Below are 57,547 nucleotides of genomic sequence, written 5' to 3' on the forward strand. Positions count from 1 at the left end.
GATGGGTGAGGCGGGGGTCGGGCCGGGGGAGCCCACCGTCGCCGTCGCCGGCTGACCACCGCACCTGCGTTCCGCGCGGCCGCGTCCCCGTTCCGGGGGCACGGCCGTTCGCGTTCCTCGGAACCCGCACGGTCGGTCCACGGGAGGGCGACCCAGGAGAGGTCGATCTCCGGGACCACGCCGAGAACCCTCGCTCGCACCCCTTGAACACCCGCTCCGGGAGGAGCATGGTGGAGGCGCCGACGTCCTGGAGTCCCCCGTTCAGGAGTGCTCACACCCATGATCCGACACGAAGTGCGCCTCACCCCCGTCATCGGCGGCGCGATCCTGACCTTCGGAGTGCTCAGCACACTGCTCGGTCTGTGGGCGGTCGGCCTGGGCCTCTTCTCGCCCCTGGTGTTCCTCGGCCCGGTCTTCATCGTCCTGGGCGTCGTGCAGTGGCGCAGGGTCTACTTCCGGGTCGATCACCGGCCCGGCAGCGGAAGGTCCATCCTCTCCGCCCCGGGTCAACGGGGCAGGCTCGCCGAAGGCGTCACGGCCGCACCGGGCGAACGCTTCGCGGTCGAGAACGGCCGCATCGTCCACGTGGCGGCCGACGGGACCCGCACCCCCACCCCGGCACGGCGGTGGCCGTCCCGTTCCTCGGACTGGCGGGCGCTGACGGCCGCGCTGGAGGCGGTCCCGCCGCAGGAGCCCTCCGAGGCCCCGGAAAGCGGTGCTTGACCGGGTCCCGCCCGTCGTGCGCGGCGGGGACGTCGATCCTCGGGGCCGCCTCCCGATCCTGAGCGGCCGTAGGCCCTGACGGGGCCGCGCCCTCAGTCGCGCCGCAGGGTGAACCAGAAGGTGGGCACGGGGTTGGTGCCGGGGGTGGTGTCGATCAGCTCCCAGCCGGAGAACCTCGTGCTCAGCTCCTCGGCGCTCACCCCCGCCGTCGGGTCGTCGAAGGCGCCGGGGCCGTACCCGAACATCAGCAACAGCGCGCCGGGCGCCGCGCGGCGGGTGAGCCCGGCGGCGTAGGCGTCGCGCCGGTGCGGTGGGATGCCGCACAGGCAGCTCAGATCGAAGAACAGGTCGAACGGACCGGAGGCGTCCACCTCGTCGAGCCGGGTGGCGTCGGCGTGCAGCAGCCGCGGCGTCACACCCGCCTCCGCGGCCTTCACGCGGGCCGTCTCGACCGCGCGCTCGACCAGGTCCACCCCCACCACGTCCCAGCCGTGCCGGGCCAGGTACACGGCGTTGGTCCCGGTGCCGAAGCCCAGTTCGAGGGCCCGCCCCGCCGGCAGCGCGCCGTCGCCCTCCACCAGGGCCACCAGTTCGGGCGGGGTCACGCCCGTGTCCCACGGCGGCGGGCCCTCGCGGTAGAAGTCCTCCAGGTAGTCGCGTTGGGCCCGCTCCTGTTCGATCTCGGTACGCGGTCGCCCGCCGTCCGGTCGCGGGCTCGTCCGTGCCTCGTCCATCGATCCTCCAAGTATTTAGAGTTGCTCACTAGTGTTGATATCTAGTTATAGGCTCGGGGTGTGGACACAGTCAAGAAGCCGGACAAGCGGACCGAGCGTGCGCGCCGTACCCGCGAGAGGATCATCGAGGCCGCGCGGGAGCTGTTCGTCGAGCAGGGGTACGGGGCGACCAACCTCCAGGAGGTCGCGGACCGGGCCGGCGTGGCCGTCCAGACCGTCTACTACGTCTTCCGCAACAAGCGCACGCTGTTCAAGGACGTCATCGACGCCTCCATCGCCGGGGACACCGAGCCGGTCGCCACCATGGACCGGGAGTGGTTCCGCTCCGCGTGCGCCGAGCCCACCGCGGCCGGGCAGTTGCGCGCACACGTCCACGGCACCCGGCGGGTCCTGGAGCGGGTCGCGCCGGTCATGCCGCTCATCGCGGCGGCCTCGGCCACCGACCCCGAGATCGCCGCCCAGTGGCCCGATGGCGAGGAACCGCGCTACACCGTGCAGCACGCCGCGGCACGGGCCCTGGCCGACAAGCCGGGCCTGCGCCCCGACATCACCGTCGCGATGGCCGCGGACCTGCTCTTCGGCCTGCTCAGCCCGCAGCTGTACCTGCTCTTCGTGCGGGATCGCGGCTGGTCGCCGGACGAGTGGCAGGACTGGGCCCTGGCCACGCTGAGCGCCCAGCTGTGCACCGCCCCCGCGGGCGACGGGCCCACCTCCCGGACGCCCTGACCACGGAGGTCGCGACATCCGCCCCGGGGCCGACACGGGCGAAGATCGGCTTCGGGGCCGGTCGTTCCACGCTCGCCGCGTCGGTGCCGTGGCGGACCGCGATCCCGGTGGTGCTCGGACCGGCGATCGCCGCCGTCGGCGGGGTCGGGATCGGTAAGGCGTGTTTTCTGTATACACGCAGGTCACATGAGTGTGGTCACATAGCGTGAACTGATGTGACGTCTCTCACGTTGATGTGCGTTTTCTTGCGCGAGAACGCACGTTCATCGCGTGGATTCCGGATAGACGCAATGAATGTGGGTCATGTTACCCAGGTAACGCGGCTACCGTTGCTGAGGGCGTTTTCGGTGCGTTACAGGTACGAACCGAACAGCCCTCCCCCCACACCGCACCCCACCCGGGGCACCCTGGCGTGCCCGGACCCGGGAGCGGTGTGCTCGCGTCAGAAACGAGGAGTGACACGTGGTCGATCAGAAGACCCCCGCGGGTGCCCCCGGGGCATCCGCGCGCCCGGGCGGTGCGCCCGCGCTTCGGGAGCGCCTGACCAGGCGCAAGCCGGTCGAAAAGCTCGTGGCCGAGACCGAAGGCGCCGGAGGCGCCGGGCTGCACCGGCACATGGGCTTCTGGCAGCTGTCCATGATCGGCATCGGCGCGACACTGGGCACGGGTATCTTCGTCGTCCTCGGTGAGGCCGTGCCCGTCGCCGGTCCCGCCGTCATCATCTCGTTCGTCCTCGCCGGCATCACCGCGCTGTTCTCCGCGCTGGCCTACGCCGAGATGGCCGGCATGATCCCGGCCTCCGGCTCCGCCTACTCCTACAGCTACGCCACCATCGGCGAGTTCATGGCGTGGATCTGCGGCTGGTGTCTGATGCTCACCTACGGCGTCTCCGTCGCGGCCGTGGGCGTCGGCTGGGGTCAGTACATCAACGAGCTCCTGTACCTGACCACCGGCCTGTCCCTGCCGGGCGCGGTCCTGGCCGGGCCGCTGGAGGGCGGGCTCGTCAACCTGCCCGCCGCCATCGTCGTCCTGCTGTCGATGTTCGCCCTGCTCGCCGGGGTGCGCGAGAGCAGCCGCGTCAACGCCGTGATGGTCACCATCAAGATCGCCATCCTGGTGATGTTCGTGGCCATCGCCATCACCGCCGTCCAGGACGGCAACTTCGCCCCCTTCATGCCCATGGGCATGGCGGGCGTCAGCGCCGCCGGCGCCACCCTGTTCTTCTCCTACATCGGGTTCGACTCGGTCTCCACCGCCAGCGAGGAGGCCAAGAACCCGCAGCGCGACCTGCCCCGCGCGATCATGTTCTCCATGATCCTGGTGACCGCCATCTACTGCCTGGTGGCCTTCACCGCGGTCGGCGCCCTCAACTGGACCGACTTCGCCGACGGCGAGACCTCCCTGGCGGGCATCCTCACCAAGGTCACCGGCACCCCGGTCTGGGCGGTCATCTTCGCCGCCGGCGCCGTGCTCGCCCTGGCCAGCGTCGTTCTGGTGGTCCTCTACAGCCAGACCCGCATCCTCTTCGTGATGTCGCGCGACGGCCTCATCCCCAAGGCGTTCTCCAAGGTCGACGCCAACGGCACCCCGCGCCTGAACACGATCATCACCTCCGTGCTCATCGCCGTGCTGGCCGCGTTCATCCCGCTGGGCCCGCTCGCCGACGCCACCGCCATCGGCACCCTGTTCGCGTTCGCCCTGGTGAACGTGGCGGTGCTGGTCCTGCGCCGGAACCGCCCGGACCTGCCCCGCACCTTCCGGGTGCCCGGGGCGCCGGTCACCCCGATCCTGGGCGTGCTGGCCTGCGCCTACATGATGGCCAGCATGGGCGCCGGCGTGTGGGTGGCGTTCGGCGCGTGGCTGGTCGTCGGCCTGGCGATCTACTTCGGATACAGCATGAAGCGCTCCGAGCTGGAGACCGACGGCGTCGTCGAGGTCCGTTCCTGATGTGAGCACACCCACGAAGGGGGTCGGGATGTCCGGCCCCCTTCGTCGTGTTCGAGGTGAGGATCGCGAAAAGCACGCTTTCAGCGTGAACGTGCGCGAAGGCGCAATGAAACACCACGAAATGACAAGAAGACGCAAAGCATCGCATCCGTGGCGCACACTTCGGACGGGGTTCGCCACCTAGAGTGGACCCGGCCCGAAAGCCACCCCCACCAGCGATGACGACGACGGACCGGACGGAGGAGCGATGGCACCGCGGACCCTGCGCGCGGCCCTGGACCAGGGCACCGGGCACAGCGGCGACACCGCCCACGCCCTGCGCCGTCTGGCCGACCGGGCTCGCACCGCCGCCGCAGGGGGAGCGGACCTGCTCATCGGCCCGGAGATGTCGCTGACCGGCTACAACATCGGCGACGACGTCGGCCGTCTCGCCGAGGCCGTCGACGGGCCGCTCGCCCAGGCCGTCTCGGAGATCGCCGCCGACACCGGCGTCGCCATCGTCCACGGATTTCCCGAACGCGACGGCGACGCGGTGTACAACACCGTCCGCCTCGTCGACGGCGCCGGCACCCACCTGGCGGCCTACCGCAAGACCCACCTGTTCGGAGACCTGGACCGCGACGCGTTCACACCGGGCGACGTCCCGGTCGTCCAGGCCGACCTCGCCGGGGTACGCCTCGGACTGCTGGTCTGCTACGACGTGGAGTTCCCCGAGCCGGTGCGCGCCCACGCGCTGGCGGGGACCGAACTCCTCATCGTGCCCACCGCGCTCATGCGCCCCTTCCTCGACGTGCCGAACCGGATCGTCCCGGTGCGGGCGTTGGAGAACCAGATCCACCTGGCGTACGTGAACCGCTGCGACACCGAGGGCGACCTGCGCTACGCGGGGCTGAGCGCCCTCATCGCGCCCGACGGGTCCGAGACGCTGCGGGCCGGAGCCGACGAGGAACTCCTCATCGGCGACGTCGACCCGGGCGCCATCGGCCGGGCCCGCGAGGAACAGTCCTATCTGGACGATCGCAGGCCCGAGCTGTACGGGGCCCCGCGCCGCTGAACCACCCGCCCGACCGCACCCATCACCATCGCTCGACACCCTGGAGGGGATCCATGACGTCTGCCGTGCCCACGGCCGCCGGCGCCGCACCGGCGCAGGACACGCCGCTGAACATGTGCGGACCGGACTTCCCGTTCGCCTACGACGAGTACCTCGCCCACCCGGCGGGGCTCGGGCAGATCCCGGCCGACCGGCTGGGTACCGAGGTCGCCGTCATCGGCGGCGGGCTCTCGGGGATCATCACCGCCTACGAGCTCATGAAGATGGGGCTCAAGCCGGTGGTGTACGAGGCGGACCGGATCGGCGGGCGACTGCGCACCGAGCGCTTCCCGGGCGTCGACGAGGAGGAGATCGTCGCCGAGATGGGGGCGATGCGCTTCCCGCCGTCGTCCACGGCGTTCTGGCACTACATCGACCGGGTCGGGTTGCGGACCGAGCCGTTCCCCAACCCGCTGGCGCCGACCACCCCGAGCACCGTCGTGGACCTCAAGGGGGAGTCGCACTACGCGACCACCCTCGACGAGCTGCCCGCCGTGTACCGAGAGGTCGCGCAGGCGTGGGAGCGGACCCTCGAAGAGGGGGCGCAGCACTCCCGGATGCAGCGGGCCATCCGCGAACGCGACGTGGCGACCCAGAAGGAGATCTGGAACGAGCTCGTCGAGAAGCTCGACAACCAGACCTTCTACGGGTTCCTCTGCGACTCCCCGGCCTTCGCCTCCTTCCGTCACCGCGAGATCTTCGGACAGGTGGGCTTCGGCACCGGGGGATGGGACACCGACTTCCCCAACTCGATCCTGGAGATCCTCAGGGTCACGTACACGGGTGCGGACGACGACCACATGGGGATCGTCGGCGGGGTCCAGCAGCTTCCGCAGCGACTCTGGGAGGACGCCCCGGACAAGATCGTCCACTGGGCGCAGGGCACGACCCTGGCGGAGTTGCACGGGGACGGTCCCCGCCCGGCGGTCACGGCCCTGCGCCGCACCGCGGCGAAGGGGTCCGCGACGGGGAACATCACGGTGACCGACGCGTCGGGGTCCACCCGGACCTACGCGGCGGCGGTGTTCACGGCGCAGAGCTGGATGATGCTGTCCAAGATCGACTGCGACGACGCCCTGCTGCCGATCGACCACTGGACGGCGATCGAGCGGACCCACTACATGGAGTCCTCGAAGCTGTTCGTGCCCGTGGACCGGGCGTTCTGGAAGGACAAGGACCCCGAGACCGGGCGCGACGTCATGAGCATGACGCTCACCGACCGCATGACGCGGGGGACGTACCTGCTCGAAGGACCGGACCCGGACGGGCCCGCGGCGATCTGCCTGTCGTACACCTGGTGCGACGACTCGCTGAAGTGGCTGCCGCTGTCCCCGAACGAGCGCCTTGAGGTCATGCTGACGTCGCTGGCCAAGGTGTACCCGGGTGTGGACATCCGGTCGCACATCACGGGGGACCCGGTGACGGTGTCGTGGGAGGACGAACCGTACTTCATGGGTGCCTTCAAGGCGAACCTTCCGGGGCACTACCGGTACCAGCGGAGGCTGTTCACGCACTTCGCGCAGGACGGGCTGCCGGAGAGGTACCGCGGGCTGTTCCTCGCGGGCGACGACGTGTCCTGGACGGCCGGTTGGGCCGAGGGCGCGGTGCAGACGGCGCTCAACGCCGTGTGGGGGGTGATGCACCACCTGGGTGGTGCCACCGACCCGACGAACCCGGGCCCGGGTGACGAGTTCGAGGAACTCGTGCCCGTGGCCCTGCCCGAAGGCTGAGATCCGGGGGGATCTCCGAAGACGACCTTGAGCTGCGCGGACGCGAACCCCGCGCGCGATGAGGACGTCGAGAGCCGATGGGAACGTGCACCCCGGGGTTATGGGGATGACCCCGGGGTGCTCTCGTGCCCGGAGTACTAGAGTTTTCGCAGGAAGGCGTTCCACTCCGAGGAGGGGAACGTGAGGTGGCCCTTGTCGGGGTTCTCGGAGTCCCGCACGGCGGCACCGGTGGCCACCTCCGCCACCTCCACACACTCCCCTGTGGTCGTACTGTGGCTGCTCTTCCGAAAGATCAGCCCGTGTTCCTCCTGCATGCGCACTCTCCTCGGTCGGCCCGTGCCTGCTGAGTGATTACCCCGGGTGGGTACGGTCGCCCGCTCGACGGATGGCCGGATACGGCCAGACCTGTCCGTGTGATCTGTTCGAAGAGTGCTGTAAGCATGAAAGTCGCTCTCACCACTACGCCTGGTGAGAGCAACCCGGAGTCACCTGTTGAGGCTCACCGCTTCTACAAGAGCGATCCAAGCGGGGGCGCCGAACTCCAGGTGTCCGAGTTCCCGGTGCTGAGTGTCTCGAACGAGGGTTGCCTCGCCCTCGCAGACCTCCACGCAGTTATGCGCCCCGTCGCTGTAGCTCGACTTGTGCCAACCCATCCGCATACGCTCCTTTTACATGCCGGAGGTAGTCCACGGACTCCCTCACGGACCTCGCGTTGGCTTGCAATCTACTGAACAGGGTTACGAACTGGCGAACCATATGGGGTTCATCCGTGGTCTGTCCCAGATAGACCGACTCGGCATGGAGCACCTCAGGGGCTGAAGGCGACGCTATGAGCGAGAACGGGCCGTCAGGGCCTACGTGTGGCAGCGGCCCCCACCTGTAGAGCTGAAGCTGTACACGCCCGGAAAGGGAGAGCTGGATGAGGGCGTCGATCTGCTCCCGCATGACCTGGTCGCTCGCTACCGGCCGTAGCACGGTCATGTCGTCCAGGACTACGTGATACTGAGGACCTCCCGATCGGATTACCTGGGAGGAACGTTCGATCCGGACTGTCGCTTTCTTCTCTATGTCCGCTTTGTTTAGCCACGGGGCGCCTGATTCGAACACGGCTTTGGCATAGGCGAGAGTCTGGAAGTTTCCCGGGATGAGTACGCAACTGTACTGACGGATGAGTTCCGCCTCCGCTTGTAGCAGGTGCACCTGCTCTTGCCAGTCGAGGCGTTCGGGGGAGTAGAGGTCCTCGTAGAGCTTGACGAGACGCCCCGCAGCCCGGAGGAAGCCGTCCAGGTCATCCACCTTCGACTGATCGAGCTTCTTCCAGCCGCACTCGATCTGAGAAATGAAACCTTTGGTGTAGCCCAACAGGTTGGCCACGTTGAGCTGGGTCAAACCACGTTTCTTCCGCCAGTGAGCGATGGCCTGGCCAAACCGGGCGTTTGATATATCCTTTTTGTCTACTTTTTCCATGTGCGCTCTCCCGTGTCCCCGCCATGGCTTGCCAGAATACCGAAGTTTACTGAAGTAAACCGGAGGTATTCAATAGTCTCCAGATTGACGTATTGCCTTTCTCTTGCTCTGAGCTTGGGGAATGCTTGGCGGTGTACTGCTCGCGGATCCATGAAGTAGACCTTGGCGCTCTCGGCTTCGGCTTGCTCGCCGTAGCGGATCCATGGCCTGGCCTGCGAGAAGCGAGTGCACGAGAAACACGAAGCGCCCCAGAGCCGATGACAGCGGCTCCAGGGCGCGGATCTCCACCCGAACCCGAATCGATCGAGGTGAGACGGAATGCAGTGTAGCGCCGAGAAGGCGGCCCCTCCGGGGGTGAATCAGCGCGCATCGACGGCGGTGATCGTCGGGCGGGTGGGGGTGCGTCACCTGCGGGCGGGCGAACTCTCCGCCGTGCGGCGGATGGCGGCGGCCTCGGCCTTCGCTCTGCACCACCACGCCCCCGGCCCGGCCGGGGACCTGCTCTCCCCGGAGTTCTCCCCGAACCGGCCCCCGGCCCGGCCACAGAAGCGGGGCCCGGCGCGTGTGGTGCCCCTGCGCCCGGACCTGGTCGGTTGGACCCTCCCGCTGACCGCAGGCGCCCCCGTGCCCCTGGTTCCCGGGCGCGGCCGTCACCACCGGCCCGAACAGCCCACGGTGCTGTCCCTGGCCGATTACGCCCACAGCCGCCCATCACCCGCACCCGCGCCCGCATCCCCGGCCCCGACCCCTGTCCGGACGCCCGGGGTGAAGCCGCTTCCGTCCCGCCCCCGGATCCGTCGGTGTGCGTCGCGGGTGCGTACCTACGTCTCCCACCCCGCCCGGGACCTGGCGCCGCTCGCGTTGGCGGTGCGCGCCTACCTCGCCACGGGGGTGCGCTGACATGTCCACCGGCGACGTGCGCATCGCGGACCTGTTCGAGGCCATCGGCGACGCCTTGACCCTGCCACCCGGGGCGAGCCCCGATGACGAGGTCTGGCGCCACACCCTGCTCGGCCACCGGGCGCGGGCGGTGTGCGCCGCGCTGGACCACGTCAAGGCCACCGGGGACCCGATCGAGGCCATCGACCTCCTGGACCTGGGGGTGGAGGCCCACCCCATCACCTACACCCCGCTCCCTCTCCCGCGCACCGGGGGCGGGCGGTGATCCCCCCGCCGTGCGGGCACACCGCCCTGGACCGGGGCGGGCTACGGCGGACCTGTGTCCTGGACACCGACCACGACGGCGACCACCAGGACGTCAAGGGATGGACCTGGCACCCACCGGAGACCGTCCTCGACGGATTGCGGTCCCGATGGGGCACCACGCACCGCATCGCGTGGACCGGATCGATGTGGCTGGCCACCCACCGCGACCCCACCGCCGCCTGGCGCACCCACGTCGAACCCACCCCCGAACAGTTGGAGGAACGCCTCCACCAGCACGCCGACCAACCGACCGACCGCGCCCCACGGCACCGGTGACCTCGGAGTCCACCACTGAGCGGCCGCGGGCCCGATGAACACAGGGCCCGCGCCCCGCTCGCCCTTCCTCTCCTCCTCCGTCTCGTATCCGCTTCTCCCGGCTCTTCCGAGCACCCGTCACCCGTTCGAGAAAGGTCACGATGAACACGACTCCCGACCTCACACGACCCTCCCGGCCGTTTCCGCCGCCCGCCGCAGAACAACAGGACTGCGGTATGTGCGACGGCCAGGGCGGTCGGTGGATCACCGGCGACGGGGCCACCCCTGGCAAGAATCACCGCCGGTGGGTCCCCTGCGCCGGCTGCAACGGGACGGGGAAGAAGTGACGATCGGGCATGACGACCCCATGAAACCCGCCTCGGAACCGACCCTCGACGCACTCGCCGTCACTCTCACCGCCGCCTTGGCCGACGACCTCCGAGCCCGAGGCGTCCCGGAACGCATCGCCTCGGCGTTCGCCCGGGTCCCCCGTCACCGCTTCCTTCCGGACACGGTGTGGACCCTGGACGGCGACGCGATCGACCGGGCCGCCGACCCCGACGCCTGGCTCCGCACCGCCTACTCCGACCAGCCCCTCACCACGCAGCTCGACGACGGCACGACGACCGACGGGCGGGGATCGCCGTCCTCCTCCTCATCGGCTCCGAGCGTCATGGCGCGCATGCTCACGGCCGCGCGTCTCGAACCCGGGCACCGCGTTCTGGAGGTGGGGACGGGCACGGGGTACAACGCGGCGATCCTGTCCGACCTCCTCGGTCCGGCGAACGTCACCACCATCGAGATCGACGAGGAGGTCGCGGCCACGGCCCGCGCCAACCTCCACGCCTGCGGGTATCGACCGACCGTCCTCGTCGGCGACGGGGAACTCGCGAGCACGCCCATGGCGGTCTACGACCGGCTCATGGCGACCTGCTCCGTCGCGGACCTGCCCTGGGCCTGGCCGGACCTGATCGGCGGAGAGGGTCGCATCATCACGCCGTGGGCTCCGACACCGGGCGCGCCGGCGGGGGCGCTCGCGGTCCTGGAGGTCGAACGCTCGGAGGTCCGAGGGCGTTTCGAGGGCGGATCGTCGTTCATGTGGGCGCGTGGACAGCGTCGCCCGAACCGGCCCGCCCCGGACGCGCACGCCCGCCCGGAACACGTCACCCGCACCGACACGGATCCGCGTGAGCCGTTCCTGGACGGGGAGACGTCCCTGATCCTGTCGCTGCTCGTGGGGGAGTGGCACTACGGCATGCGCATGGAACGGGGGGCGACCGAACCCCATGTCTGGATCGGTTCCACCTCCGACGGCTCGTGGGCCCGTCTGCACGCCGACGGACGGGTCGAACAGGCGGGGGTCCGCCGACTCCACGAGGAGTTCACGGCGGCGTTGTCCCGTTGGCGGGACCGAGGAGAACCGCCCGTCGACCGTTTCGGCCTCACCTTCGACCGCGATCACGCCACTCGGACCCTGTGGTCGGACAGCCCGGCCGACACGCTCTGGTCCGCCCGATGGAACCGGCCGACCGCCCACATGCGCCTTCGGCGGCGCTACTTCGACCTCGTCGTCTCCGGGCGCAAGACGGTCGAGGTCCGCGTCGCGGACGATGCCCGCGAGCGGCTGCGGGTCGGGGACGCGCTGCGTTTCCGATGCGACGGCGCGGAGGTCGCGACCCGCATCACCGGCCTGACGCGGTACGCGACCTTCGAGGAGCTGCTCGAACACGAACCGGTCGCCGCCATCGACCCGACCACCACCCGCGAGGGTCTGCTTGGCGCGCTCCGAGAGATCTACCCTCCCGACCGCGAGGCGAGGGGAGTGCTCGCCATCGCCATCGAGACAGTGAGCCGTCGAACGTACGAAGAATGAAGTGATCCGTGTTCGCAGTGCGATCACACTTCCAGGACGTAGACCTCCCAGCACGGCGGCTCGACATCGGGAAAGGGACCGTTCCTGCCGACCAGGCGCCATCCGAGGTGCCGGTAGATGCTCTGCGTCTCGACCGCGGAAGGCTGAACCGATAGGACGGCGCGTTCCTCCGTTCGGGTTCTCAGGAGTTCATCGATGAGTCGTTTCCCGATTCCACGACCCCGCCACGTCGGCAACAAGGCGAGGCTGGTGAACGCGAATGTCCTCCCCTCCCACTCCTCGGTGAAATCGGCTGGGAGGGGGGGCTGGGATGGACCTCCACCACCCGTGGTCGACCGGTAGCCGATGTCCGTAGGAGTAACCGATCACCTCATCCTCGTGTTCTGCGACGATCACCCGCGAAGAAGAATCCTCCGCCAGCCGTCCGAGGCTCTCGACATTCCTTGGTGAAGTGTGCGAGTCCCATGAGAAAGGATCCCTCAGAAAGACTTCGTCATGGATGAGGCAAATCGAATCGAACCATTTCCGAGGAAGATGTCCGTTTGCCGATTTTATAACGAGATCGCTCACTCGAACCTCCTGGCCTTCGTTCTTGATTCTTCACCCAGCGTATCTTCCCCCAGGGACTCATAGATTTCGGCTGCGTACAGCCAATGATCTGCTGCTGTCGCTGTCTCACCGAGTTGATGGTGAACGTCGCCGAGCAAGTCCGATGACATCGCCAGGCTTCGTCGGTCTTTGAAGCCATCGAATGTCCTGGACGCTCGTACGAGTAGTTCTGCGGCCTCGCGTCCCCGACTCAGTTCTGCGAGCGATTTCGCCAGTGGAAGCGCTCCCCACGCCTCGCTCCATGCGTCATCGATCTCGATGAATACCTGAACGGCGTCACTTCCCATGGACACCGCCGCATCGAAATCGCCGATGAGCCGCGCATGCTCACCCAGACTGAGCAGGGCCATGCCTTCCCCGCGGCGTACTCCGTTGGCACGAAAAACCTCTCTGGAGGAATGGAAGTGGTCACGGGCCCTGTCCAGGTCTCCCATTTCCAGGTGAATGAGACCCAACCCTCTGAGAGAGAATCCGATGAGCCACGGGTCTTCGGTCTCCTCGGCGTAGGATATGACGCTTTCATAGTTGGCCATGGCGCTTTCTCGTCGGCCGCTGCGCCAGTCGGCGTCGCCCAGAGCGAAAACATTGGATGCCTCTCCGAGTCGGTCGCCGATGACACGGGCCGCCTCGGCTCCGATACGGTGGATATCTTCCCATTCTTTCCACGAGGAGTGGAGTTCAAAAAATCCATCGACGACAACGGGAAGCTTCCAGGCGATGTCGTATTGACCTGTGTCCATCGCCTGGTCCAGTGCGGCCAGGATGTTCATGTGTTCTACTTCGAACCAGGCCATTGCACTTTTCGCATCAGCGAATCGTGGTACCACAACCTGATTTTGGGGGACAAGGGGAACCTCATGCGAGTAAGGAAGGATGGCCTTGCGTCCGGCATCCGAGGCGAGAAGGTACCAGCTCAGGGTTCTGCGAACTGATTTGGATCGATCTTTCTGGCTGACCCCTTCTTCCAGGAGTTCTTTTGCATAAGATCTGAGTAGGTCATGCAGGCGGTATCTGTTGGTGGAAACTTTTTGGAGGAGATGGGTCGAAGAGAGTTCATTGAGAATCCGCTTGGTGGCGCGCTGGTCGGAATTTCCGAGAAGCGCTGTGGCCGACTCCGTGCCGAACGTTCGCCCTGGGTGGAGTCCGAGTAGACGGAAGGCGCACTGTAACTCCGTTGATATCGCTTGGTACGACCAGGAGAACGCGGCGCGCACATCGCTGAGTTCGTCCCCGCTGGAGGCGAGGGAGTCGAGTCGATGCTGTTCCTCCTCCAGTTCGGCGACCAGGTCGGCGAGCGGTAGTCCTGATCGGTCCACGGCGTGTTCGGCGACCACCCGCAGGGCCAGGGGAAGATGACCGCAGAGTTCGGCGACCCGGACCGCCGCCTCTGGCTCCGCCTGGACGCGGACGGTGCCGATCACTCGCGCGAGCAGTTCCACGGCGTCGGTGGGGTCGAGGACGTCCAATGTCACGCGTGCGGCCCCCTCCCGGGCCACCAGGCCCGCCAGCGTGCTTCTGCTCGTGATCAGGGCGAAACACCCGCTGGACGCTGGAAGAAGTGGGCGGACCATGCCGGTGTCGGACACGTTGTCGAGAACGATGAGCATTCGCTTTCCGTTGACCATGGACCGGAAAAGCGAGGAACGTTCCGACAGCACTTCGGGGATTCTCTCACCCGGAACATCGAGGGCTCTTAAGAAGTGGTCCAAGGCTTGGTCGGCGGTTACCTGGGCATCTGGACCATATCCACCGAAATCCACATAGAGATCTCCGTCGGGAAACCTATCCCTGACCTGATGCGCCCAGTTGATGGCGAGTGCCGTCTTGCCGACTCCCGGGCCCCGGAGACCGCAGAGACCACCACTGTCCTGTTCTCATCTTTCAGAAGTCCGTCGAGTTCTCTCAGGCTGTCAACCCTATTGACAAATCCATTGATCGGGATGGGTAGTTGTCGAGGCAGGGGGCCGGTTCGCGTCTCGCTCAAATTGACGGAACCGTGCATCGTTCCGATTTGAACCACGGCATGAGCCTTGCCGTCGAATTCATTGATGTTCTTGTGCATTCAGTTCGGACTGTCACTCGGGTTGGAACAGAACATCGTACCGTTCGGAGAATTCCTTGAACGGGATCGACTTGTTCACCGCGAGGTCCCGCCACAGGTTGGCCTGGACGATCTTTTCGGCGTCGTCCACGATTTCTGCCGCCTCGAACTCACCGTCATCTTTATAGTGCATGGTGATGAGGTGGGAGGAGTCGAACAGCCAGTAGTCATAATTGGGAAGCCCTTCGGGCCATTCCCCCGGATTCACGGGAATGATCCGCACATCCTCGCCTGCCGCGACGGTGTGCGTGTAGGCCCAGGAGCATTCGAACCTCACGTAGTCGGACAGGGGCTCCTCGACGACATGCACCCGATGCAGGATCCTGCCGGATGCGTGGGCCGGTCGGACGGTGCCGTCGATCCATCCTGCGATGCCGGGGAACTCGCCCCGTTGTTGGCCGTTCAGAAAGAGATCGAATTCCTTTTTCTCATAGGAAACGTCATATTTTTGTAGAGATTCCAAGCGATAGGCGGTGAATTGGAACTCCTTGAAAAACCGATTGAACTCTACGTCGTCGAGCGAACGGAATATGCGTCCCACTTAGCTTTTCACACCCTTGTTCCGGAGCTTGTCTGCGGCCCCCAGCAGTACATCCGGCGCGATCTCCAGGGCGATCTCCCCGGGCAGGACGTTGGCGAGGCCCGCGAAGGTGTCCTGGTCGACCGCCGGACCCTGAACCACGATTCGACCGTTTTCGGCCAGGTAGACAGTGGGGCAGCCGTTGCCGCCCGAGCCTTGATCTTTGTAGAGCATCGTGAGTCGCATGGGAATCTCCTCATGAATTTATTTATAGCTTTTCAATTTACCTTGGTCGATCATGTGCGTCAACCTCTCCGAACCGGCCGATGGCGTCCTCCTCTTGTTGAATCGATTGTGGATGATCGCGACCTCTGGTGCGCTTGGGGTGTGTGAATCGAGTGGAGATGCCGAGGAGGCACCGGGTAAAGATCTCCTGCTCGTCGCGGGCATCCGATGATCGGACGAAATGTATCTTCGCGTGTCATTTTCAATATTTATGTTCGGTATGTGTTCTCTGTGAAGAGCGGATGAGATGCCGTGACATTCTTTTGGGCCTCGGTGATCATGTCATCGAAACATCTCTCGGCCGTGTTCGAACGGGTGCGGACGGACTCGCGCGGGCGCATACGGGGACACGGCCGCGGCGCTCAAGGGAGGCGAAGGCACCACGGCGAAGGCGTCAACCGAGGTGCGGCAGACCGGCCCGCGTGAACCCGAAACCGCACGCCCCCCGGTAGAAACCCTCAAGATGGGGCTCATGGTCGACGTGGACCCACTCGATTCCCGCCTCTCGCAGATCCAGGATCAGAGCCGTCACCACGCGGCTCCCCACCCCCTGCCGGGGCGGAGACCTCCACGCCCCGCCAACCGTCACGGACGTTCCGATCCTCCTCGAAGGAGCCTGACGATTCCTCGGTGCCACCGAACTCCTCGCGGGCCGTTCACCACGCTCTCCGCGTGAGCGGTACCACCGGGGCGGCGTTGACCGCACTTCGCGAACGACGCGGACACATCACCCGCGAAGCCCATGACCCACGAGCACCCGCACGGGGAGGGTCACCTCCCCGCCGTCACCGACGAGGTCCGCCAGGGATCGCTCGAACCCCGCGCGGATCCGCCGCCGGGTGTCCTCCCCCTGCCCCCGGACCAGGGCCGACACCCGCACCGTTCCGGACATGAGCCCCTCCCACAACGCGTCGAGGGACGCCACCGTGTGGGTGAGCGACACGGCCGTGACCCCCACCTCGGCGAGTCCGGCCGAGGACAGCAGATCCCTCAACCGACCGGCATCGGAGAAGTGGAAGAAGGCGGGGCCCGCCGGAACCGCCGGGTCGGTCCGCGCGCCGACCGCCTCCGCCGCCGCCGCCAGCATCGAGAACATCGGTACCTCCTCGGGAGCGCCCCAGGTGGACAGCGCCACCCTGCCCCCCGAAGCCGTCACCCGGACCATCTCCGCCACCGCGCGGGCGTGGTCGGCCAGATGTGGGAGGAGGAACCCGGCGACGGTCGCGTCGAACGCCCCATCGGGGAAGGGCAGGTCGTGGGCGTCCGCCACCCGCAGCCCCAGGTCGGGTCGCAGCAGGTGCGCCAAGGCGAGTATCCGCGCGGACAGGTCGGTCCCGGTCACCTCGGCTCCCCGATCCAGGGCCAGACCCGCCACGTACCCCGGGCCGGTGGCCACGTCCAGCAGCCGGTCACCGGGCCCCACCCCGGCCGCGTCGAGCAGGGCCTCGGCAGCCCGTCCGGTCACCGGCCCGAGGAAACGGTGGTACCGGTGGGCGATGGAGTCCCAGCCCTCCCTCTCGAAGCGGACGAAGGCATGATCGGTGGTCGAGGTCCTCATGGCCGTCCCTCCTCCTCCCTCTTCTCCCTCTTCACACACCGAGGAACGTGTTCACCCGTGCGGCGAACGCTTCCGGTGCGGTGTCCATGGCGATGTGCCGCTGGCCGGGCAGGACCTCGACGCGCGCGTCCGGCAGCGCCCGCGCGATCGACTCGGCCCCCTTCCGGAAGATCTCGGGGCTGTCCCCGCCCACGAGGAGCAGCACGGGGCGGTCGAGCCCGCCCACGTCGCGCGGCTCGAACCGGTAGGCGTCGGCGGCGCGGAGTTCCCGCGCGATCGTGTGGGCCGCCGCCATCCGGGCCCGCCAGCTCGGCAGTGAGCGGAGCAGTTCCAATTCGCGGTCGGGCATGCCCACGACGGCGCGGAAGAAGTACGCCACCGCGTCGCTCCGACGTCCCTTCGCCAGCAGGGACTCCAGCTCCGTCATGACGTGGTCCTGGACCTGTCCGCCGAAGCCGACGGGCGGCTCGTACAGGATGACCCGGCGCACTCCCGGGACATTCGGGGCCGCGCCCAGGGCGCACAGCGCGCCGTAGGAGTGCCCCAGCAGGTCCACCCCGGTACCGGTCTCCTCGGCGACCCGGTCCACGACGGCGGCGACGTCCTCGTACTCCCGCTCGATCCGGTAGTCCTCGGCGTCGCCGCTCAGTCCCCGACCGCGCCGGTCCAGGGTGTGCACACACCGCTCCGACTCCAGGAAGGGCAGCACGGTGCGCCAGCGGTCACGGTCCGCGGTGGTGCCGTGGACGGCGACCAGGGGTCGGCCCCGGCCGGTGCGGCCGAACCCGATGACGGTCCCGTCCTCGGACGTGACACGGTGCGTGTCGCCGATGGTCGACTCCCGCGCCTTCACCCGGGCGGCGGGGACGGGCCCGGCCGACGCGTCGGGGGCGGCGTGTCCCGCTGGGGACGGACCTTCCCTCGGCTTCCCGTCGTCGAGGCGACCGACCGCGCGGACGCCGTCGCCGAACGACCTCTCGGCGGCGGGAGCACGGTGATCGAGGGCGCTCGACGCCCTCGGCACGTCCCGGTCCCGCTCGCCTCCGGAGCGACGACCGTGCGATCCGCCGGTGCGGACGCTCTCCTCGTTCGTCATGATGGCCCCCTCGGTCGTCGGTGTGGACGATGTCCACCGGTCGTTCCAGCGTGCGCCCAACCGGATCAGGGCGCATCGGTAGTTCTACGCAGTGCCCGCGGACTCCTCTACGCGGTGCCCCGGACTCCTCTGCGCGGTGCCCCGGACTCCTCTGCGCGGTGCCCCGGACCCCTCTGCGCGGTGCGTCGCACCGGTTCACGGGGTGGAGGACAGGACCGCGTGACGCATGGCGAACATGGCGGCGGCGGCCCGGCTGGACACGCCGATCTTCGCGTACACGTCCTGGACGTGGTGTTCCGCCGTTCGCGGGGAGACGTCCAGGCGTCCGGCGATCTGGCGGTTGGTCAGCCCCTCGCAGAGCAGCCGCAGCACCTGGACCTGGCGGTCGGTCAGTCCGGCGGGCCATACCCGACGCCCGCCTCGGGCACCGTCGTGGCCCGCGGCACCGAGGACGGCCTCGGCGGCCTCCGCCTCCAGAGCCCCCTCCCGGGCGTGCGCGCGCAGGACCCGGGCCGCCTCGTCCAGGTCCAGCGCGGCCCGGTGCGGCCGTGCGGCCCGCAGCGCGGTGAGTTCGTCGGCCGCCGCGAGCACGCACACGGCCATGGGGATCTCTCCGGACTCCAGCCCCCGGTGATACCCGGTGCCGTCGCACCGCTCGTGATGGGATCCCGCCAACCGGGCGACGGCGGCCAGCGGAGGGCAGCGGCGCAGGATTCGCTCGCTGTAGTAGGCGTGCAGCCGGACCTGCTCCCATTCCCCTTCGTCGAGGGCTCCCGGTCTGTCCCAGACACCGGAGGAGACCGCCACCCGGCCGAGGTCGTGCGTCCACCCGGCGGTGCGCAGCCGGCCGTCGGACGCCTCGGGCAGGCCCAGGCGGACGCCGGCCCGGTGCGCCGACTCCGCCACCCCGGCCGAGTGTCCGTGCAGGTAGGGGCTTTTCAGGTCGACCATGTCACCGAACGCGCGGGCCGCCTCGTCGACCCCGTCGGGGGTCAGTCGGCGGACCGGGCGCGGCTCCGCGTCGAGGACGGCCCGCGTGGGATCCGCGTCGGCCGCCTCCCCGAGCAGGTCGGGGCCGTGCCGGTGGAAGTCGGCGACCAGGGCCGGGTCCAGGAGCGTCCCCGAACGGCGCTCCAGCATCGCGAGGGCCATGGCGGTCCCCCCGATCCCGTGGAAGAGCGCGGCGGTGGAGGCCACGTGGGTCAGGCGGGTGGCCAAACGTATGTCGTCCCCGGCCAGCCCGCGCGGTCCCCCCTTGCCGTTCCACCACTCGAACATCTGCGTGAGCGCGCCGCCGACCCCGGCTCCCAGCCCGAGCCGGTCGGCCATCTGGGCGGCCACCTCACAGTTCGCCCGGTGGCCGTCGCGGTCGATGACCGGACCGTTCAGGAAGGTCGCCGCGGTCAGGCGCAGACGGCGCATGGGCGCGGCCCCCGCCGTGACGCCGGGCAGGAAGGTCGCGAAGACGTCGCGAACGTCGGAGAAGTCGGTCCTGGAACCGGCTTCGTTGACCCGGACGTCGTCCCCCAGCAGCAGGGCCGTCTCGTGCGCGAACGCGGTACAGCCGACGTGCCTGAGCAGGGAGGCGTGGTAGGCGTCGGCGACCGTGGTGGGGTCCAGGTTCAGTGCGCGGGCGAATCCGGTGGTGACCAGGCAGGAGAACAGGGACTCCCCGGGCCGTCGCGCCATGCCCAGATCCATGACGAGGGTGAGTCCGCACAGGAGATCGGACAGCCGGACGCCGGACGCGTCCTCGGATCGTTCGGCGCCCATGGGACCACCCCCACCTCTTCGACCACACTGTTCCTACCCACGGCGGGCCACCGTCCGCACCCCCCACCCGTGGGTCCCCTCGACGCCCGCACCGTCGAAGGTCCGGCGGCCCGTACCCGGAGGCGGACGCGTCCGGCGGTGGGCGGAGCACCGGAGGACCGGACCACGCGGGGCTGGAACACCGGGCGCCGGGTGGCGAGAATGGCGACATGGCCCCCTCTCCGACCCCGCCTCGCGACCGGATCCCGTGCTGCGACCGGGCACCGTGCCTGGACCACCGGGGCGAAGGCGGTGGGGACCCCGTGGCGACGGTACGCGCGACCACCGGCCGCCTCATCGCCCTCGACACCCGCATCGGCGCCCGCGACCTGGTCGCCTCCGCCGCGTCGGCCGCCACCGCCGCCCACCACCTGGCGCGCCGCTCGCACGCCGGCGACCGGGAGCTGCTCTCCGCGGCGGCCGAGGCCCACCAGGTCGCCGGATGGATCGCCTACGACGCCGAACACCAGCGACTCTCCCGCCGGATGAGCCTGGAGGCGCTGAGGCTGGCGAACGCCGCGGGTGACCGCTCCATGGAACACTTCGCCCTCACCCAGATCGCCATGCAGGACGTCCACCTCCACCGACCGGCCGAGGCCTCCCACCTCTGCGACACCGCCCTGACCGAGACCCGGGGCAGCGTGCGCACCCTCTTCACCCTGAGGGCCGCCCGTGCCACCGCCCAGCGGGGCGAACGCGCCCGCGCCCTGGGCCTGATCCACCTGACCTACAGCCGTCACCGAGAGGGCCCGCGCGACGACGACCCGCCCTGGGCCTGGTGGCTGAACGAGGCGGAGATCGCCTGGCACCACGCCATGATCCACGTCGACACCGGCGACCGTGCCGGGGCCGTCGAACGCTTCATCGCCTCCACCCACCGACCGGGCTACGTCCGGGCCGTGTTCGTCGCCCATGCCGCTCTGCTGTGGGCACTGGCCCGCGCCCACGCCTGGGATGAGGCCGAGACCGTACTGCTGCGCGACGTGCTTCCGCGCCTGGGAGAGGTGTCCTCGGTGCGTGTCGAGCGGATGCTCGTCGAAGCGGCCCGCCTGCTCGACACCGCCGGGCGGCGACCGAGCCTGCGCGACGCGGCCCACGGACTCATCGTCGCCCTGGGAGCCCTGCGTTCCTCCTGCCACGCGGCGGTGCCGGGGACGTCGAGCACGGTGGACGTTCTCACCGGTGCCGGGTGAACGCGGGGAAGGGGACGGGGGACATCCACGCGACCGATCGGCGTGCTTCGAGAACCGGACTCGGCGACGGGCGGCGGGCGACGCGACCGCCGTGGGGGTTCCGTCGCCCCTCGTGTTCGGATGACCTCCCGGGCGGCGCAGCGACTCCTCTATGCCCCTCAGCCGATCTGCTGGGCCAAGGCGACGATGATGCCCTCGGGGCCGCGCACGTAACAGAGCCGGTGGCTGTCCTCGTACCGCGCCAGCTCGCCGACGAGTTCGGCGCCGTGGGCACGCAGACGGGCGAGGACGTCCTCGATGTCCTCGACGGCGAACATGATGCGGCGTATGCCCAGCGTGTTCGCCGGTGCGTTCTCCGGTTCGCCGCGGATCACCTCCGGGGCGTGGAACCTCGTCAGCTCGATCCGGCCATGGCCGTCCGGGGTGCGCATCATCGCGATGTCGACCCGGACCCCGTCGAGGCCCACGACACGGTCCACCCAACGTCCCTCGACCGGCATCTCGCCCTCCAGCTCCATGCCGAGTTCGACGAAGAACGCGATGGCGGCGGCGAGGTCGTCGACGACGACGCCGACGTGGTCCATTCTCTGAATCGTCATATCCCGGAGCTTAGGGATCGGGTACGTCATCGGCCCTCGGAGCCGACCGGTGCCCGGTGGGGTGTCGTGCTCTTTTCGCGGACGGGGACGGTCCCCTCGGTGAAGCGACCGGGTTCGGGTCGTTCCGCTGTCCTGGGGGATTCCCGGTGGGAGAGACCTCGCCCGGGCGGTGACGGTCGCCTTGTGATCTGTCTGTTCCAGGAGCAAGAATCCTGGAATCCGGAATCTGTGCTTCCGTGCTCGACCGGCAGCGGGACCGCGTCCGGGGAATCGGTCGAATCCGCCCCCCAAGCGCGCTCGGGGCGGGCAGGATGGCGTCCATGGGCGCCGGTCCGCGATGCCGCCGTCCCGTCGTTCCCGCCGCTCACCCGAAGGACATCCGTGACCCTCCCGACCCCGTCGCTCCTCGACCTGGACACCTACTGGGTGCGCGCAGCCCACTACCTGGGAGTCCGTCCGGACACGATGACACCGCACCCGGGATCGGGCGGACACGTCCGAAGCGGACCGGTCACCACGGGCGAGGGTGTTCCCGCCTGGTTGCGGATCTGGCTCGCGCCCCAAGCGGAAGGCGGGGTCTGGGAGGGGCCCTCGCTCGCCGCCCATCTCTTCGACGAGAGGGTCCCCCGCCCCATCCTCTTCGTGGAGGCCGCCTGGACGGGCGACGACGCGACCCCGGTGGCCCGGGAGTGGGCGGTGCAGATCCACCTGTACGAGCGCCTGCCCTCGCCGCCGCTGTCGCCGACCCCGGTCCTGACGGATCCCATCGACCCGCCGCGGGAGTGGTGGGACGAACTCACCGAGGCCACCGCCGCCCTGCGCGACCTTCCGCCCCACCCCGAGCGGTGGATCATCACCCAGGACGGTATCGATCGCGCACCCCGAGTCCTCCCCGAGTTGGAGGGCGAGGACCTGACCGTGGAGCGATGGGAGACCGCCCACGGTGACCTGCACTGGGCCAACCTCACCGCGCCCTCACTGCGCATCATCGACTGGGAGGGCTGGGGCACGGCACCCGCGGGTTACGACGCGGCGGTGCTGCACACCTACGCGCTGCCCGTCCCGGAGGTCGCGCGGCGGGTGCGCGAGGAGTTCGCCGAATCGCTGGACGGTCGCGATGGGCGCCTGGCGCAGATCGTGGTCGCCGCCGAGGTCATCCATTCGGCCGCCCACGACGATCTCCACGCGGCCTTGGAGCCCTTCGTTCGTGACTGGTTGAAGCGGCTGCTCTGATCCCGGTTCGGTCCCCGGTCACGTCCTGCCGGGGCCGACCTCGACTGATCCCGAAGCGTGCGGACGCCGGTTCTTCGGGGCGGAGGAAAGGTTCGGGTTTCCTCCCCGAAGGACTCGGTGTCCGGAGGAGGGTCGTTTCATCCGGAAACGGCGGTTCTCCACTACCAATGCCCCTCGGGGACGCCGTTCGGGACGGCCGCGCGTTCGGCGTGCGCGCGCGGCAGGTTCTCACGCAGTTCCTCGTCCAGGTCATCGATGTCCTCGGCGTCCACCAGCGAGAACGTCACACCGCCCAAGTAGGACTCGAAGAGGTTCTCCAAGAGCGACCGGTACAGACATGCGGCGTACCAACCGTCTCCACCGGCGGCCGAAGCATGGCTCTCCGCCTGCATGAGAGAGGAACCCGGTTCCCCGGACCGGACTGCGTTGAGATTGTCTCAATGGATTTACGGGTGTCAATTATTCCAGAAGTGGCCTGTGGACGAGTGGTTGATCATGGTCGTCGAATCGGGAAGCAAGCTCCCAGGTTGTTCTTTGTGCGAGAAGGTCGAAAAAGAAACGCACCTTTTCTGGGGAGTCCATCCAACGTGCCTGATCAACATCTATTACGGTTGGGTAGTCTTCGCTCGAATCTGCTTCGACTCCGATGGTGAGATTCTTTATGTTCTTGCTTGCGATCTCAAAGGAGAATTGGAAGTCCCCTTCGACCACCTCTCGTTCGGAGGTCGGTTCGGGGAAGCTTCGAATCGTATCCACGGTCTCTTCCAGGTTGGCTGAAACCCAAATAAAATCTAATCTTGACATGAGCTTCCCCTAAGGCCAAACGATTACATATTCATCGCCGATGATGATCAGTTCCTCTTCAGGATTCCACTCGGCGGATTTTATTTTTAATCCAATTCGGTACATTGTCGGGGCTTCGGGGGAATTTTCTCATCTCCAGTTCGTAGTCCTCCGGGGAAGAGGGAATCGGGTGCACGCCGGGCTCTTCGTCGTAGTTGAATTCTGCTTTGAACTTACCGGGTCTGATGATATGGATGCTCATGGACAGCCATGTCCCCACGTCTTCTCGGTACATCTCTTTTTTGAGTGTTTTCGCATTTTTTATCACAGAATGAGGGTGGCGCTTCCTTTCTTTTTCGCCGTTTTCGAAGGTCACTATTCTTTCGCTCGCGGCGACTCCTCCTATATATTCGAACCTGTAGTCCATCTCCTTCCATTCTTCTGGCCCGGACTCTATGAGTTCGAGTGACATGCGGTTAAGGATTTCGTGCTGCCGAACCGGATCCATGTTTTCCCCCTTGGATTCCTGGATTTTCTTCTAGTTATTTCTTGATTCCCGTGGCGGGTGGTTGTCGTATACAAGAGTCTCTTGCTCTTGTTCGTTAAGGGACCAGTCTACCAAAATTTCGCTTGGGGGTGCACCTAGGTGATCCATTTTTTCTGGCCTGTTCCTGTCGTATTTTTCTCCTGCCGAAGATGGGGGGTATTTTTCTCGGAATTCATTTCTGTTGTGCTCTGTCAATGTGTCATCGTAGACGATTTTCATGCTGAATGTGATTGAAGGATCCGGTCCAGCCAGATCCAGCCAATCCCTGGCCAGCGCGTCCTTGTTGCCGGGTTCACTCTCTACGTACCCGGTGCGGTAGGCCCTGAGTAGCGTTTTCTTTTCTTTGGTGAGCAAGCCGTGCCAGAGATATTCAAGACGGGCCCAGTTGCTGTGGTAACTGTTGCTGTTGCCGGTGTGGTTGAGGGACCTGAGCATAGGTACGATATTGATGCGTTCTCCCGGGCCACCAAACATGTTTCCCGCTACAAAATGTCCTCCTTGCCAGGTGGATTTTTCGTAGGCGTACTCTTCTTCGCTTTCATTGTATTCTTCGAAATAGTTCTTTCCCTCGTGACCGATGGGTGTCTGTTCGCTATTCCTTGACGTTTTTCCTGATTCTAGTTCGCCCTCCACGGATATGGTCCGTGATTTTTCATCTGTTTCATAGACAAATTTTGCCCCTGAGGTCGGGTGGTCAATATAATACTTCGCTTTTGGGCGGGGGTAAACGAGTTCAGGATTTCCTTTGGTGTCCTGGCCTGGTTGTGTCTCGACGTGTGATATTTTTCCAGTGGAATCAGTGATAAAAACTCCACGATCCTCAACCTCGTAAAGAGTATTGGGTTCTAGCTTTTTTTCCTTTCCTTCGCCATCTGTTCCAAAGCGCTGTTCGTTGCCCGGGAAAAGGGGGCTGTCCTTGCCAATGCTCTTTGTGTGATCGTGGTGCGGTCTATTTACGGATCCACTGTATGGATCTTGGTTTGGGCTCTCGGATCCTGGGGTTTCCCCGTTCCCGTGTCCTCCGTCGCCTCCATTTGTATCGCCAGGCGAAGGGTTTCTTGGAGTGTCCCCTGAGTCGGGAATGATGCTGCTATAGCCGTCGTCGTCAAGATTTTCGTGATCGAGTGCTTTGGTGGAGGAACTTCTAGTGGCCCCTCCCTTTTTTTCGTTTGTTTCGATGTCGGGGGCCGTGCCGCTGTCGCCCGATGGGTCTCCTGATAAGTAGGGTGACTCGGAACGTGTATTGATCTGCGGTGCATCGATGGTGTCGTCGCGCGATCGGCCGCCTCGGGGCGCGGCGGCCTCGGGGGTTCGTGGTGCGTCCGAGGTCTCGCCGCGAGGGCGATCGGGGGCGGGGGTACCGCCTTGACCCTGCGGGGTGTCGGTGTTCGGATTCCGGGGAGCGGGAGCACCGTCGCCCCCGGAGGAGGGCCGGTCCGGCTGCGGATCGGGAGTGTCGCGGTACCGGTTCGGGTCCAGGAGCGACTCCCGGAGGATGTCGAGGTCGTGGCCGAAGCGTTCACCGGTCGTCGGCGTCCGTGCGTCGCCGTCGCGGGGCCACGGGCTGCTCTCCCCCGACAGGGGGCGTCCACCGGTGGGAGAGGAACGGTCCTCGTCTCCGAGATCGGATCGGTCCGACCCGTCGCCGTCGACATCCCCGCCCGGCCCCAGGGTCAGGCCGGTCTTCAACGCCTTGAGCGGCAACCCCACCGTCAACAACACCAGGTTGATGCCGCTCGTGGCACCCGTGTACTCGGGGTCCTCGTCCTTCTGCGACCAGGCGGTGTTCCCCTCCCACCCCTCGGCGAGGACGTCCCCCATGTTGTCGGTCCACCGTCCCCAGGAGGCTCCTCCGCCCTCCGAGGAGAACAGCCACCCCTGGTCGTCATGGACGCCGACCAGGGTGCCCGCGCCCACGACCGTGTCCCAGCCGCTCTTCTTGAGGTTGTCCCAGCGGCCGGCCGGGTCCAGTCTCCAGCCGTTGTCGGGGTGCCACGCCCCGGACAACGAGACCAGGCCCACGGCCGATCCCCACAGCACATCGGTGACGATGATGTCCCAGGCCGCCTGACCGGTGCTGTTGTCGAACGTCACCTCGGCGGGGGAGACCCAGTACTCGGCGTCGAACCAGGCGGCCATGTCGTTGGCCGATTCGGTGAACAGGGTCGTGAAGCCCGTGTCCCGCTCACCCGCGTCCGTGGGCAGCCCGTAGACGATCACGTCGTCCCCCCGCGCCTGGTCGGGGGAGACGTAGGCCGCCCCGCCGTACACAGCGGAGATCTTGCTCGCGCACGCGTTCTCGGCCTCGTTGAACGCGGCCCACGCCGTGTTGACCTCGTCCTTCAGGCGGATGTTCTCCAGGAAGGCGGCTTCGTCGGTCTTGTCGTCCTTGGTGAGCCACCAGACCGCCTTGTCCTGGTTCCTGTTGTGGAAACCCTGGGCCTGGATCTTGAGGGTGTTGAGCTTCCGTCGGGCCGTGGTGGCCGCCTCGGCGAGGTCCTCCAAGGCCTCGGCGACGGTGACCAGGTCGCTCTCGACGTCCTCGCCCCGTGTCACCACCGGGTCCATCTTCGAGAAGAGGTCCTCGCTCTCCGGTGCGCTGTAGTGGGCCTGCAACCCGCTCCACGTGGAACGCATGTCCTCCGCGTCCCCGGCGATGTCCTCCCCTCCCGAGCGCAGCGTCTCGGCCGCGTAATTGAGGGACCAGACGTCGGTCAGGGGGTAGGGGATCGTGTCGGGGTCGATGAGCGTGAACAGGTTCGGGTCCACGCCGCTCTGCGGCTCGGTCGGCTCGAACCCTCCGGAGGCGGGCATCAGTACGCCTCCGCGTTGGCCGGAGCGCCGTCGCCGCCGCCCCCGAGGTCGAGGTTCTCACCGGTCCCGGCCTGGTTCTGGGCTTCGAGCGCCATCTCCTCCTGGCCTTCGTTGTAGGCGAGGGTGGCGTCGTTGGCGCCCTTGAGGCAGGACATGCTCCGGATGAACATGGCGTCGGTCTCGCTCGCGAAGTGGGTGAGGAAGCCGCTCAGGGCGTGCTCCACGGGCGGGCTCTTGACGTTCTTCAGAGCCATGTCGATCCCGTCGGAGGTGGAGTCGATGGTGGAGGAGAACCCGCCTCCCTCCAGGCCGAGCCGGTCACCGAGGGCGGTCAGGGTCAGAGAGACGCCGTGGACGTCGATCTTCCACTCGCTCATCGGCGGTCCCTCCGGTCCGAGGCGCCGAACCGGTGGGCGTGGAACTCCGGGCCCGGGTCACTCGGAGCCGTGGTGGGGGCCGGGACGCCCTCCTTCGCGCCGTGCTCGGAGACGTGGGCCTTGAGCAGGGACAACGAGTTCTGCACGTCCCTGATCGCGGGTGCCATCCGCTTCCTGACGGGCCGCCCCGAAAGCGCTTCGGAAGGCGGTGGCGGGGTCGGGTGGCCCGGACGTGTCCCCGTGGTCGGAACGCTGTTCTCGGGGAGGGGGAGAGCGGAGGCGACGCCCCGCTCCGAGGGCTCTACCAGTTCGAACTTCACTCGCTTCGCACCTGTTCGGTCGGATCGACGTGGCGCCCGGATCATGGGGGTTTCAGAGGCATTATGCTGACGCGCCATCACAGTCGGGGTTCCGTTCCACACGGAATCCCGACGCTCCGTCGTCACCCTGAACGCGCTCATCAGCGCGAAGGGTCACGGCCTGAAGATCACGAACGGTGGATCGTGACATGCGTCACCCACCATGGATCTGTGGAGAAGTGACGCGTGTGCTTCCTGAGCCATGTCCTCTGTCGCGGTGGCCGGGCCTCGGCACACGGCCGGCGGGAAGACCCTTCACCCCTCACTCCTCGCCCCTCATGCGCGGGCGACGGAGGACAGATAGGCCAGCTGCTTCTCCACGAGCCCCAGGGTCCGCAGCGGCGACTCCACGTCGCCCAACGCCGGGTACCAGGCCGCGCCCTTCCCGTCGGGCCCGAGGAGGGTCCCCTTGATCGGACCCGCCTGGGCGCGACGGCGTCCGATCCGCTCCAGGCGTTCCGTACCGATGGCCACACCGAGCGGGATCGCGGGCCCCGACCACACCGGCGCGTACAGGGTGTCCTCGGCCCCCGGGAGGCGGCGGACGCGCAGACCCTCCAGGCCCCCGTCCTCGGCCAGCGCCTCCACCAGGGTGGGAAGCACGTCGAACGGAACCGAACCCGCCTCCTCGAACCCGATCACCAGGGAGATCCGTTCCACGACCTTCCTCTCCCGCCAGGAGACCCGGATCTGACCGGAGAAGGTCCGCCCGATGCCGTGGGGCCCGGTGAAATGGAGGATGACCGGCTTGGGAGCGCGTCTTCGCGCGAACGCGAGCAGCCGCTCCCGGTCCCACCGCCGCAGCGCCGGCTCGTGGGGACCCCACCCGGCGGGGGCGGACCGGGCCAGGTGGTCGGCCACGATCTCGGCCGCGCGGCCCAGGCGCGGAGACGACGGATCCCCGTGGACCACGGAGAGGTCGGCCGCGATCTGCGTGCCCGTGATGGACGAGGGGTTCTCCACGAACCCGGGCACCGGCTCGGCTCCGGGTTCCCGGGCCGCCCAGTTCGGGCCGACCGGTTCCCTCTCCGCGAAGAACCCGTACTCGTCGTCCCAGCGCACCGGCAGCCCGGTGAGGCCGTCGTAGTGCTCGCCGGAACCGCCGCGCACCACCCATCGGCCCAGCGGGCCGGCCAGGAAGGTGCGCGTCCCGTAGGTCAGCCGCGACGTCGGCGGGGTGAGCACCTGGAGCATCTTCCGACCGGAGTGGGTGGCCACCGCGTCGGAGAGCCAGGAGGAGAACGGCACCACGGGGCGATCCTGGGCGACCAGCAGCGCCTTGGTCGCGACCCGTTCGACGGCCGGGTGCTCGGGCTCGTCCCACAGGCCGAAGTCGGCCGTGCCCGAGGTCCACACGGAACCCCCGAGCCGCAGTGCGAGCCCGTCCGCGAACCGGTGCGCCACCTCCCGTCCCGTCGCGTCGGGCCGGGACCGGACCTCCACCCACCAGCAGGGATCCGGGAGGCCCGCGGAGATGTCGGAACCGAGGAGGCGGTCGATCTCGTCCCGGTGCTCCACCCGTTGTCCGGGCTCCAGGGTGGCGAGGAGGTGGTCGTCCCCGTCCCGGATCTGGAGGACGTCGGTCTCCCCGTGCCGGTGGAGGAACAGTTCCGGGTCGAGGTGTTCCAGGGCTCGGACGAGTGCCTGCTCATCGGGCTCACCGGCCACCAGGGCCACGACGTCGTAGCTCAACGACTCTCCTCACCGGGGGACGTGGAACACGGCTCCACCGACAGAGGCCGAACCGGGTCACCGTGCGCGGACGAGCATAGCCAGAACGTCACTGAATGTGTGGTTCGTCCCCCGGTTTCTCGCCTTTCTCCTGAACCGGGAAGGTTCGGGCGGCCGATCACCACAGGGGTCGTAGACCTCGCCACCGGCGCATCTCCCCGAAGAGACCGACCTCGTGGGGGCCGCCCTTCGGGGGGCGGTCCTCGGCCGCGCCGTCGGCTCGCACCCGGCAACGCGGGCCCGCCCGCCCGACCGGGCCGTCGCGGCGGACGTCCGCCACCGTCGGGGGCGTCGCCGGGCTCGGGTCGCGTGCGGCGCCGGTTCCGGCGGACGGTGGGGCGTCGTCCGGTGCGGCCGCGGGCCGGAGCGAGGTCGCGCCCCATGCCCCCACCCGGTCCGCGCGGGGCCGGTAACGTCGTGGGCGTGATCGAGGAGCTGTGGGCGGCCGGGGAGATGCCGTTCCGCGACGGGCTGTATCGGCCGGACGACACCGCCCTGGAGGTGGACGTGCCCGGACCCGGTGCCTACCATCCCGACGCCGGGCGGCCGATCCCCTTCCGGCTCGGCGGACCGCTGGACGTGGCCCGGGCGATCGAGGAGGACGGCGTCAACGAGGTCGATCCCTGGTTCGAGAGCCCCCTGCCGGACGGTTCGGGGTGGCTCACCGGTGGCGGCGGCGGGATGGGCAACATCGGTCACCTCGCCCGCCTGGACACCGACCGTTCGCTGCGGTGGGTCCTGCCCCTGTTCCACTCGAACCCGTTCCTGGGCGTGCGCCACGAGGGAACGGTGGCCGTGTTCGTCAACGACTGGAACAACCTGCTGCGCCTGGACCTCGCCGTCATCGGCTGACCGCGCGCTCCGGGACCGGGTCAGCTCCGGTTCTCGGCGCTGCCCGCGAGGATGGGCTGGTCCACCAGCCGTGACAGCACCAGGGTGCTCTTGGTGCGCACCACGAACGGTTCCGCGCCGATGCGCTCGATGACCTCTTCGAGGTGGCGGGTGTCGCGCGCCCGCACCTGCACGATGGCGTCGGCCTCGCCGGTCACGGTGCAGGCCGACGTGATCTCCGGGTACGCCGACAGCCCCGTGCGGATCTCCCCCGGGGAGGTCCGCGCACGGCAGTACAGCTCGATGAACGCCTCCGTGGTCCAGCCCACCGCCTGGGGTTCGACCACCACGGTGAAACCGCGCACGGCGCCCGAGTCCACCAGCCGGTCCACGCGGCGTTTCACGGCGGACGGACTGAGGCCGACCTGGCCGCCGATCTCCGCGAAGCTCATGCGCGCGTCCGCGCCGAGGATCGAGATGATCCGCTCATCGACACGATCAAGACGCATTGTGCCCCTTTGTCCACTTCTGATGCAGGCGGTCACATGCTACCGGCGCATACCGGGGTGGGCGGCCGTGTCGCTTCCGTGCGTCACGTGGAGTGACATGGACAATACGATTGGTCATGAATCCTGGTTGAGGGAGTGGACACGTGCGAGCACCGACGCTGGCCGCCATATCCGTCGGAGCCCTTCTGGCCTCCCTGGTGGCGGCGGTCCCCGCGCAGGCGGAAGGGGCTCGCGAGACCACCCGCATCGACCAGAAGGCCCTGCGCTGGATGCCCTGCGAGGACCTCGAACCCCTGGGCGACGAGACCCTGGAGTGCGCGACCCTCACCGTCCCCATGTCCCGCAACGGCACCGACGGGGAGACCGTGCGGGTCGCCCTGTCCCGAGTGCCCGCCACCGGGACCGCAGAGCACACCCTGTTGGTCAACCCCGGCGGCCCCGGCAGCGCCGGACGACGGTGGGCCTCCTACACCCACCGGAGGATGTCGCCCGAACTGCGCGAGGTCTACGACGTCGTCTCCTTCGACCCGCGCGGCGTCGGCGCCTCCACCCCCTCGATCACCTGCGATCCCGCGTACTTCGACCCGCCCCGCCCCGACGGGGTGCCCGCCGACGCCGACGCCGAGGCCGTCCTGCGGGCCGACGCGGAGGCCTACGCCGCCGCCTGCGCCGAGAACACCGGCCCCCTGCTGGACCACGTGCGCACCGAGGACACCGCGCACGACATGGACGCCATCCGGATCGCCCTCGACCTGGAGGAGATCGACTACCTGGGCTACTCCTACGGCAGCTACCTCGGCACCGTCTACTCCGCCCTCTACCCCGACCGGGTCCGCGCCCTGGTCCTGGACAGCGTCGTCGGCCCCGACAACCCCTGGTACGAGAGCAACCTGAGGCAGAGCGCGGCCCTGGACCGGTCGGCGCGCGGCTTCTTCGAATGGGTCGCCCGCCACCACGCCTCCTACGGTCTGGGCGCCGACGCCGAAGAGGTCGAGGCCGCCTATTACGGGCTGCGCTCGGAGCTGGCCCGGGACCCCGTCGACGGCGTCGTCGGCCCCACCGAGCTGGAGAGCTCCGTCATCGTGGTCGCCTACAGCGGCGGCACCTGGCCCGCGGTCGCCGCCGCCCTGGCCGACCGGATCGTCGACGGCGACGCCACCGCCCTGAAGAGGCTGCACGCCGCGTACGGAGAGACCGCCGAGTCCGACAACGGCTACGGCGGCTACCTGGCCGTGCAGTGCACCGACTCCCGGTGGCCCAAGGACTGGGCCACCTGGCGCGCCGACACCGAGGAGGTCCACGACACGGCCCCCTTCATGGCCTGGCACAACACCTGGTACAACGCTCCCTGTGCCACCTGGGACGCCGAGGTCGAGGACTGGTTCCAGGTCGGCTACGGCCCCTACGAACACCCCGCCTACCGCGGCGACGCCCTGATCGTGCACGCCACCGGCGACGGCGCCACTCCCGTGGAGGGCTCCCACGCCCTGCGGAACCGGCTGCCCGGTTCGGCGCTGGTCATCGAGGAGGGCGGCCTCACCCACGGCGTCTCCCTCACCGGCAACGCCTGCGTCGACGAGATCGTCCGGGGATACCTCCTGGACGGGGAACTGCCCGAGCGCGTGCGGGGCGACGGTCCCGACGCCGTCTGCCGGGCCCGCCCCGAACCCGCCCCGCGCGCACCGCAGAGCGCGGCCGACCCGCTGCTCGACCGACTCGGGTCCGCCGCCCTGGAACGCCCCACCGGAGCCGGGACGCCGGAATGACGGTGGAATAGGCTGGAAGCGGCGCGAACGGATCGGCTTCCGCCGTCGCGAGGGCGACGACGGGCGGATGGGGGAGATGCGATGCTGCGGACCTCGCCGGTGAGGATTCTCGGTGAACGGGACAGGGAGGCCGTGCGCGCCATCCTGGACATGGATCCGGTGGGGAACGTGTTCGTCGCCTCCCGATTGATGACCGCCGGCCTCTCCGCCGGCAACGGGACCGAGGTGTGGGGCCACGTCGATCACGGTCGACTCACCGCGCTGTGCTACTCCGGTGCCAACCTGGTCCCGGTCAACGCCGGCCCGGCGGCCATCCGCAGTTTCGCCGACCACGCCCGCTGGCGGGGTCGGCGCTGCTCGTCCATCGTCGGTCCGGTCGACGCCGTCAGCGACTTCTGGCAGCAGGTCACCCCCGCCTGGGGGCCGGCCCGGGTGATCCGCGCCAGCCAGCCCGTCCTGGAGATCTCCGGGCGCCCCGCCGTTCCCGCCGACCCGCTGGTGCGCCGGGTCCGCGTCACCGAACTCGACATCCTCGTGCCCGCCTGCGTGGCCATGTTCACCGAGGAGGTCGGGGTCCCGCCGGACTCCGGCGACGGCGGCTCCCTGTACCGGGCCCGCGTCGAGGAACTGGTGCGCACCGGGCGGGCGTTCGCCCGCGTCGAGAACGGCCGGATCGTGTTCAAGGCCGAGGTCGGCGCGGTCACCCCCCAGGCCTGCCAGATCCAGGGCGTGTGGGTGCACCCGGACCTGCGCGGCCAGGGGCACGCGGCGGCCGGCATGGCCGCCGTCGTCGAGCACGCCCTGGCCGAGATCGCGCCCCGGGTCACCCTGTACGTCAACGACTTCAACACCCCCGCCCGGGCGACCTATCGCCGGGTCGGTTTCCGCCAGGTCGGAGAGGTCATGTCGGTGCTCTTCTGACCGCGCGGCCGATCACGCCCACCGCACGCAACGGGAGGACGACGACGGTGCACGGTGTCTACATCGCTTCCAGCGACGCCGACGGGGACAAGAGACCCGTCGCCCTGGGCCTGGCCGAACTGTTGGCGGGGACCGTCGACCCCATCGGTGTCTTCCGGCCCGTCGTCGGGGCCGGCGGTCCCGATCCGCTGGTGGAGACCATCCGCCGCAGGTTCAAGATCACCGCCCCCTACGAATCCTGCGTCGGAGTGGTCTACGACCGGGTCCACGACGACCCCGAACAGGCCATGGCCGAGATCGTCGCCGCCTACGGGGCCCTGTCCGCCGGCTGCGCGGCCGTCGTCGTCCTGGGCACCGACTACACCGACGTCGTCACCCCCACCGAGTTCGCGTTCAACGCCCGCATCGCCGCCAACCTGGGTACCCCCGTCATGCTCGCGCTCTCCGGACGGGGCCGCTCCGACGAACAGGTCCACGGCGCCGTCGCGGTCGCCCGTGCCGAGGTCGAACGCGAACACGCCGCCCTGCTCGGCACCGTCGTGGGCCGGGTCGAACCCGACCGCGTCGAACCACTGCGCGCCGCCGCGGCCGGCCGCTGGTCGGTGCTGCCCGACGTGCCCGGACTCACCGTGCCCACCGTCCGCGACCTCCAGGGCGCCTGCGGCGGACGCCTGCTGTTCGGTGAGGAAAAGCGCACCGGCCGGGAGGTCTCCGGCATCCTCGTCGCCGCCATGTCCCTGCCGCACATCCTGGACCGGATGAGCGACGACAGTGCCGTCATCCTCCCCGCCGACCGGGCCGGCGCGGTCCTGCCCGCCCTCATCGCCGCCCACCTGTCCCCGGACTTCCCGGCGATCGCCGGGGTGTTCCTCAGCGGTGACATCGACGACGACATGCCCGAACCCGTCTGGCGGCTGCTGGCCGGCATGCACGTGCGGGTCCCGGTCGTCGCCACCGGCCTGGACACCTTCACCGCCGCCACCCTGCTGGCCGACGTCCGGGGCGGGGGCGCGCCCCTGCCCGACCACAAGGTCGAGTCCGCGGTCGCCGCCTTCGACTCCGGTGTGGACGGCGACGCCCTCCTCGAACGCCTCCAGGTGACCCGCACCGACACCGTCACCCCGCTCATGTTCGAGTACATCCTGCTGGCCCGCGCCCGCGACGACCGGCGCCGCATCGTCCTGGCCGAGGGAACCGAGGAACGGGTGCTGCGCGCCGCCGACCTCGTCCTACGCCGCGACATCGCCGACCTGACCCTGCTGGGCGACCCCCGCGACATCCGCGCCCGCGCCGCCGACCTGGGCCTGGACGTGTCCGCCGCCGACCTCGTCGACCCCGACGACTCGCCGCTGGGGGAGGAGTTCGCCGCCGAGTACGCCCGGCTGCGCGCCCACAAGGGGGTCACCGTGCGGCTGGCCCGCGACACCGTGCGGGAGGTCTCCTACTTCGGCACGCTCATGGTCCACCTGGGATACGCCGACGGCATGGTCTCCGGCGCGGTCCACACCACCGCCCAGACCATCCGGCCCTCCTTCGAGATCCTGCGCACCTCGCTGGTCTCCAGCGTGTTCTTCATGTGCCTGGCCGACCGGGTGCTCGTCTACGGCGACTGCGCCGTGGTCCCCGACCCCACCGCCGAACAGCTCGCCGAGATCGCCGCCGCGTCCGCCGACACCGCCGCCCGCTTCGGCGTGGAACCCCGGGTCGCCATGCTGTCCTACTCCACCGGCGCCTCCGGCGGCGGCGTCGACGTCGACAAGGTCCGCACCGCCACCGACCTGGTCCGCGAACGCCGCCCGGATCTGCCGGTGGAGGGACCCATCCAGTACGACGCGGCCATCGACCCCGGGGTGGCCCGCACCAAGCTCCCCGACAGCCGGGTGGCCGGACGCGCCACCGTGTTCATCGTCCCCGACCTCAACACCGGCAACACCCTGTACAAGGGCGTCCAGCGCAGCGCCGGGGCGGTCGCCGTGGGACCCGTCCTCCAGGGACTGCGCCGCCCGGTCAACGACCTGTCCCGGGGGGCGACCGTGCGGGACATCGTCAGCACCATCGCCATCACCGCCGTCCAGGCCCGGTCCGGGGACTGACACCGGCCCCGGCCGGGCGGGCTCACCCCAACGGTCGAGGTTTCGCACACATCGGCGTCAGATGAGTGCTTCCGGCGTGTCGCCGGTATCCGGTCCCGGCTAGCCTGAGGGCGGTCCGAGGCGCCGTCGGCGCTGTCCGTCTCCGAGCCGAGAGAGCGCCGATGACCCTCCGCAATCCGACCGGTGGCGCCCGCGTGTCCCTGGCCTTCCTCCTGGCTGCGTTGGCCGTGCTGGGGCCGCTCAACATCGACATGTACCTGCCGGCCTTCCCCGACATCGCCGCCGATCTGGACACCGGGGCCTCGCAGGTGCAGCTCAGCCTCACCGCGTGCCTCGTGGGTCTGGCCATCGGCCAGTTCATCGTCGGACCCGTCAGCGACGCGCGCGGTCGGCGGGGGCCGCTGCTCGTCTCCCTGGCCCTGTTCGTGCTGGCGTCACTGATGTGCGCGCTGGCCCCCGACATCGCGGTCCTGATCGCGGGCCGCTTCCTCCAGGGGCTCACCGCCTCCGCCGGGGTCGTGCTCTCCCGCGCCGTGGTGCGCGACGTGTTCGACGGCCACGAACTCACCCGCTTCTTCGCGCTGCTCATGGTGATCAACGCGGTCGCCCCGCTGGTGGCCCCGGTCGTGGGCGGAGCCCTGCTGTGGCCCTCCTCCGCCGGCTGGGAGATCGTCTTCCTGGCCCTGGCCCTGCTGGGCGTCGTCATCATCGCGATCACCGCGCTGCGCCTGCCCGAGACCCTGCCCCGCGAACGGCGCACCCCCGGCACGATCGGCGGCACCCTGCGCAGCATCGGGGAACTGCTGCGCGACCGGGTCTTCCTCGGATACGCGCTGGTCGCCGGGCTGCTGCACGGCGGCAGTTTCGCCTACGTCGCCGGGACCCCGTTCGTCTACCAGGACCTGCACGGGGTGTCCCCGCAGGTGTTCGGGGTGCTGTTCGGGATCAACGGGATCGCCATCATCGCCGGGAGCTGGGCCGTGGGCCGCTTCTCCCCCCGGTTCGGCGAACGCCGCCTCCTCGTGATCGCCGTGGTCGGCGCGGTCGCCGCCACCGGGGTCCTGCTCGCCGCGACCCTGCTCCAGGGGCCGCTGGTCGCCCTCGTCGTGCCGATCTTCGCCTACATGACGTGCATGGGCATGATCCTCACCGGGTCGTTCGCCCTGGCCATGGAGGGCCAGGAACGCCGGGCGGGCAGCGCGAGCGCCCTGCTGGGCGCCCTGTCCCCGCTGTGCGGGGCGGTGGTCGCGCCCCTGGTGGGGCTGGACGAGACCACGGCGGTGCCGATGGGCGCGCTGCTGTTCGGAACGTCCGTCGCCGGGCTGATCGTGCTGGTCACCATGACGTCCCGGGCCTCCCGCGTCCCCGTCGGCGAGGGCTGAGCCGGGTCGGTGGACGGGGACCGCCCACCGACCCGGCGCTCAGTCCGCGGCCGCGCCCTCCGGGGCGAAGTCCGGGGTGTCCGCGAGCAGCGCCCGCGTGTACTCGTGCGACGGCTCCGACATGACCCGGCCCACCGGCCCGTACTCCACGATGCGCCCTCGTTCGAGCACCGCCACACGCTGGGCGATGTTGGACACCAGAGCGATGTTGTGCGTCACGAACAGCAGTGCCATCCCCTCGTCCTGCAACCCGCGCAGCAGGGCGACGATCTCGGCCTGCACCGACACGTCCAACGCGGAGGTGATCTCGTCGCACACCAGCAGGTCCGGCCCGGTGGCCACCGCGCGGGCGATGCACACCCGCTGACGTTCGCCGCCGCTGAGCTGCTCGGGGAACCGGTCGGCGTACGAGGCCGGCAGCGCCGCCCGCTCCAACGCCTCGGCGACCACCCGGTCGGGGTCGTCGGGCCGCCCCACCAGATGCCGGTAGGGGCCCAGGACCAGGTCGCGCACCCGTTTGCGCGGGTTGAGCGCCTCGTACGGGTTCTGGAACACGTACTGGACGCGTCGGCGCTGCTCCACCGTCCGGCGCCGGCCGTTCAAGGCCAACGGCGCCCCGTCGAACCACAGGTCCCCGACGGCGCCCCGGTGCAGCCCGGCCACGGTGCGCGACAGGGTGGTCTTGCCCGACCCGGACTCGCCCACCAGGGCCGTGCACTCACCGCGCGCCACCGTCAGGTCGATGCCCTCCAGCACCGGCGTGCGCCCGTACCCGGCCGACACCCCCTCGATCCGCAGCAGGTCCCCGTCGCGTTCGCGATCGGGCACGTCGGTGCGCATGCGCGGCACCGCCGCCAGGAGGGTCCGCGTGTAGTCGTGCCGCGGGGAGGCCAGCACCTCGCCGGTCGGACCGTGCTCCACCACTTCGCCCCGGTACATCACCGCGATCGCGTCGGCCAGCTCCGCGACCACCGCCATGTCGTGGCTGATGTAGATCCCGGCGGTCCCGTACTCGCGGGTCATCCGCCGCACGGTGGCCAGTACGTGGGCCTGCGTCGTCACGTCCAGCCCGGTGGTGGGCTCGTCCATGACGATCACGTCCGGCCGTCCCACGAACGCCATCGCGATCGCGACCCGCTGCTGCTGGCCGCCCGAGAGCTGATGCGGGTACCGGCCGAGGAAGGCGTCGTCGTCGGGCAGCGCCACCTCCCGCAGCACCTCGCGCACCCGAGCGTCGACCTCGGCGGCCGACAGCGCGTCGTCGTGCAGGGCCTCGCACAACTGGACGCGCAGCCGCAGCGCCGGGTTCAGGGCCGATGCCGGCGACTGGGGGATGTAGGCCACCGCGCGTCCGCGCAGCGCACGCACCCCCCGCTCGTCCAGCGCCGCCAGGTCCCGACCGGCCACCTCCACCACGCCCCCGGTGATCTCGGTGGCCCTCTTGCGGTGCGCCAGCAGCGCCAGGCCGACCGTGGTCTTGCCCGACCCGGACTCGCCCACCAGGCCCAGGATCTCGCCGCGCCGCACGTTCAGCGACACGTCGCCGACGATGGTCACGTCCGAGGGGCGGCCGATCACGGTCAGCCCCTCCACCGACAGCACGGTCTCCGTGGTCTCCGTCATCTCCCGACCCCCCGGTCGATACCGATCGCCGCCCGGGACAGCCCGTCGGTGATGAGGTTGGCGCCGATGGTCAGGATCGCGATCGCGGCGACGGGCATCACCACCGCCCAGGGTTGCACGATCATGCCCTGACGGTTCTCGTTGATCATCAGTCCCCAGTCGGCGGTGGGCGGCTGCAACCCCATGCCGAGGAAGCCCAGCACCGCGACCACGCCGATCGAGTAGGTCAATCGCAGACCCAACTCCACCAGCAGCGGGCCGGTCACGTTCGGCAGGATCTCCACCGCCATGATCCGCCACCGGGGCAGACCGATGGCCTCGGCCGCCTTCACGTAGTCCTGCTCGACCACCGCGCGGGTGGCCTCGCGGATCACCCGTGCCACCCGGGGCGTGTGCGACACCGCGATGACCGCCACGATCAGCCACGTCCTGGGACCGATGATGGACATCACCAGCAGTGCGGCGATGAGCTGGGGGAAGGCCAACAGCATGTCGTTGACGCGCATGAGGACCTCGTCGACCCAACCGCGCAGGTAGCCCGCGATCACGCCCACGACCGTCCCCGCCAGCACCCCCAGCCCGGCCGAGGCGCCCGCCAGGATCAGCAGCGTCCACCCGCCCCACAGGAACCGGGTGAGCACGTCCCGCCCCCGGTTGTCCCCGCCGAACACGGTGCCGTCCACCCCGGTCTCGAAGGGGCGGGCCACGAACTCCGTCGGCGTGTAGGGGGCCACGAACGGGCCCACCACGGCGATCAGGACGATCAGCCCGGTCAGCGCCACGCCGACCCTGGTCCGACCGTGCCGCCAGGCGGCGCGGAACAGTCCGCCGCCCCGGCGGCCGCGGGCCGCTCCGGCCGCGAGGTCCTTCGTCGGGGGAGCGCTCATCGGGCCACCCTCACCTTCGGGTTGGCGGCCAGTCCGAGCACGTCGGCGGCCAGGTTGACGAGGATGTACACCCCGGCGATGAGCAGGACCACCGCCTGCACCAGCGGCACGTCCCGGTTCTCGATGGCGTCCATGAGGACCTTGCCGATGCCGGGGAAGTTGAACAGGAACTCGACGGCCACCACGCCGCCCGCCAGCCACGCCAGTTGCAGGGCCACCACCTGGGCGACCGGGCCGATGGCGTTGGGCAGGGCGTGGCGCGTCAGCACCGTCCGTTCGTCCAGCCCCTTGAGCCGGGCCTGCTGCACGTACTCGCTCTCCAGGACCTCGATCATGGTGGCCCGCATCATCCGCACGATCGGCGGGGCCACCGCGAAGGCCAGGGTCAGCACCGGCAGGACCCACTGCTCGGGACCCCCGTTGCGCGAGTACACCGACGGGAACACGTCGAGCCCGCCGGGGCCCAGCGCCAGGATCAGCAGGATGCCCACGACGAACTCGGGGATGGCGGCCGTGACGAGCGTGCCCAGGGAGGTGGTGTGGTCGAAGGCGCGGTCCCGGCGCAGCGCGCTGAAGGCGCCCACGGCCAGCGCGATCGGGGTGGCCACCAGCGCGGCCAGCCCCATGAGCGTCAACGACGCCCCGATCGGTCCGTTCAGCACCTCGGTGACCGGGGACCGGTTGGAGTAGGAGGTGCCCAGGTCGCCCTGGACGACCCCGTGAAGCCACTGCGCGTACTGCACCGTCACCGGCGCGTTCAGGTTCAGTTGGTCGCGCAGCGCCGCCACCCGCTCGGGGGTGGCGTCCCGGCCCAGGATCATCAACGCCGCGTCGCCGGGCAGTGCCTGCGTGGCGGCGAACACCACGACGGACACCGCCCACAGGGTCAGCAGACCGAAGAACAGCCGGATCGCGACGAGCCGGAGCATCATGCGATCACCCTTCCGGCCGGAGCGGGGGCGCCCGCGGGGTTCCCGTTCCCCGGGCGCCGAGAAGCGGGCCGAAGCGAGGCGGAGTACCGAGGGGACACGGTCACGCGTCCTTCCAGAGGGTGTGGAAGGCGTACGAGCCCAGCGGGTGCCCGGAGACGGCGGGCTCCAACCCGTGGACGGACACGTGGTGGGCGTCGAGCAGGTTGACGAACCCCCAGACGATGTAGCCGCCCTCCTCGTACTCGATCTCCTGGGCCTCGCGGATGAGCTCGTTGCGCGCGTCGAGGTCGGCGGTGCGGCGGGCCTCCTCCAGGTGGCCGAGCCACTCCTCGTGCTCGCCCCACATGGTCTCGTTGTAGGGGGCGCCCACGACCGACCCCTGGGCGGTCTGGGTGATGTAGTTGCGCGCGCTCCAGAAGTCCTGGCCGAACGGGTAGGGGAAGCCCTCCTCCTCGTTCCAGTACTCGCCGGGGTTGACCCGCCGCAGGTTCACGGTGACCCCGGCCTCGCGCGCCTGCTCCTGGAAGACCTCGGCGGCGGCGACCACACCGGCGCTGATGTCGGAGGTGACCAGCTCCACCTCCAGGCCGTCCCCGTGGCCGGCGTCGGCCAGCAGCCGCTTCGCCTCGGCGATGTCCTGCTCGCGCTGGGGCAGGTCCTCGGGATAGGAGGGGTCCATCCGCGCGTACATGTCGTTGCCGACCTGCCCGTACCCGGACAGGGCCTGGTCGATCATCTCCTGGCGGTCCACGATGAGGCGGAAGGCCTGACGCACCCGCACGTCGTCGAAGGGCGCGGTGTCCACCCGCATGGTGAAGGGCAGCCACATCCCGGTCTCGGACTCCATCACGCCCAGGTCCGGGTCGGCCTCGATGATCGGCACCTGCGCGTGCGGCACCTGGCTGATGAGGTCGACACTGCCGCTGTTGAGGGCGTTGACGCGGGCGTCGTCGGACGGGAAGTCGACGATCTCCAGCTCGTCGACGTAGGGCAGGCCCTCTTCGTGGTAGCCCTCGTGCCGCTCGAACACGCTGTACTCCCCGGCCACGAACTCCGCGACCTTGAAGGGCCCGCACCCGATGGGCTCCCGCGGGTCGTACCCCTCGGGGACCACGCAGTTGTAGTACTCGGCGAGCGCCTCGGGCAGGGTGACGGCGGGTTCGACACAGGGGATCGTCACGGTCCGCTCGTCCGTGGCGGTCAACCCGTCGGCGTCCACCCCGGCGAGGTCCCCGGCACCGCGCTGCGGGTTCTCCGGGTCCAGGATGCGTCGCAGGGAGAAGACCACGGAGTCGGCGGTCACGGGGGAACCGTCGTGGAAGGTCAGCCCCTCCTTGAGGACGACGGTCCACTCGGTGCCGTCCTCGTTGGACTCCAGGGACTCGGCCAGGTGGTTCTCGATGGTGCCGTCCTTGGCGTAGCGGACCAGGGAGGCGTACAGGGCGAAGTTGCGGGCGATGTCGACGTTGTCGGTGGGGTCGTGCGCGTCCAGGGTGTCGTTGACGCCCCCGCCCGCGACGCCGACGCTCAGCCGCCCGCCCTGACGGGGCTCTCCGCCGCCACCGCCCCCGTTCCCGTCGGAGCCGCCGCAGGCGGCCAGGACCGGGGCGACGGCCGCGCCGGCCGCCGAGAACTTGAGGAGGGTACGGCGACTGGGGGCGGGGGTGTGGTCGGGCTGGGATGGCACGGGGGCACCTCGTGGGGTTCGGGGATCGTTCGGAGCCGACCCTCCGGGGGGCGCGGGGGGACCGGGGGAGGGGCGGAACCGGTATCGCCAGATCCTTGTCGTCCCGGCTCGGGGCCGTCAAACAAGGCGCCCGGGGGTCGTTCTCGCGGAGAATGACGGATCGACGGGGGCGCGCGCGAAGTGGGAGAACGCCTTGTGCCAGGGGTTTCCCGGGGATCCGGCGCGGCGCTCCGTGGCGGGGGAGACCCGGCGGGGCGACCCCGACGGCCCTTCCCCGGGCCTGGGGGTCGTGTCCGTATCGATGTCGCTCGGAAGTGAAAACGTGGTGTTTAAATTAATTATTTTCCGTTTTAGTGGTCTTGTTGCTTTGATGGTTGATTCGTTGGATTTCTTGGATGGGGGTAGGTGACATGGCGCACGCCTTTGCAGGCATTGCCAACGTGTTGCATGTCACATGGCCCTCCCTGGGGTCCGGACTGTTTCCTTTGTCTCCATCGGGGAGGACACGGGACGGGGTTTTGTGGCCAATCCCCGACAGCGCGAACGCGGGTGTGCTGTGCTGGACTCGGCACACCCTTGTCTAAGGTGAGTGCAGGCGGCGCAACCCGCGCGCCCGTCGCGGGTGATTGGAGTGACCGGATGGCTGAGGCGAGGCAACTCCGGGAATACGTGCCCGCAGAGGTACCCGAGAGCACGACGCCGACTTCGATCGAGGGCGGGGACCTCATCGGGGGAGCCACCGACCACACCGTGTGGAGCTGCGCGGGCAACCTGACCGCGGTCCGCTCCGTGCGGGCCCGCGTGCGCGAGTTCCTCGCCGGCATGGGCCACTCCGAGAACGTGCTCGACGACGCCGAACTGGCCGTCAGTGAACTGGCCACCAACGCGCTGCTGCACTCGCGCTCGGGACAGAGCGGCGGCGTCATGACGCTGTTCATCCGCTCCGACGGGGGACGCCTCCGCGTCGCCATCGCCGATCAGGGCGAGCGCTCCGGCGAGGGCGGCCACACCCGTGACGACGGCGACGACTTCGGCCGCGGCAAGCTCATCATCGACAGCTGCGCCAGCCGCAGCGGCGAGTACTGGAGCGAGGCGACCCACGTGGCCTGGTTCGAGATCGACGACCTCGAACCGGCCCTGTCCCTCGACGAAGAAGCCCTCTGAGGGGCGAGACCAGGACGGGCGGGACTCAGACGGGCAGTCCCGGAGCGGCGACGCGCTCCGGCTCGGGGAAGCAGCGCACCGTCACCCGGCGCCCCTCCGGGGTCGGGCATCGCGACCCCGTCATCACACAGGCCCCGGTCCACAGCGCCAGCGCCACCAGCGCCACCCGGGTGGCCTCCTCACCGCGTTCGTCCACGGCGACCACGTCCTCGGCGGTCAGCTCCAACCGCTCGCGCAGGGCGACGAACCGCGCCATGAGGTCGCTGTGCGGGTACAGCGTCGTCAACAACCCCGCGCCGGTCTCCTCATAGCCCAGGATGCCGTTGTCGAACAGGCCGCGCGAAGGGCTGTACCCGGTGCCGTCGGGGCTCGGGCGCAACAAGTCCTCGAACGGCGTGGTGCCCAGGGCGTCACCGAACGAGATGACCTGCCGCACCCGCGACCGTTCGGCCAGCTCCAGCGCCGCGGGCGCCAGATCGGCGCTCACCATCAGCAGCCTGGCGTCGGTCTCGGCCAAGGCCGCGCACTGGACGTCGGGATCGGATGCGGGGGACAGGGGCAGTGCCCGGCCGCCCACCGCCATCACGGTGTAGGTGGCCAGGAACCGGTCCGGTGAGACCGGGGCCAGCACGCCGACCACGTCCCCCAGGCACAGACCTCGCTGGCTCAGACCCGAGGCGGCCCGCTCCACCGTGGCGGCGAAGGCGAGCGCGTCCACGCGACGCCCCTCGGCGCGGATGGTCCCTCCGCGGCCGGGTCGCAGTCTGAGGCGTTCGCACAGACCGCCGGTCAATGAGCCGATGGGGTCGTCCCTGCGCGGCAGATGACGCCCAGGTCGTCCGGTTCCAGAAGACAGTCCTACCCCCATGCGTTCCCCCAGTTCACCCTGGTGACGGTGGTACCGCCATCCGGGCTCGTCACGCCCCCTCCACGTGGCGAGCCCGGCGGCGCCGCACCGACCGGTCCGAGCGAGGTCCCTCCCCAGGTTCCACCTCGCGGCGATGCGGGTTCCCACCGGCCCCGGGAATCCCCCCGGAGCCGACGGTCCGCCGGGATCCGAGGTTCGGTCCGGGCCCGACGGCCGTTCTCGGAACGCGCGCCGACGTGCCACCGAGGTGCCAGGAGTGCGTGCGTCCCATGGCTTGAAGACTAGCGCGTACACGGTCGGATGCACATGCATATTGCTATGCAGATGCATATGTAGATTCGGTGCGCAGGAGAGTACGACACCCCCTTCGCGGGGGTTTCGGGGGAACCGTCAGGTCTGGTCTCCGTGGCTGTCCATCCACGCGGCGATCTGCGTGCGCGAGTGGAAGCCCATCTTCCGGTTGATGTTGGCGATGTGCCGGGCCGCCGTGGCCGGGGTGATGAACAGTGCCCGGGCGATCTCCGGGTTGCTCCCGCCCTTGCTCACCAATCGGGCGACCTCCAGCTCCCGCCGCGTCAACCGCTCCTGCGGAGGTGTCGTCTCCGGAGGGGGCGGCGGGGTCGGGGTCGGTTTCGGCCGGGTCGTCCGGGCGTTCGAGCGCCGGGGCCGCTCAGGGCCACCACCGGCGGAGGGGGCGCCGCGCCGCGCCGGCGGTCGCCTGCCCTCCTCGGACAGTCGTTCGGCCTCCCGTACCGCCTCGGCCGTGCCCAGGGCGCGCCCCTGCTCCCAGAGGGCGACCAGCCGGCGCCTGCGCCGCCGTGCCCGCTCGACCTCGGCGAACGGCCATGGGGCCGGGTGCGTCGGCAACCCCAGCTGCTCGCGCATCTGCACGGCCGCTCCGGCCAACCGACAGGCCGGGTCGCGCATGCCCGAATCGAAGGCGACCCGGGCGATCGAGATCAGCGCCCGCCCCACCTCCGCGCGCTGCCCGCTCGCGTGGGAGAGCAGCAGACCCTCGCTCAGGTAATCGTAGGCCTGACCGATCCGCTCCTGGGCGTGCGCCACCCGACCGATGCCGGCCAGGCAGCGCGCCTCCTCGGCGGGGGCGCCGATCAGTCGCTGGGTGTCCAGCGCCTCCCGGTAGCAGCGGTCCGCCGTCACCAGGTCCCCGCCCAGTTCGGCGGCCCGGGCCTGACCGATGAGGGTGACGCCCACGCCCCACCGGTGATCGATCCCGCGCAGGAGGGTCAGCGCCGCGTTGTAGTGCTGGTCGGCGGTCTGGTGATCGTCCTGTTGGGCGGCCAACGCGCCCCGGGTGCCCAGGGCGATCGCCTCGCCCCACAGGTCGCCGGACTCACGGCACAGCCGCAGGGCCTCCTCCACCCGTACCGCGGCCTGGTCGGGCACCCGCTCACGTACCTCCACCAGGGCCAACAGGTTCAGGGCGGTGCGCACGAAGACCTCGTCGCCGGACTCACGGCACAGCCGCAGGCCCTCCTCGCCCAGGGACAACGCCAGGGCGTGGTCGCGACGCACCCGCGCCAACTGGGCCCGGCCCACCAGGGCGCGCGCCCGGGAGGGCGCCTTGTCCGCCTCGTCCATCCCCAAAAGCAGGTCCATGAGGTGGGCGCCCTCGGAGTAGTCGTGGTGGCTCACCCAGTGCGCCACCAGGCTCGCCGCCAGACGCAGCCCCGCCTCGGCCCTGCCCTCGCGGTGGGCCCACCGCAGCAGCGAGCGCAACGTGTCGTACTCGGCGACCACCCGGCGCCGCCCGGAGTCGCGTTCGCTCCAGGGCATCGACCGGCTCGACTCCAACTTGTGGCCCAGGTCCTCGGCCAAGCGCGACATCCGGTCCAGCAGGCGTTCCCGGAACGTCTCGTCCTCGTCGGCCTCGACCAGCCGCTCGGCGGCGAACGACCGCAACGCCTCGGGCAGCCGGTATCGCAACCGGCCCTCGAACTCACCGGTGATGGTGATGAGCGACCGGTTCAGCAGGGACGCCAGCAGGTCCAGGACCTCGGTCTCGGCCAGGTCGTCACCGGTGCACACCTGCTCGGCCGACTCCAGGTCCCAGCCCCGGAACACCGACAGACGGCGCAACAGCACGCGTTCGGGTTCGGGCAGGGCGCGGTAGACGAAGTCGAGCACGATCGGCAGCACCTCGCTGCGCGAGACCGCCTGACCCGGTCCCGGTCGGAACTCGGGGGAGGCCAGGTGCGTGCGCAGGCTCTCGGCGAGTCCGGCCGGGCCGACACCGGGAACGCTCCCGCCGAGCACCTCGATGCCCAACGGGACCCCGCCGGCGAGGTCGCACAGCACCGCCGCGGTCTCCAGTTCGTCGGGAGACGCGGAGAAGCGGGGATCGCGGATCCGGGCCCGGTCCAGGAACAACCGCACCGCCTCGGAGTCCCCCGGGTCGGGGGGAGGCGCGTTGCGCGCGGCCACCGGCAGCGCCATGGGCGTCATCCGCCACACCGTCCCGCCCGACAGCCGGACCGGATCCAGCGCGGTGATCAGCACCGACACCTCGGGGCAGCAGGCCAGCAGGGTCTCCCCGATCTCCGTCACCGCTTCGGCGACGTGACCACAGGAGTCCAACACCAACAACAACCGACGGTCGCGCAGCGCCTCGACCACCGTGGTCGCCAACGGCTGCCCCGGTTCCTCGATCACGCCCACGGCGTGCGCCACCCGGGCGTGGACCTCCAGGGAGGTGTGCGCGTCGGTCAGGTCCGCCAGCCACACCCCGTCGGGGAACGCCGCGGTGGACTGTTCGGCCACGCGCAGCGCCAACCGGGTCTTGCCGATCCCCTCGGTGCCGCACAGGGTCACCGAGCGGCTGGAGTCGAGCAGCCGGAGCAGGCTGCTCAGGTCCCGCTCGCGGCCCACGAAGCCGGTGCCCGGCCGAGGGAGGTTGTGCCGCGCGGGCGCGGTCAAAGGTGCCATGGCCTTCACATGTCGGGGCGGTCGGGGAGGTCCTCACCGTGGTCGGGGGGTCATGGTGGCAAGGGGGACTTCTTCATCGGGGGAGGTGCCGGGAATCTCTGTCTTAGCGCCTGCGCGCGCTGTGTGCAAGTGCGCCGAGGGGGCACCGGGCCGCTTATGTCCGTTCTTGGGCGGAAGTCCAGCCGGTCAGCTGTGTTCGGGACGAAATCGAGAGTTTTCTGAAGATGTTCGCTATATGTCGGGCCGCGGTGGCCTGACTGATGGTGAGCCGATCGGCGATCTCCCGATTGGACAGCCCCTGCTCGGCGAGTTCGGCGATCTCCCGTTCCCGGGGGGTGAGGGTGACCGGTTCGGCCGGGCGGTCCGAGACCCGGGGGAAGGCCAGGGCCCGATCCCGCACCTGTTCCAACGGCAGCGACCGCCAGGCGTTCCAGGCGTTGACGGTCCGCGCCGACCCCACCCGTCGTTCCACGGCCGAGCGCAATCGGACCGTCTCCGCCGAGGGCCGGTCCAGCGCGGTCCGCAGGTCGGCGGCCACCCCCGCCAGGGCGGCGGCCCGTTCGGCCTCCTCCTCGGCCAGGGCCAGCTCGCCCAGCGCCTCCATCGCCCGGGCCACCGCGATGCGCTGCCCGGAGGTGAAGCTCACCCGCAGGCACGAGGCCAGGGGCTCGCGCGCCTCCAGGATCCGCCCCTCGGCGAGGTAGAGCCGGCCCAGTTCGCGCGAACAGTGCGCGGTGGCCGGGGCCGCCCCCAGTTCCTCGAACACCGTCAGTGCCTCGGCGAACAGCTCGCGGGCCCGTTCGAAGTCGTCCTGTTCGGCGGCGATCGACCCCAACACGTGCAGGGAGCGCGCCACGCTCCACCGGTCGTGCAGCTTCTCACCCAGCTCGATGCAGTGCCGCAGGTGCTCCACGGCGCGATCGGGTTCCCCGCGTCGCCGGGCCAGCTGGGCCAGCACGCCCAAGGCGGTCGCCTCGGTGAGCGGATCGCCGGCCTGCTCGGCCCAGGCCAGAGCGCGCTCGGCGTGACCGAGACCCTCCTCCAGGGCGTTGGTGCGCAGCGCCAGCGCCGCCATGGTGGCCAGGGCGGAGGCCGCGGCGCCCGCCTCCCGGCAGGCCCGTGCCGCCTCCAAGGCGCACATGGCCAGAGTGGACACCCGCGGGGCCACGTCCACGTCCAGACGCAGCTCGGCCTGGAGGGCCAGGGCCCGCGCCCGCAGCCAGGGCGACTGCCCGTCGGGGTCGGCGGCCAGCACCGTCTCCAGGACACGGCCGCCCTCGGCGGCCAGGTCGCGCACCAGCCAGTAGGGGCGCAGCGCCACGCACACCCGAAGCGCCTCGTCCACACGGCCCCGCGAGAGGGCCCACGTCACCACCCGGGCGTGGTTCTCCCGGTGATGGTCCAACAGGCGCAGATGGGCCAGCCGCTCGGGCCAGCCCAACGGGGAGCGGGAGTTCTCGGCGGCCTCCTCCAACCGGGAGACGCAGAACTCCAGGTAGCGGGCCCAGCGTTCGTCCTCGCCGCCGCCCTCGGCCAGGTGCTCGGCCGCGTAGGCGCGCACGGTCTCGGTGAGCCGGTAGTGGGCGGTGCCCTCGATCTCGGCGTCCACCACGATGAGGGACTTGTCCAAGAGCGAGAAGTGCAGCGGCAGGATGTCCGCCGGGTCGACCCCGTCGCCCGAGCACACGTCCTCGGCGGCCTCCAGGTACCAGGTCCCGAACACCGACAACCGGTGCAGCAACGCCCGCTCCGGCTCGCTCAGCAGGTCGTGGCTCCACTCCAGGACCGCCCGCAGCGTGCGCTGACGCGGCGGCAGACCGCCGGATCCGTCGCTGGTGAGCAGCTGGAACCGGTCGTCCAGGCGGCGCAGGATCTGTTGCACCGACAGCACCCGTACACGTGCCGCGGCCAGTTCGATGGCCAACGGCATGCCGTCGAGCAGTCGACAGATCTCGGCGATGTAGCCGGAGTTCTCCCGGGTCATCTCGAACCCGGAGCGGGCGGCGTGCGCCCGGGTGACGAACAGACGCACGGACTCGTAGCGCTGGGCGTCGCGCCGGGGCAGCGGGGCCGGGTCGGCGGAGTAGGGGTCGGTGGGGGTGGGCCGGGCGGGCAACGACAGCGGGGGCACCCGCCAGATGCTCTCCTCGGGCACGTGCAGCGGCTGCCGGCTGGTGGTCAGGATCCGCACCCGGGGACAGTCGCGCAGCACCGCCCGGCACAGCCGGCCGATCGCGTCGACGGCGTGCTCACAGGTGTCCAGGAACAGCAGCAGGCTCTGGGTGCGCAGCGCGGTGATGACGGCGTCGGTCATCGTGCGGGCGTCGTCCTCGACCGCCTGGAGGACCCCGGCCACGGCGCGCAGCACCTGGTCCTCGGTGGAGGCCTCGCTCAGATCGACGAAGCGCACCCCGTCGGGGAACCGGCGTATCACCCGCTCGGCCAGGTGCAGGGCCAGCCTGGTCTTGCCGATCCCGCCGGTCCCGGTCAGCGTGACCATCCGGGCGGTGCCCAGCAGGCGGCCCAGATCGACGATGTCGCGTTCACGGCCGACGAAGCGGATGAACTCGCCGGCGGACAGGGGCAGGTTGTGGCGAGGAGGAGACATGGCCTCGATTACTAGGGCACCGAACGGCCCACGACACGGATCGGTCCGGACCCGGGCGCGGAGAACAGCTTTCATCAGTGTCGCATCCCGTACCCGAACCTGTCCCGGGAATGGCCGGTTCCGGCATGAGCGGTCGGAAACCGCCCATGCCGGTCGCTTCCGCGTCGCGGAGCGGCTACTCTGTGCCGCCTTCCGGGCCGCCTTCCGGGCCGCCGGTCGGGGTCCAGGTCGCCGGGTCGGCGGCCGCCTGTTCCCCGCTGCCCATGTCCTTGACCTCGTGGTCGCCGTCCTCGTCGAAGGGCGGGAACCACACGAAGGGGATGCCCTTCTTCGAGGCGTACTGGATCTGCTTGCCGACCTTGGCGGTGGAGTGGAACACCTCGGTGTTGAACCCGCGCGAGCGCAGCAGCTCACCCGTGGCCAGGGCCTCGCGACGACGCTCGGCGTCGGGCACCACCACCATGACGTCGGTCGGGCAGACCCGGCCGCCCTCGATCCGGCCCTCGGCGACGAGCTTGGCGAAGATCCGGGTCAGGCCGATGGAGATGCCCACACCCGGCAGCCTGCGCCGGATGAACTGCCCGGCCAGGTCCTCGTAGCGGCCGCCCGCGCAGATGCTGCCGTAGTCGGGGTCGTCGTCGAAGGACGCCTCGTAGACCGTGCCGGTGTAGTAGTCCAGCCCGCGCGCGATCGACAGGTCCGCCACCACCGCGCCCTCGGGCAGGTCGGCCAGGTCGTCCATGACGAACGTCAGCTCCTCCAGCCCCTCCTCCAGGAGGGGTGAGGACACGCCCAGGTCACGCACCCGGGCGGGTACGTCCGCGCCGGTGCCGCGGATCCGGGCCAGCGCGAGGCAGGCCCCGGCCTGGTCGTCGGTCAGCCCGGCCTCGACCAGGATCGCCCGGACCCCGTCGTCGCCGATCTTGTGGAGCTTGTCCACGGCGCGGATGACCGTGATCGGGTCCTTGACGCCCAGACCCTCGTAGAAGCCCTGGAGGACCTTGCGGTTGTTGACGTTGAGCGTCCAGGCCGGGATGTCCAGGCCGCTGAGCACCCGGTGCACGATGCGCGGCAGCTCGGCATCGAAGTGCAGCGGTACGGAGTCGACGTTGATGACGTCGATGTCGCACTGGGTGAACTCGCGGAAACGCCCCTCCTGCGGTCGTTCGCCCCGCCACACGCGCTGCATCTGGTAGCGCTTGAACGGGAACGTCAACTCGTTGAAGTGCTGGGCGACGTACCGGGCGAAGGGCACCGTCAGGTCGAAGTGCAACCCCAGCCTGGCATCGGATTCGTCCTTGGGGTCGGCTTGGAGGCGGTGCAGGGTGTAGACCTCCTGTGAGGTCTCGCCCTTGGCCATCAGCACGTCCAGGTTCTCCACGGACGGGGTCTCCACGGACGCGAAGCCGAAGGACTCGAATCCGGCGCGGATATGGTCCAGCCAGCGCTGCTCCACGGCCCGGACCCGAGGGGTCCATTCGGGGAAGCCACTGATGGGGGCGGGGCGGACGACGCGCTGATCGGACATGCGGGGTTCTCGGCTCCCTGGAAGTCGTATCGGGAAGGACGCCTCGCGAGACGGAACGGAGGCGTGCCCATCCTAACGACCGACCGGGGCGTGTGTCGGGGATCCGGGCATGGCCACCACCGGCCCACGTGGACGGTTGTGGGCCGGTGGGGCTCCGGCGAACGATCGGGACCGGTGACGACCACTCCGACGCCGAAGAGCGAGACGTCGGTGGCCGGTCGCGTCCGGGGACGTCGCCGACGGCTCTCGCGGGGCGGTCGGGTGCTCGTGCCAGGAGTCGGTTCCGCGACCGCGTACGTCATGCGGGAGCCCTGCCTCCACCGTAGACGCAGTGGACGGTGCCGGACAGGGATCGGCGCGGCCGAAAGCGGCCGAAAACGGTCGCTCACAATGTCGTAAAGTCCCTCCCCCGGGGTAGGGGAGTGTGCTTGCATGATCACGCTCGGTTCCCGGAAGGGAACGCACCGCCATCGAGCCTCCTTCAGAGGTCCGATGGTCCTTCGTCCTGCCCGGGATCCGTCCCTCCGATGATGTGAGAAAGCGGACCCGCGCCACCACTGTGCCAAAACGCCGTCCAAAACGGCCGTCCGGTGTTAGGTTCCAGGAGCGGCGACCCTCGCGGGGGTATCGGACCCGAGAGCGCCGTGCCCCTCGAAAGACCGGGCCGTCCGAGTCCCATCCGTTCGTTCGGCCCCGGCACTCTCGCTAGGACTAACTGTGATCGATCCAGCCAAAAGCACGAACGATGTCCACGCCCCCGGCGCACTGTCGACGAAGATCATCATCGCCGGCGGCTTCGGCGTCGGTAAGACCACGTTCGTCGGTGCCGTCTCGGAGATCCCGCCGGTGCGCACCGAGGCCGCGGTCACCGCGGCCAGTGCCGGGGTCGACGACCTCTCGCACACTCCGGACAAGACCAGTACGACGGTGGCGATGGACTTCGGCCGCATCTCACTGGACACCGACCTGACCCTGTTCCTGTTCGGAACGCCCGGGCAGCAACGGTTCTGGTTCATGTGGGACGACCTGGTGCGCGGGGCCCTGGGGGCGGTGATCCTGGCCGACACCCGCAGATTGGAGGACACCTTCCAGGCGCTGGACTACTTCGAGCGCCAGTACCGGTTGCCCTTCGTCGTCGCCGTCAACGAGTTCGACCCCGAGGGGCTCTACAGCGCGGAGGAACTGCGCGACGCCCTCGACCTCACCCCCGACGTCCCGGTCGTGCGCTGTGACGCCCGTGACCGCAAGTCCGTCGTGCGGGTGCTCGTCACCCTCGTCAAACACGCCATGGCGGTGGAGGCCCGCCAACGCGGCCGACGCCAACTCGTCTACTGATCCGGACCGGCCGGCCGGCCGGTCCGTGCGGCCGGTTCCCCGAACGTGTGCGTTCGGGGTCTTGTGAGGTGTGTGTCCGGCGTTACCCTGTGGGGGTGTTCGGACGAATGGCGGAAAGCGTGCGCCGTCTGCTGGGTAAGCCCGGCGCGGTGGATCTGCGGCCTTATACCAAGCTCCTGTCGGCGATCGAGGCCGAGGAGGATGGTCTGCGTGAGCTCGACGACACCGAGCTGACGGACAAGGCCATCGAACTCGGCAACGCCGACCTCCCCTACGGACGCGACGACCTCGTGTCGCTCTGCGCGGTCGGCCGCGAGGCGGCCCGGCGCGCCCTCGACGAGCGTCCCTTCGACGTGCAGTTGCTGGGCGTCATGGCCCTGCTCGACGGTCACGTCGCGGAGATGGCCACCGGTGAGGGCAAGACCCTGACCGGTGCCCTGGCCGCGGCGGGCTTCGCCCTGCGCGGCCGGCGCGTCCACGTCATGAGTGTCAACGACTATCTGGCCCGCCGTGACGCGGAGTGGATGAAACCGCTCTACGACATGCTCGGCGTCACCGTCGGGTGGATCACCGAGGAGTCCACGACCGCGGAACGGCGTGACGCCTACTCCTGTGACGTCACCTATGCCCCGGTCAGCGAACTGGGCTTCGACGTCCTGCGCGACCGCATGGTCACCGACGTCGCCGACCGGGTCGTTCCCGCACCCCACATCGCCATCATCGACGAGGCCGACTCCGTGCTCGTCGACGAGGCCCGGGTTCCGCTGGTCCTGGCCGGCGCGGCCGAGCGGGTCGACGCCGACGTGGAGATGGCCGACGTCGTACGCGTCCTCAAGCCGCGTCTCCACTACGAGATCGACTCCGAGGGCCGCAACGTCCAGCTCACCGACGCCGGCATCGACGTGGTGGAGAAGGCGCTGGGCGGCGTGGACCTGTACGCGGACTCGGAGGAGGAGTCCTCGCTCCTGCCCCAGGTCAACCTGGCGCTGCACGCCCACGTGCTGCTCCAGCGCGACGTGCACTACGTGGTGCGCGACGGCGAGGTCCGGATCATCAACGAGTCCCGCGGCCGTATCGCCCTGCTCCAGCGTTGGCCCGACGGCCTCCAGGCGGCGGTCGAGGCCAAGGAGAAGGTCGCGGTCAGCGAGACCGGCGAGGTGCTGGACTCCATCACCGTCCAGTCGTTGATCCTGCGCTACCCGACCCGGGCCGGCATGACCGGTACCGCGATGGCCGTCGCCGACCAGCTCCGCGAGTTCTACGAGCTGGAGGTCGCCGTCATCCCCTCCAACAAGCCGAACGTCCGGGAGGACCACGGCACCCACCTCCACGCCACGCGCGAGGAGAAGGAGGACGCGCTCCTCGCGGAGGTCGCGGAGGTGCACGCCACGGGGCGTCCCATCCTCATCGGCACCCAGGACGTGGCCGAGTCCGAGCGGTTGGCCGACCGGCTGCGCAAGGCCGGCCTGGAGTGCGTGGTCCTCAACGCCAAGAACGACGCCGACGAGGCCGCCGTCATCGCCGAGGCGGGCACGTACGGTGCCATCACCGTCTCGACCCAGATGGCCGGCCGCGGTACCGACATCCGGTTGGGCGGCAGCGACATGGCCGACCGCGAACGCGTGGTCGAGGCCGGTGGTCTGTACGTGATGGGCTTCGGCCGCTACCCGAGCAGCCGCCTCGACGGCCAGTTGCGCGGCCGCGCCGGCCGCCAGGGCGACCCGGGCGACTCGATGTTCTTCGTCAGCATGGACGACGACCTGGTGGTCAACAACGCCTCGGAGACCTCCGGTTACACCACCGACGACCACGGCGAGATCACCGACCCGGCCTGGCTGTCCATGGTCGATCACGCCCAGCGGGTCGCCGAGGGGCAACTGCTGGAGGTACACCGCAACACCTGGCGCTACAACCAGCTCATCGACGTGCAGCGCGACGTGGTCCTGGAACACCGCGAACTGGTCCTCTCCGGGGACGAGGGCGACCGGCACGTCAAGAAGGACCGGCCGAAGGAGCACGGAGCGCTGGTCGAGGAGGTGGGCGAGGAGAAGGTCGCCGAGGCGGCCCGGCTCGTCACCCTGTACCACCTGGACCGCGGCTGGACCGACCACAACGCCTTCCTGGCGGAGCTGCGCGAGGGTATCCACCTGCGCTTCCTGGGGCGCCGTGACCCCTTGGACGAGTTCAACCGCGACGCGGTGCCCGTCTTCAAGGGCTTCCTGGACGAGGCGCGCGCCCGGGCGGCGGAGAGCTTCGGCGAACTGGAGGTCCGGGACGGCGAACTCGACGTCTCCACGGTGGGCGTCAAGCGTCCGTCGATGACGTGGACGTACATGGTCCACGACCACCCGTTCAGCTCGGCGATCGAGGCCCTGGCGGGGCGGGTCAAGGGGCTGATGGGCAAGGGCCGGTAACCCCGGAATCACCCTCCTTCTTTTTTCGGGTGCGGGTCGGGACTTTGGTCCCGGCCCGCACTTACTTTTGTCGGCTACTCTGCTGAAAAGCCTCCATGGAGGCCGAATCGCCATGCACAATTGACTCGGCCGGGTTAACATGGCTGCGTTTTCTATGGAATCCGAGACGGTTGGGGCAGAATCCACTGTGGTCCACGAAATCGGCGCGCAGGAGAAGATCAGTTACGGACGCAACGACCGCTTCCTCGGCGGTCCGGTGGGCGGTGGCCAGTTCTGGATCGACGAGACGGGCCGATCGGTGGCCAAGATCGGCGGACCCAAGGAGTGGCGCCCCACACCGATGATCGATGTCCGGGTGGGCGATGTGTTCAGTGTCGGGGGCCAGGTCTGGCGGGTCACCGATATCGTCGATGCCGAGTCCACTTCCGCTTATCTGCTGGCCACGCGCGTTAGTTGAGAACAGTGCCCGGGAGTTCACCCCGGGTTGATCGTCCTTGTTTGCTTGAGTCGGGAATCGCAACCTCGTGCAACCTTTTCGATGAAGGTCGCGGAGGGTGGCGGTTCCCGATTTCCATGCCGGTCCCGTTCTCTCCGGGTGAGCGTCCGGTGACGTTGCGCCCCGATGCCGGCGCAGGTCATCCCGGGCTTTTCGGTCGGCGTCGAGGCGAATCGAGACGTTCCGGTTATCTGAAGGAGGGTGTTCGCGTTACCGCTGCCTCGTTACCGTCGTTCGGGCAGGGCGCGCCCCGGTCGGGGATGCCGCGCCCGTCGCCCCCCGGTCGGCCCCAGGGGCTGTCCCCCGCCCCTGGGCCTGACCGTCCCCCGCGTTCCGGCGGGGCCCTCTTTTTCTTCGCGTCTTCCCCTCACCCCCATCGGGGCGCTGCCGTGTCCGCGATCCGGCTCGGTGTTCAGAACCCGTTCCAGTGGATGTTCTCGGGAAGAGTCCATGTACCGGGAGGGTTTGGTCGTTGTCGGGGACTTGCGGTAGAACGCGTTCCAGTATTACGCTCTGGCCATGCCCGGCCCGGTGAGGGCGTCCGGTGGTTCGGTCACCGGCGCCAAGGACGGCCGGTTCAGAAGGATCGTCGCCCGCCGGAATCGGATCGCGCCCCGACCCGGTGGGCGACGGCCTTTGTCAGGCCAGGAGGCGGGAGATCTCCTCGAAGGTGGGGCACGGCCAGATCTGGCGACATCCCCCGCACGCTCCCCCCTCGTCCTGGGGGTGGTGCAGTCGCAGCAGCTCCGCGCACACCCCCGCCAGGGTCGACACCTCGTTGCGCGCGTTCGCGTAGAAGGCGACGTCGTTGATCCGGGCCAGCGCGCTGTCGGAGCCGCCCGGGGGTATCCCGACCGTGTCCGGTTCCCAGGGGACCGCCCGCGCCGAGCGTTCCCGGATGCCCTCGACGCACCGGAGCAACTTCGCGTGCTCGATGGCAGTCCCTTGCGTCGGCCTGGTGAACGGCATCGCCGATCTCCCCCCAACGGGTGGATGCGCAGCTACATCTGGTGACTCAGCGTATACCCATCGTGGCGGAATGTCGCGACACGGCAATCGGGTGAACGCGGGGGCGAAGGCGTGGGGAACGGTGAGCGGGCTGCCCCCAAGGGGAGGGACAGCCCGCCGGGAAGGGGTGCCGGGCTCAGTGGCAGTTGCCGCCGCAGCCGCACGAACCGCCGTTCTGGCAACCGCAGCCGCAGCCCGAACCACAGCCGCAGGCGCTCGGGGGATTGGTCAAGGGGTGGGTCATGTTCCCTCCTCGGGATCGGTCCGAAGTCCGGTCCACCGTGCCCGGACGGCACGGTTCCCGACAGATGACCTGCCCGTGCCGGGGCTTTCCCAATCCGAGGGGACTTCATCGACGAACCCTGACCCGACACGCCGACCCTCGGCGCCGACCGGGAGGCCCCGCACCGCCCGGTCTCCGATACCGGACCTCAGGCGAAGAAACCGGGGGAGCGGCTCGGCCGGCGCGTCATTCGGTAGAGCCAAACCTGACCGATGAGCATGACCGGAATCGCGGGGGTCAGGACCGACCAGACCAGGACCGCCGTCGTGTCCGGAATCGAGGCGACCGGCAGCCCGGAGGCCACCGCCACCGTCACACCCGGCACGGCGATCGCGATCGCCGAGGTGTACCGCGACAGCATCGGACCGGACGTCCCCAGGGTCGCCGTCAGGGCCACGGCCATCACCGCCGTCGGGATCGCGGCCGCCGACGGATCCACCGGACCCGGTCCCGGCACCGCGGCCACCACCGTCACCAGGGTCGCCGCCAGGGCGACACCCGCCAGCCACCGGGTGTCGCGGGCGGCCACGTCCGCGCTCTCGGCCGTCGGATCCTCGACCAGACGCTCGGCGCCGAAGGCCGCGCCGCGCAACGCGAACAGGGACACCACGGTCGACGCGCACGCCACGGTGAACGGGGTCACCGCCGGATCCCCGGCGATCAGCGACGCCGTCACCCACCCCCAGGCGAGGGCCAGGGTCCAGCCGCCCGCCACGACGGCGCCGTCCCACACCGCCCGCCACCGGTCGTCCGGCACCCGGGAGCGCAGCCACAGGCCCGCGTCACGGACCAGCAGCCCGACGGTCAGGACCACCAGGACCGGCCACAGCTCCGCCACCACGTGGTGCTCCAGCGCGGGGAACAGCCCGGCCAGGATCCCGACCAGGGCGACCAG

Annotated in this window: 50 protein-coding genes and 1 pseudogene (1 of these 51 cut by a window edge); 21 read left to right on the forward strand and 30 right to left on the reverse strand. The window is 69.5% G+C overall.

The window, feature by feature from the left end; all coding sequences use genetic code 11:
- Positions 1-279: 279 nt before the first annotated feature.
- Positions 280-723 (forward strand): hypothetical protein, encoded by a 444-nt coding sequence (locus tag PWG71_RS07400; RefSeq protein WP_274808807.1) that lies wholly within the window; start codon positions 280-282, stop codon positions 721-723.
- A 92-nt stretch (positions 724-815) separates the two neighbouring features.
- Here the strand turns inward: PWG71_RS07400 and PWG71_RS07405 are convergent, their stop codons facing one another.
- A complete protein-coding gene (locus PWG71_RS07405; protein WP_274808808.1) occupies positions 816-1,457 on the reverse strand; it encodes a class I SAM-dependent methyltransferase in 642 nt (213 codons plus the stop codon).
- A 60-nt stretch (positions 1,458-1,517) separates the two neighbouring features.
- On the opposite strand from PWG71_RS07405, the gene PWG71_RS07410 reads away from it, so the two are divergent.
- From PWG71_RS07410 to PWG71_RS07425, 4 genes are all read left to right on the forward strand, one after another.
- Complete coding sequence (locus PWG71_RS07410; protein ID WP_274808809.1) at positions 1,518-2,183, forward strand: TetR/AcrR family transcriptional regulator; 666 nt, start codon at positions 1,518-1,520, stop codon at positions 2,181-2,183.
- A gap of 462 nt (positions 2,184-2,645) precedes the next feature.
- Complete coding sequence (locus PWG71_RS07415; RefSeq protein WP_274808810.1) at positions 2,646-4,130, forward strand: amino acid permease; 1,485 nt, start codon at positions 2,646-2,648, stop codon at positions 4,128-4,130.
- 247 nt (positions 4,131-4,377) lie between these two features.
- The gene (locus tag PWG71_RS07420; RefSeq protein WP_274808811.1) at positions 4,378-5,184 is read left to right on the forward strand and encodes a carbon-nitrogen hydrolase family protein; all 807 of its coding nucleotides are present in this window, start codon (positions 4,378-4,380) and stop codon (positions 5,182-5,184) included.
- 53 nt (positions 5,185-5,237) lie between these two features.
- Complete coding sequence (locus PWG71_RS07425) at positions 5,238-6,953, forward strand: flavin monoamine oxidase family protein (protein WP_274808812.1); 1,716 nt, start codon at positions 5,238-5,240, stop codon at positions 6,951-6,953.
- 137 nt (positions 6,954-7,090) lie between these two features.
- On the opposite strand, the gene PWG71_RS07430 is transcribed toward PWG71_RS07425, so the two are convergent.
- The 3 genes from PWG71_RS07430 to PWG71_RS07440 all read right to left on the reverse strand — a co-directional run bounded on the left by PWG71_RS07430 (position 7,091) and on the right by PWG71_RS07440 (position 8,420).
- Positions 7,091-7,267, reverse strand: coding sequence for a DUF397 domain-containing protein (locus tag PWG71_RS07430; protein WP_274808813.1), 177 nt, complete (start codon positions 7,265-7,267; stop codon positions 7,091-7,093).
- 171 nt (positions 7,268-7,438) lie between these two features.
- Positions 7,439-7,612: a DUF397 domain-containing protein gene (locus PWG71_RS07435; protein ID WP_274808814.1), complete on the reverse strand. Its 174-nt coding sequence runs from the start codon at positions 7,610-7,612 to the stop codon at positions 7,439-7,441.
- Positions 7,566-8,420 carry a helix-turn-helix domain-containing protein gene (locus PWG71_RS07440; protein WP_274808815.1) on the reverse strand — a complete coding sequence of 285 codons (855 nt, stop codon included), beginning with the start codon at positions 8,418-8,420 and terminating at the stop codon, positions 7,566-7,568. Before PWG71_RS07440 ends, PWG71_RS07435 begins: the two co-directional genes overlap by 47 nt.
- 318 nt (positions 8,421-8,738) lie before the next feature.
- Here PWG71_RS07440 and PWG71_RS07445 point away from each other — a divergent pair, with 318 nt between their 5' ends.
- From PWG71_RS07445 to PWG71_RS07460, 4 genes are all read left to right on the forward strand, one after another.
- The gene (locus tag PWG71_RS07445; protein WP_274808816.1) at positions 8,739-9,320 is read left to right on the forward strand and encodes a hypothetical protein; all 582 of its coding nucleotides are present in this window, start codon (positions 8,739-8,741) and stop codon (positions 9,318-9,320) included.
- A 1-nt stretch (position 9,321) separates the two neighbouring features.
- Positions 9,322-9,585, forward strand: a complete 264-nt coding sequence (locus PWG71_RS07450; protein WP_274808817.1) for a hypothetical protein — start codon at positions 9,322-9,324, stop codon at positions 9,583-9,585.
- Positions 9,582-9,902, forward strand: coding sequence for a hypothetical protein (locus PWG71_RS07455; RefSeq protein ID WP_274808818.1), 321 nt, complete (start codon positions 9,582-9,584; stop codon positions 9,900-9,902). The genes PWG71_RS07450 and PWG71_RS07455 overlap by 4 nt, the downstream gene beginning before the upstream one ends.
- A gap of 346 nt (positions 9,903-10,248) precedes the next feature.
- Entirely contained in the window at positions 10,249-11,754 is a 1,506-nt protein-coding gene (locus PWG71_RS07460; RefSeq protein ID WP_274808819.1) for an ASCH domain-containing protein, read from the forward strand.
- A gap of 23 nt (positions 11,755-11,777) precedes the next feature.
- Here PWG71_RS07460 and PWG71_RS28760 read toward each other — a convergent pair whose 3' ends face one another.
- From PWG71_RS28760 to PWG71_RS07495, 8 genes and pseudogenes are all read right to left on the reverse strand, one after another.
- On the reverse strand, positions 11,778-12,101 hold the full coding sequence (locus PWG71_RS28760; protein ID WP_446724991.1) for a GNAT family N-acetyltransferase: 324 nt from the start codon (positions 12,099-12,101) through the stop codon (positions 11,778-11,780).
- 219 nt (positions 12,102-12,320) lie between these two features.
- The gene (locus tag PWG71_RS07465) at positions 12,321-13,157 is read right to left on the reverse strand and encodes a tetratricopeptide repeat protein (protein ID WP_342455952.1); all 837 of its coding nucleotides are present in this window, start codon (positions 13,155-13,157) and stop codon (positions 12,321-12,323) included.
- 402 nt (positions 13,158-13,559) lie between these two features.
- A pseudogene (locus PWG71_RS07470) lies at positions 13,560-14,201 on the reverse strand (NB-ARC domain-containing protein); the annotation flags it as partial.
- 237 nt (positions 14,202-14,438) lie between these two features.
- Positions 14,439-15,005 (reverse strand): DUF6879 family protein, encoded by a 567-nt coding sequence (locus PWG71_RS07475; RefSeq protein WP_274808821.1) that lies wholly within the window; start codon positions 15,003-15,005, stop codon positions 14,439-14,441.
- A complete protein-coding gene (locus PWG71_RS07480) occupies positions 15,006-15,230 on the reverse strand; it encodes a hypothetical protein (protein WP_274808822.1) in 225 nt (74 codons plus the stop codon).
- A 766-nt stretch (positions 15,231-15,996) separates the two neighbouring features.
- Positions 15,997-16,827: a class I SAM-dependent methyltransferase gene (locus tag PWG71_RS07485; protein ID WP_274808823.1), complete on the reverse strand. Its 831-nt coding sequence runs from the start codon at positions 16,825-16,827 to the stop codon at positions 15,997-15,999.
- A 31-nt stretch (positions 16,828-16,858) separates the two neighbouring features.
- Positions 16,859-17,923 carry an alpha/beta fold hydrolase gene (locus PWG71_RS07490; RefSeq protein ID WP_274808824.1) on the reverse strand — a complete coding sequence of 355 codons (1,065 nt, stop codon included), beginning with the start codon at positions 17,921-17,923 and terminating at the stop codon, positions 16,859-16,861.
- Positions 17,924-18,118: 195 nt separating this feature from the next.
- Entirely contained in the window at positions 18,119-19,696 is a 1,578-nt protein-coding gene (locus PWG71_RS07495; RefSeq protein WP_274808825.1) for an HD domain-containing phosphohydrolase, read from the reverse strand.
- A 209-nt stretch (positions 19,697-19,905) separates the two neighbouring features.
- Here PWG71_RS07495 and PWG71_RS07500 point away from each other — a divergent pair, with 209 nt between their 5' ends.
- Positions 19,906-20,928 (forward strand): DNA-binding protein, encoded by a 1,023-nt coding sequence (locus tag PWG71_RS07500; protein ID WP_274808826.1) that lies wholly within the window; start codon positions 19,906-19,908, stop codon positions 20,926-20,928.
- A gap of 158 nt (positions 20,929-21,086) precedes the next feature.
- Here PWG71_RS07500 and PWG71_RS07505 read toward each other — a convergent pair whose 3' ends face one another.
- A complete protein-coding gene (locus PWG71_RS07505; protein ID WP_274809087.1) occupies positions 21,087-21,512 on the reverse strand; it encodes a VOC family protein in 426 nt (141 codons plus the stop codon).
- A gap of 396 nt (positions 21,513-21,908) precedes the next feature.
- Here PWG71_RS07505 and PWG71_RS07510 point away from each other — a divergent pair, with 396 nt between their 5' ends.
- Positions 21,909-22,760 (forward strand): phosphotransferase, encoded by an 852-nt coding sequence (locus tag PWG71_RS07510; RefSeq protein WP_274808827.1) that lies wholly within the window; start codon positions 21,909-21,911, stop codon positions 22,758-22,760.
- Between the two features lie 161 nt (positions 22,761-22,921).
- Here the strand turns inward: PWG71_RS07510 and PWG71_RS07515 are convergent, their stop codons facing one another.
- Positions 22,922-23,080, reverse strand: coding sequence for a hypothetical protein (locus PWG71_RS07515; RefSeq protein WP_274808828.1), 159 nt, complete (start codon positions 23,078-23,080; stop codon positions 22,922-22,924).
- Positions 23,081-23,237: 157 nt separating this feature from the next.
- Between PWG71_RS07515 and PWG71_RS07520 the strand changes: the two genes are divergently transcribed.
- Entirely contained in the window at positions 23,238-23,537 is a 300-nt protein-coding gene (locus tag PWG71_RS07520; protein ID WP_274808829.1) for a hypothetical protein, read from the forward strand.
- A gap of 85 nt (positions 23,538-23,622) precedes the next feature.
- Here the strand turns inward: PWG71_RS07520 and PWG71_RS07525 are convergent, their stop codons facing one another.
- The 5 genes from PWG71_RS07525 to PWG71_RS07545 all read right to left on the reverse strand — a co-directional run bounded on the left by PWG71_RS07525 (position 23,623) and on the right by PWG71_RS07545 (position 29,332).
- Positions 23,623-24,015 (reverse strand): immunity protein YezG family protein, encoded by a 393-nt coding sequence (locus tag PWG71_RS07525; RefSeq protein ID WP_274808830.1) that lies wholly within the window; start codon positions 24,013-24,015, stop codon positions 23,623-23,625.
- A gap of 66 nt (positions 24,016-24,081) precedes the next feature.
- Entirely contained in the window at positions 24,082-26,904 is a 2,823-nt protein-coding gene (locus tag PWG71_RS07530; protein WP_274808831.1) for a DNA/RNA non-specific endonuclease, read from the reverse strand.
- The gene (locus tag PWG71_RS07535) at positions 26,904-27,281 is read right to left on the reverse strand and encodes a DUF6507 family protein (protein WP_274808832.1); all 378 of its coding nucleotides are present in this window, start codon (positions 27,279-27,281) and stop codon (positions 26,904-26,906) included. The genes PWG71_RS07530 and PWG71_RS07535 overlap by 1 nt, the downstream gene beginning before the upstream one ends.
- On the reverse strand, positions 27,278-27,448 hold the full coding sequence (locus PWG71_RS07540) for a hypothetical protein (RefSeq protein ID WP_274808833.1): 171 nt from the start codon (positions 27,446-27,448) through the stop codon (positions 27,278-27,280). Before PWG71_RS07540 ends, PWG71_RS07535 begins: the two co-directional genes overlap by 4 nt.
- A 468-nt stretch (positions 27,449-27,916) precedes the next feature.
- Entirely contained in the window at positions 27,917-29,332 is a 1,416-nt protein-coding gene (locus tag PWG71_RS07545) for a DUF6177 family protein (RefSeq protein ID WP_274808834.1), read from the reverse strand.
- 462 nt (positions 29,333-29,794) lie between these two features.
- Here PWG71_RS07545 and PWG71_RS07550 point away from each other — a divergent pair, with 462 nt between their 5' ends.
- Positions 29,795-30,223 carry a hypothetical protein gene (locus PWG71_RS07550; protein ID WP_274808835.1) on the forward strand — a complete coding sequence of 143 codons (429 nt, stop codon included), beginning with the start codon at positions 29,795-29,797 and terminating at the stop codon, positions 30,221-30,223.
- A gap of 20 nt (positions 30,224-30,243) precedes the next feature.
- Here the strand turns inward: PWG71_RS07550 and PWG71_RS07555 are convergent, their stop codons facing one another.
- Positions 30,244-30,711, reverse strand: coding sequence for an Lrp/AsnC family transcriptional regulator (locus tag PWG71_RS07555; RefSeq protein ID WP_274808836.1), 468 nt, complete (start codon positions 30,709-30,711; stop codon positions 30,244-30,246).
- 143 nt (positions 30,712-30,854) lie between these two features.
- On the opposite strand from PWG71_RS07555, the gene PWG71_RS07560 reads away from it, so the two are divergent.
- From PWG71_RS07560 to PWG71_RS07575, 4 genes are all read left to right on the forward strand, one after another.
- Positions 30,855-32,477: an alpha/beta fold hydrolase gene (locus PWG71_RS07560; protein ID WP_274808837.1), complete on the forward strand. Its 1,623-nt coding sequence runs from the start codon at positions 30,855-30,857 to the stop codon at positions 32,475-32,477.
- An 81-nt stretch (positions 32,478-32,558) separates the two neighbouring features.
- Positions 32,559-33,398, forward strand: coding sequence for a GNAT family N-acetyltransferase (locus PWG71_RS07565; protein WP_274808838.1), 840 nt, complete (start codon positions 32,559-32,561; stop codon positions 33,396-33,398).
- Between the two features lie 47 nt (positions 33,399-33,445).
- The gene (gene pta / locus PWG71_RS07570) at positions 33,446-35,491 is read left to right on the forward strand and encodes a phosphate acetyltransferase (RefSeq protein WP_274808839.1); all 2,046 of its coding nucleotides are present in this window, start codon (positions 33,446-33,448) and stop codon (positions 35,489-35,491) included.
- A 161-nt stretch (positions 35,492-35,652) separates the two neighbouring features.
- Entirely contained in the window at positions 35,653-36,873 is a 1,221-nt protein-coding gene (locus PWG71_RS07575) for a multidrug effflux MFS transporter (protein WP_274808840.1), read from the forward strand.
- A gap of 39 nt (positions 36,874-36,912) precedes the next feature.
- Here PWG71_RS07575 and PWG71_RS07580 read toward each other — a convergent pair whose 3' ends face one another.
- The 4 genes from PWG71_RS07580 to PWG71_RS07595 form a co-directional block, all read right to left on the reverse strand.
- Complete coding sequence (locus PWG71_RS07580; protein WP_274808841.1) at positions 36,913-38,496, reverse strand: ABC transporter ATP-binding protein; 1,584 nt, start codon at positions 38,494-38,496, stop codon at positions 36,913-36,915.
- Positions 38,493-39,383 (reverse strand): ABC transporter permease, encoded by an 891-nt coding sequence (locus PWG71_RS07585; RefSeq protein ID WP_274808842.1) that lies wholly within the window; start codon positions 39,381-39,383, stop codon positions 38,493-38,495. The genes PWG71_RS07580 and PWG71_RS07585 overlap by 4 nt, the downstream gene beginning before the upstream one ends.
- Positions 39,380-40,312 carry an ABC transporter permease gene (locus tag PWG71_RS07590; protein ID WP_274809088.1) on the reverse strand — a complete coding sequence of 311 codons (933 nt, stop codon included), beginning with the start codon at positions 40,310-40,312 and terminating at the stop codon, positions 39,380-39,382. Before PWG71_RS07590 ends, PWG71_RS07585 begins: the two co-directional genes overlap by 4 nt.
- A gap of 103 nt (positions 40,313-40,415) precedes the next feature.
- On the reverse strand, positions 40,416-42,002 hold the full coding sequence (locus tag PWG71_RS07595) for an ABC transporter substrate-binding protein (protein WP_274808843.1): 1,587 nt from the start codon (positions 42,000-42,002) through the stop codon (positions 40,416-40,418).
- Between the two features lie 639 nt (positions 42,003-42,641).
- Here PWG71_RS07595 and PWG71_RS07600 point away from each other — a divergent pair.
- Complete coding sequence (locus PWG71_RS07600; protein ID WP_274808844.1) at positions 42,642-43,166, forward strand: ATP-binding protein; 525 nt, start codon at positions 42,642-42,644, stop codon at positions 43,164-43,166.
- A 25-nt stretch (positions 43,167-43,191) separates the two neighbouring features.
- Here PWG71_RS07600 and PWG71_RS07605 read toward each other — a convergent pair whose 3' ends face one another.
- The 4 genes from PWG71_RS07605 to hisS all read right to left on the reverse strand — a co-directional run bounded on the left by PWG71_RS07605 (position 43,192) and on the right by hisS (position 51,116).
- Positions 43,192-44,034 carry an AMP-binding protein gene (locus PWG71_RS07605; protein ID WP_274808845.1) on the reverse strand — a complete coding sequence of 281 codons (843 nt, stop codon included), beginning with the start codon at positions 44,032-44,034 and terminating at the stop codon, positions 43,192-43,194.
- A 390-nt stretch (positions 44,035-44,424) separates the two neighbouring features.
- A complete protein-coding gene (locus PWG71_RS07610) occupies positions 44,425-46,971 on the reverse strand; it encodes a helix-turn-helix transcriptional regulator (RefSeq protein WP_274809089.1) in 2,547 nt (848 codons plus the stop codon).
- Positions 46,972-47,134: 163 nt separating this feature from the next.
- Positions 47,135-49,588: an ATP-binding protein gene (locus PWG71_RS07615; protein ID WP_274808846.1), complete on the reverse strand. Its 2,454-nt coding sequence runs from the start codon at positions 49,586-49,588 to the stop codon at positions 47,135-47,137.
- Between the two features lie 175 nt (positions 49,589-49,763).
- Entirely contained in the window at positions 49,764-51,116 is a 1,353-nt protein-coding gene (gene hisS / locus PWG71_RS07620; protein WP_274808847.1) for a histidine--tRNA ligase, read from the reverse strand.
- Between the two features lie 717 nt (positions 51,117-51,833).
- Between hisS and PWG71_RS07625 the strand changes: the two genes are divergently transcribed.
- The 3 genes from PWG71_RS07625 to PWG71_RS07635 all read left to right on the forward strand — a co-directional run bounded on the left by PWG71_RS07625 (position 51,834) and on the right by PWG71_RS07635 (position 55,322).
- Positions 51,834-52,451, forward strand: coding sequence for a GTP-binding protein (locus PWG71_RS07625; RefSeq protein ID WP_274808848.1), 618 nt, complete (start codon positions 51,834-51,836; stop codon positions 52,449-52,451).
- Between the two features lie 107 nt (positions 52,452-52,558).
- A complete protein-coding gene (gene secA2, locus PWG71_RS07630) occupies positions 52,559-54,865 on the forward strand; it encodes an accessory Sec system translocase SecA2 (protein WP_274808849.1) in 2,307 nt (768 codons plus the stop codon).
- Between the two features lie 154 nt (positions 54,866-55,019).
- A complete protein-coding gene (locus PWG71_RS07635) occupies positions 55,020-55,322 on the forward strand; it encodes a DUF6406 domain-containing protein (RefSeq protein WP_274808850.1) in 303 nt (100 codons plus the stop codon).
- A 678-nt stretch (positions 55,323-56,000) separates the two neighbouring features.
- On the opposite strand, the gene PWG71_RS07640 is transcribed toward PWG71_RS07635, so the two are convergent.
- Positions 56,001-56,330, reverse strand: a complete 330-nt coding sequence (locus tag PWG71_RS07640; protein WP_274808851.1) for a hypothetical protein — start codon at positions 56,328-56,330, stop codon at positions 56,001-56,003.
- 470 nt (positions 56,331-56,800) lie between these two features.
- Positions 56,801-57,547, reverse strand: partial view of a cytochrome d ubiquinol oxidase subunit II gene (locus PWG71_RS07645; protein ID WP_274809090.1) — the 3' portion only. It continues 171 nt past the right edge of the window; 747 of the gene's 918 nt are visible here — the last part of the coding sequence; its start codon lies off the right edge, out of view; the stop codon is at positions 56,801-56,803.

Origin of the sequence: Nocardiopsis sp. N85 (genome assembly GCF_028882275.1) — a bacterium.
GTDB lineage: Bacteria > Actinomycetota > Actinomycetes > Streptosporangiales > Streptosporangiaceae > Nocardiopsis > Nocardiopsis lambiniae.

What these genes read in the sequence shown, in the direction of transcription:
- PWG71_RS07450 (WP_274808817.1), top strand. Translation starts at nt 9,322, where the DNA reads ATGTCCACCGGCGACGTGCGCATCGCGGACCTGTTCGAGGCCATCGGC.
- PWG71_RS07405 (WP_274808808.1), bottom strand. Translation starts at nt 1,457, where the DNA reads ATGGACGAGGCACGGACGAGCCCGCGACCGGACGGCGGGCGACCGCGT.
- PWG71_RS07530 (WP_274808831.1), bottom strand. Translation starts at nt 26,904, where the DNA reads ATGCCCGCCTCCGGAGGGTTCGAGCCGACCGAGCCGCAGAGCGGCGTG.
- PWG71_RS07540 (WP_274808833.1), bottom strand. Translation starts at nt 27,448, where the DNA reads ATGGCACCCGCGATCAGGGACGTGCAGAACTCGTTGTCCCTGCTCAAG.
- PWG71_RS07495 (WP_274808825.1), bottom strand. Translation starts at nt 19,696, where the DNA reads ATGGGCGCCGAACGATCCGAGGACGCGTCCGGCGTCCGGCTGTCCGAT.
- PWG71_RS07440 (WP_274808815.1), bottom strand. Translation starts at nt 8,420, where the DNA reads ATGGAAAAAGTAGACAAAAAGGATATATCAAACGCCCGGTTTGGCCAG.
- PWG71_RS07460 (WP_274808819.1), top strand. Translation starts at nt 10,249, where the DNA reads ATGAAACCCGCCTCGGAACCGACCCTCGACGCACTCGCCGTCACTCTC.
- PWG71_RS07590 (WP_274809088.1), bottom strand. Translation starts at nt 40,312, where the DNA reads ATGCTCCGGCTCGTCGCGATCCGGCTGTTCTTCGGTCTGCTGACCCTG.
- PWG71_RS07600 (WP_274808844.1), top strand. Translation starts at nt 42,642, where the DNA reads ATGGCTGAGGCGAGGCAACTCCGGGAATACGTGCCCGCAGAGGTACCC.
- PWG71_RS07575 (WP_274808840.1), top strand. Translation starts at nt 35,653, where the DNA reads ATGACCCTCCGCAATCCGACCGGTGGCGCCCGCGTGTCCCTGGCCTTC.
- PWG71_RS07585 (WP_274808842.1), bottom strand. Translation starts at nt 39,383, where the DNA reads ATGAGCGCTCCCCCGACGAAGGACCTCGCGGCCGGAGCGGCCCGCGGC.
- PWG71_RS07465 (WP_342455952.1), bottom strand. Translation starts at nt 13,157, where the DNA reads ATGGCCTGGTTCGAAGTAGAACACATGAACATCCTGGCCGCACTGGAC.
- PWG71_RS07485 (WP_274808823.1), bottom strand. Translation starts at nt 16,827, where the DNA reads ATGAGGACCTCGACCACCGATCATGCCTTCGTCCGCTTCGAGAGGGAG.
- PWG71_RS07555 (WP_274808836.1), bottom strand. Translation starts at nt 30,711, where the DNA reads ATGCGTCTTGATCGTGTCGATGAGCGGATCATCTCGATCCTCGGCGCG.
- PWG71_RS07505 (WP_274809087.1), bottom strand. Translation starts at nt 21,512, where the DNA reads ATGGACCACGTCGGCGTCGTCGTCGACGACCTCGCCGCCGCCATCGCG.
- PWG71_RS07615 (WP_274808846.1), bottom strand. Translation starts at nt 49,588, where the DNA reads ATGTCTCCTCCTCGCCACAACCTGCCCCTGTCCGCCGGCGAGTTCATC.
- PWG71_RS07565 (WP_274808838.1), top strand. Translation starts at nt 32,559, where the DNA reads ATGCTGCGGACCTCGCCGGTGAGGATTCTCGGTGAACGGGACAGGGAG.
- PWG71_RS07480 (WP_274808822.1), bottom strand. Translation starts at nt 15,230, where the DNA reads ATGCGACTCACGATGCTCTACAAAGATCAAGGCTCGGGCGGCAACGGC.
- PWG71_RS07635 (WP_274808850.1), top strand. Translation starts at nt 55,020, where the DNA reads ATGGAATCCGAGACGGTTGGGGCAGAATCCACTGTGGTCCACGAAATC.
- PWG71_RS07430 (WP_274808813.1), bottom strand. Translation starts at nt 7,267, where the DNA reads ATGCAGGAGGAACACGGGCTGATCTTTCGGAAGAGCAGCCACAGTACG.
- PWG71_RS07435 (WP_274808814.1), bottom strand. Translation starts at nt 7,612, where the DNA reads ATGCGGATGGGTTGGCACAAGTCGAGCTACAGCGACGGGGCGCATAAC.
- PWG71_RS07425 (WP_274808812.1), top strand. Translation starts at nt 5,238, where the DNA reads ATGACGTCTGCCGTGCCCACGGCCGCCGGCGCCGCACCGGCGCAGGAC.
- PWG71_RS07580 (WP_274808841.1), bottom strand. Translation starts at nt 38,496, where the DNA reads ATGACGGAGACCACGGAGACCGTGCTGTCGGTGGAGGGGCTGACCGTG.
- hisS (WP_274808847.1), bottom strand. Translation starts at nt 51,116, where the DNA reads ATGTCCGATCAGCGCGTCGTCCGCCCCGCCCCCATCAGTGGCTTCCCC.
- PWG71_RS07640 (WP_274808851.1), bottom strand. Translation starts at nt 56,330, where the DNA reads ATGCCGTTCACCAGGCCGACGCAAGGGACTGCCATCGAGCACGCGAAG.
- PWG71_RS07605 (WP_274808845.1), bottom strand. Translation starts at nt 44,034, where the DNA reads ATGGGGGTAGGACTGTCTTCTGGAACCGGACGACCTGGGCGTCATCTG.
- PWG71_RS07500 (WP_274808826.1), top strand. Translation starts at nt 19,906, where the DNA reads ATGGCCCCCTCTCCGACCCCGCCTCGCGACCGGATCCCGTGCTGCGAC.
- PWG71_RS07420 (WP_274808811.1), top strand. Translation starts at nt 4,378, where the DNA reads ATGGCACCGCGGACCCTGCGCGCGGCCCTGGACCAGGGCACCGGGCAC.
- PWG71_RS07400 (WP_274808807.1), top strand. Translation starts at nt 280, where the DNA reads ATGATCCGACACGAAGTGCGCCTCACCCCCGTCATCGGCGGCGCGATC.
- PWG71_RS07490 (WP_274808824.1), bottom strand. Translation starts at nt 17,923, where the DNA reads ATGACGAACGAGGAGAGCGTCCGCACCGGCGGATCGCACGGTCGTCGC.
- PWG71_RS07525 (WP_274808830.1), bottom strand. Translation starts at nt 24,015, where the DNA reads ATGTCACTCGAACTCATAGAGTCCGGGCCAGAAGAATGGAAGGAGATG.
- secA2 (WP_274808849.1), top strand. Translation starts at nt 52,559, where the DNA reads ATGGCGGAAAGCGTGCGCCGTCTGCTGGGTAAGCCCGGCGCGGTGGAT.
- PWG71_RS07535 (WP_274808832.1), bottom strand. Translation starts at nt 27,281, where the DNA reads ATGAGCGAGTGGAAGATCGACGTCCACGGCGTCTCTCTGACCCTGACC.
- PWG71_RS07445 (WP_274808816.1), top strand. Translation starts at nt 8,739, where the DNA reads ATGCAGTGTAGCGCCGAGAAGGCGGCCCCTCCGGGGGTGAATCAGCGC.